Source organism: Pseudomonas migulae NBRC 103157, assembly GCF_002091715.1.
Lineage (GTDB): Bacteria > Pseudomonadota > Gammaproteobacteria > Pseudomonadales > Pseudomonadaceae > Aquipseudomonas > Aquipseudomonas migulae_A.
On sequence record NZ_BDAG01000001.1, the window covers coordinates 341,867 to 398,707 of the forward strand.

The window sequence follows — 56,841 nt, forward strand, 5'->3', positions numbered from 1 at the left end:
GCCGTCGATGGTCACGCGGTGGCTGATCGGGTCCAGCAGCAGGCCGCCGACTTCGATTGGTGCTTCGCCATCGGTCGGGCCGGCACGGCGCAGCACAGCCTTCAGGCGCGCCACCAGCTCACGGGGGGAAAACGGTTTGGTGATGTAGTCGTCGGCGCCGACTTCCAGGCCCTGGATCTTGTTGTCCTCTTCGCCCTTGGCGGTGAGCATGATGATCGGGATGTCCCCGGTCAGCTCGTCACGCTTCAAGCGGCGGGCCAATTCGATGCCGGAGGTGCCGGGCAGCATCCAGTCGAGCAGGATCAGGTCCGGTTTGCGGTCGACAATGATGGCGTGGGCCTGCTGCGAGTTCTCGGCCTCCAGGCAGTCATAGCCGGCCATTTCCAACGCAACGGCGATCATTTCGCGAATGGGCGCTTCGTCGTCGACGATCAGAATGCTCCTGCCAACCATGCCATTAATCCTCTTGTCATTTAACTGTCTTGCGCCGCATTAGATAACGGAATTATTGCAGTCGTGTGACAGTATTTTAGTCGCCCTGCGATTGTCATGATCCTGAACTATTCTCTAAGTCCGAACCCTGACAACCACAAAAGGAAGGTTTCCATGAAGCACATTGCTCAATCCTGGCAGGCTCTGCTGGTCACTGCTGCGCTGACGCTGCCGACAATGGCCTTCGCCGAAGACCCCGGCATGGTTAAAAATGGCATGTTGGTCGACCACAAGGGCATGACGTTGTACACCTTCGACAACGACACTGGCGGCAAGTCGGCGTGCACCGGCAAATGCGCAGAAAACTGGCCGCCGCTGAAAGCCACCGCGGCCGACAAGGATGAAGGCAAGTGGACCATCATCATGCGTGATGATGGCACGAAGCAGTGGGCGTTCGACGGCAAGCCGTTGTACTACTTCGTTCAAGACAAGAAGCCAGGAGACATGACAGGCGACAAGAAGATGGACAAGTGGCACATCCTCCAAGGGCCCAAGATGTAAGACCTCTCATGTAGGAGCGAGCTTACTCGCGATGAGCGTGAACGATGACGCGGGTTGTCAGCAGAAACGCGTCGGCTTCAAACTCATCGCGAGCAAGCTGGCTCCCAAAAATACGGTCAACTGCAGAGGCGAGGCTTGCCCGCGAAGGCATCTGCTGCCTCAACGCAATCCGTAATCCAGCACAATCCCCACAAAAATCGCCAACCCCGCCCAGTGATTGTGCAAAAACGCGTTGAAGCACCGCATCCGGTCCTTGCCACGGGTGTACCAGAACTCCCACGCAAAACAGCCCGCCGCCGCCAGCAATCCCAGGTGGAACCAGCCACCGAGCTCGAATTTCGACCCGGCCAGCAACAGGCAACCCAGCGCCAACCCTTGCAGCGTCAGGATGATCACCCGGTCTGCGTCGCCAAACAGAATCGCTGTGGATTTAACGCCGATCTTCAAGTCATCGTCGCGGTCGGTCATCGCGTAATACGTGTCGTAACCCACCGTCCACAGCAAATTGGCGATCCACAGCAGCCACGCCGCCGCCGGCAGTTCGCCGGTTTCGGCGGTGAACGCCATCGGCATCCCCCAGGAAAACGCCGCGCCCAGTACCACTTGCGGGTAATAGGTGTAGCGCTTCATGAACGGGTAAGTGAAGGCCAGCGCCAAACCGCCGAACGATAACCACACCGTTGCCGCATTGGTGCACAACACCAGCAGGAAACTCACGCTCATCAGCAGTGCAAAGAACACCAGTGCTTCTTTGGAGCTGATCTTGCCGCTCGGCAGCGGGCGCTGTTCGGTACGCTTCACATGGCCATCGACCTTGCGGTCCGCCCAGTCGTTGATCACGCACCCGCCGGCGCGGGTCAGCACCACGCCGAGTACGAAGATCACCACGTTGGCCAGCGACGGCGAACCTTTGCCGGCAATCCACAACGCCCACAGCGTCGGCCACAGCAGCAGGTAAATGCCGATTGGCTTGTCCATGCGCGTCAGCTGAATGAAATCCCAGGCCCGAGGGTTCAAGCGGTTCAGAGATTTGAGCAGGCTCTGGTACATCAGCAGTTCTCCGGATGGGCGCGGGCGGCGAGCCACAAGGTCGGCAGGAAAATCTCGGCCACCAGCACGCTCAAGGCGCCACGGTCGAAGCGCGAGCGACGGCCCCACAACTCGGCTGCCCGGCACTCCAGTGGCAGCCATTGCTGAGGATAGTGACAAACCTCGATGGCGCGGCGCTGAAACGCCTGATCACAGAACAGTAATTCGCCCAGCGAGCGGCTGCCCAGTTCATCCATGTGCAACCCGTCGCCCTGCAACGCGCTACGCGCCGCCACGCTGCGGGCAAACACCCAGGCTTCGCCGTGGCCGCGCAAATACACCTCGCGCACCCAGCCTTCGCTGCCTTCGGCCAGATCCAGCGCAGCACACTCGTCCGCGCGCAGCGTCTGCCAGCCTTCGAACAATGGCGTGACGCTGAAACCGTCATTCGACAAACGGCTCAGGCGTCGGGTCAGCGAGCCTTCGTCGAACAGCCAGTCGAGGGTAGAAGCGTCGGGGAGGGGCGCGAGTCGGCTTTGGGGGAGCCAGAATGGAGGTTTTGAGTGCGGCACAGTGAGTCATTATTGGCAGCAAATGAGGCGGCGAGCTTACCATGTCACTCGGCGATTTTGATTGAACCGGCGCGCCATTGCGCCGAACAGGCTTGCATCTGCCGGGCCCGATCAGTACAAAACGCCCTGAGCCGGACGGCAACGCTGCAACCATCGACCGTTCGCGCCGGCAATAAGCCTGAACCCTGAGGAAGTACCTGAATGAAAAAGTGGCAATGTGTGGTCTGCGGCCTGATCTATAACGAAGCCGACGGCTGGCCGGATGACGGCATTGCGCCGGGCACCGCTTGGCAAGACGTGCCGGAAGACTGGCTGTGCCCGGACTGCGGCGTTGGCAAGATGGATTTCGAAATGATCGAAATCAACTAAGGCATTTGAGAGGAGTAAGGAATGAACGCACCTGTCGTGATCGTCGGCACCGGGCTCGCTGGCTACAACCTGGCCCGGGAGTTTCGCAAACTCGATAGCGAAACCCCGCTGCTGCTGATTACCGCCGATGACGGGCGCTCCTACTCCAAGCCAATGCTCTCCACGGGCTTCGGCAAGAACAAAGACGCCGACGGCCTGAGCATGGCCGAACCCGGCGCCATGGCCGAACAGTTGAAGGCCGAAGTGCGCACCCACACGCGCATCAGCGGCATTGATCCTGGCCACAAACGCCTGTGGATCGGCGAAGAATCGGTGATCTACCGCGACCTGATCTTGGCCTGGGGCGCCGAAACCGTGCGCGTGCCTATCGAGGGTGACGCGGCGGATGCCGTGTTTCCGATCAACGACCTCGAAGATTACGCGCGCTTTCGTGCGGCCGCGGCTGGCAAGCGTCGGGTGCTGTTGCTCGGTGCCGGGCTGATCGGGTGTGAGTTCGCCAACGATCTGATCCTCGGCGGTTACGAGGTGCAACTGGTTGCACCGTGCGAACAGGTCATGCCGACCTTGCTGCACCCGGCGGCAGCCGCTGCGGTCCAGGCCGGGCTGGAAAGCCTCGGCGCACGTTTTTACCTCGGGCCGGTGCTCAACCGCTTGCAGCGTGTTGAAGATGGATTGGAAGCGCATCTGTCAGACGGTCAGGTCATCCCGTGCGACGTGGTGGTGTCGGCCATCGGCCTGCGACCGCGCATCGACCTCGCGGCCGCGGCCGGCGTGCAGGTCAATCGTGGCGTGGTGGTCGACCGTCACCTGAAAACCTCTCACGCCAATATCTATGCACTGGGCGACTGCGCCGAAGTCGACGGGCTGAATCTTCTGTACGTGATGCCCCTCATGAGCTGTGCGAGAGCGCTGGCACAAACCCTCGCCGGAAACCCGACAGCGGTGAGCTACGGCGCGATGCCGATTACCGTCAAAACGCCGGTTTGCCCGTTGGTGGTTTCGCCGCCGCCACGGGGTTTGGAAGGCGTCTGGACCGTCGAAGGGCAGGGCGCGGACATCAAGGTTTTATGCCGCGATGCCGCCGGAAAGCTGCTCGGTTATGCCCTGACAGGCGCGGCGGTGATGGAAAAACTTGCACTGAACAAAGAGCTTCCACCGCTGCTGGCGTAAATACCGGTCGTTCTGTCGGAATCACCCCGCTTTTGCCCCTACAAACGTCGCGCCGAGACTGGCGCGGCTCTTCTGTGCGTGCCATTCTCACTCCCGTCTGCCGCAGAGTAGAGCACCTGCGGCGCTTTGGGCGCTGTTCCAACGAGAACAGCACGGACATAACAACAAAAAACCGTCAAAGGGGCTTCACTAAATGCGTAAACCAGAACTCGCCGCCGCCATCGCGGAAAAAGCAGATCTCACCAAAGAACAGGCCAACCGCGTTCTCAACGCCGTTCTCGAAGAAATCACCGGCGCCCTGCACCGCAAGGACAGCGTGACGCTGGTCGGCTTCGGCACCTTCCTGCAACGCCACCGCGGCGCCCGCACCGGCAAAAACCCGCAAACCGGTGAGCCAGTAAAAATCAAGGCCAGCAACACCGTTGCATTCAAGCCAGGCAAATCGTTGAAAGACAGCGTTAATCCGTAACACGCACCGACTGCCCGCCTAGCGGGTGAGCGGAACAAAAAATGGGCACGCCAACCAGGTTGGGTGCCCATTTTTTTATGGCTGACGAACGCACATAAGACGCACGACCACCTGTAGGAGCCGGCTTGCTGGCGATCGCGGTAGATCAATCAACATCAATGTTGCCTGACACACCGCCATCGCCAGCAAGCCGGCTCCTACAGGTTTACGTGCGTGGCGAATCAGCCGGTTCGACTTTGTTGCCTGGCGAAAATCGCCGCCATTTCCGGATCATCGAGGTGATCCAGCGCACGCTCCACCAACAAATGCACCCCGTCGGCCATGCGGCTGAGCGCCAGGGCTACGGAGCGGCGTGAGCCGTCCACATCGTCGGCGAGGTCGGCGGCGATGGCGCTGATGGATAGCAGGTCTTCCGAGGCGTTGGCGAGGAGGGCTTCAGTGTTGATGCCGGGGCAGACGCTGAAGAGTTGGCCGCTGCGTTTCGGTGGTTTGGGTTCGGTTGGCGGGAAGTGATGGTCGAGAGCGCGTTCGGCGGCTTCGTTGAGTTTGTTTGAGTCGGGGCTTTCGTATGGGGAGATTGGGTCGGTGTCTGGCGGGTTGGGAGTTACCTTGAACATGATCTTCAATTCCTTGAGTGATGCCGACACCACTTCGCCGACTAAACGAAGGGGTGGCAGCTGTACGCAGGTTAGTCGGACCGGGGAATTGAAGAAGCCGGCGCACCCGAAGGTGCCCTACGCACAGCCACCATCAAATGCAGGTTGGAAATACCTGCCTGACGGACGCTTGTGCATCTTCAATTACCAGCGAGCGACTAAACCCGGTCACTGATGAGCAGTGACACGAACCAAGTTACCGACCGCCCCCAAGGCGCACAAGCCGGCGGATTCTGGCGTAGCCGTAGGCAACGACGCAAGGTGTTGTAGCTCTCAGGAAGTAACTTACAAGGCTTTTAAACAAGCTCGGTCAGACATGTTTAAGTGGCAGCGACACTGCCACTTTTTTTGATTCTGGCAAGCGCTACACAATCGAATCGATATCCAAATGGAACGGTTTGCCCACCGCATGCCCGCCCGTAATTGCCGCAATAGCCGCGTCATTGTCTTCGGGGGGTGACGGAATCATCGCCAGTGGATCGTGGTCAATATTTTTCGGATGGGCTCTCCAACGTAGCAGGCTTTCTTGCACCCACTCGGACTGGTCGGCATGGCTGCCATAAACATCGGCCACGGTGACTGTGTGCTTGTGCGGCGCCTCCAGGCGAGTCTGGGTCATCCGGAGATTTTCGACTTCTTTTTCAAGATCCCTGATGTCTTGGGCATCTCGCTGAGGATTGGCATAAGCGCGAGACTGCTTTTCGATTTTCGTGCTCAATGCTCTCAGTTGCCCTCTGACGTTTTCCAGATTGGCGTTGACCCGTTCAAATTCCGTCAACGTCACCCGCGGACGTTTTTTTTCTTGCGCTTCCTGCCAGCGGCGCAGGGTGGCCCAGCAGCCGGGAATGTAACTGCCAACCATCGAGTGATGGCCGCCGTCTATTATTTGCCGCAGGAATGAACCACGCTTGGGCAAGCCATTAGTCTGTCGCAGCGCCTCGGCGTAGCCATGGTCGTTGATCGTGCTGCAACCCGGTTCCCAGAGAATGGAGGATTTACGTCCATCGTCGAAGTCCACCGGCATGAAGTGACGCAAATTGCCGTGATGCCCATAGGGGTCACCCGTGAAGTTGATGATCCCGCCGATGAAGAATGCCAAACCACCGACCGGCTGGAGGGCAAGTACCGCTCCATGGGTGGCATACACCGGAACGCGGTTGGACGGCGTGTTCATCCAGGTGGAAGGAACGCTCGGTACGGGGTCGTTGTGGAAGACGATGCGATGGTGTTTTAGCGGTTCTGCAGCTTCGATAAAGGTTGAGTCGGCGGCGCGTGGGGCGCCGTAGGTGTAAAGCACGATTTCCGGTTGATACCGTTTATTGCGTCGCAGCATCTCAGCAAGTAACAGCGCTACCGCACCGCCAAGGCTGTGCCCGCAAATCACCAACTTTTGCCCGTTGTAGAATTTTTCCAAGTACTTCACAGCAAACGTGTAGGCCACTTTGGCAGCCCGATAAAAACCGTTGTGCACTTTGCCATCCCCTTCCTCGAAGGGAACTTGGTGGGCATCTGCATCAAGCCAGGCGTCGGGCAATTTCTCACTGGTTCCTCTGACACTGACCAATATCAACTCGTCGTGATGGCTGATAAAGGCCTGAGTGTCCGAGCTTTCCGCTAGTTTTCGATCATCGAGGAAGTGCAGCTTCGCTGGGTGTTCCTGCTCCTCACCCAACTCAGGGGCGTTGACCTCTGGATACAATTGCGGATCGAACGGCACCACTTCCAGACGTTTGGAGTAGGGCACCTCTTCATACAAGGGGTAAAACTTCGCAGTCTGTGAGTCATCGACTTGCCACAGCTCTTCAAATTGCGGCAAAGCGTGACCGAACCAATTGCCGCTGCTGGGCCGTAATGGAAATGACACGCTGTCGGTGGTTACGGGCTGGGTGTTTGGTTCTTGACCAAAATCGGTGTAACTCAATGTCGACATCAGTGCCAGTTGATAAAGGTTGAGTGCGCAAAACTCGTTGCTGGTCGACAACATCGGCCGCAGCGCCCTCATCGGGCGTACTTCCAACACATGATGTTTGTTCGGCAGTAAAGCGATGCCTTTTGGCTTGGGCGTCGGCGGGGCGAACCCCAGTTCGGACATGCCCATGTCTGCCGGGGTCATGACAGCGCCCATTCCTCCATCCGTGGCACCTTTATTCTGAAGCGTGAATGATCTGGTTTTTGCGGGCTGGCGGAACAGCGTGTGTAGCACCGTGTTGGGTGGGGCGCTGCGCGAGGTCAAGGGCGGCAAATGCGCAACATGCTTGACCAGTTCGCTCACTTCAACCTGGTAATAGGCTTCGGGATCAGCGAGGTCTTTTGCTGGATTTGCGAGAGTGCGTACGCCTGATATATCGAAAAAGCGGGCTTTTTCGGCGCGTACTTGTAGTTCAGTGATGGGGAGTGGGTAGTTCGGTCTATCTCTTAGATCCTTGTAAAGCTCTTCTGATCCTTGGAAGGGCTGATCGACTTTGAGCATTACTGGGCCGCAGTAGTGGTTATCCACTTTTCCGGCGCCTGTAGCATCCAATTTGCCGGTGTAGACAGCGTCTTCGTAATCGATGACTTCATAAATCAAGCCTGCATAGGCTTTGCCGTCGCCGAATTCGTCTACTAACTGAAAGCTCGTCGAGTGACCGCGTAATGGGCAGGCGTGGATATTTCCCCCCATAAAAGGCACATCACTTACTGCTAAAGTTTGAATGCTCATTTGGTTTCGTCCTTGTCTTCCGTGCAGCCCGGGTAAATGGTGCAGATCCGTTCATCCACCATTCTGAAACTGCTGAAATCTTTGTAATTTCCATTGCAATAGCCACGCTGGTCTTCAATGCCTTTTCCCATACAGCGCTTCCAGCCTCCCGGGACTTTGACCCAAGTGTCACCCCAGCCTGGCAGTTCTTCACCCGCTAGCTTGATTTTCAGCTTTACAGTTTTCCCCGGTAACTGAGTCAGTGTGTAGGCCGTGAAAGGACGACCTCGGGCGATATTTCCCTGCTCATCCATTCTTTTGCAAGTAAGCAGTTTTATCAGGTAGCGCTTGGGGCCGACTGTGCGAAATGCCCACTGGCATTCACCAAAGAACTCACCTACGCCGTCAGTGTTGAAGGTGCCCATTTGTCGCTCTAACAACTCTGGACGCACGGCAATTGCGGCATAGTCAGTGCTTCTATCACTTCGTTCCGGGCCAAAGATGCCCGTCACTTCAACCTCCACACGGTTCAACGCCAGCGGACAGCCGCTCACGGTTCTGTAAAGCGGGATCTCGGAAGTCGCTTCGTATTCCATGTAGACCTTGTTGAAACCGAGCTGAGTACCTTTCCCACCCGGCACGGTGCACGTCTGCCCTTTGGCGGGCACGTAGTTGGCCGTCAGTTCGTACTTGAAGTCAGGCGGGAAATCGGGAACGAAGGTAAATTTCTCCCGCTTTCCAACAGCAGCACAACCCAAAGTAAGGGAAAGAGCAGCGGAGAGGGTTAAGCTTTGAATAACCCGTTTCACGTGCAAAGCAGCTCCACAGCACCCCAGCGCTTTTTGATGTTTCATAGGCTTTCATCCTTGTTTTCCGTGCAGCCAAAGTAAACGGGGGAAGTGTTGCGATCAGCCGGTATGTAGAAGGTCACTTCCCTTCTGCGCTTACCTTTGATTATCCGGAGAATTTTCCACACAAAGCGTTCCCTTTGTAGCTATGAACTAAAGGTCCTAGAAACATAAGAGGGCCGCACGCATAAAAATCAGAGTTGAATTTTTGGTCCTTGTACACCTTGCATACAGGCAGCATTAATGGGATTGGTAAAATTAGAGCCCATAGCGTAATCCCACACCACTCACGGGTTGTTTTGTCTCCGCTGCGTGTATAAGGATCAGGTGTTTTTAGTGTGTAACCAATGCAACCAGTCAAAGAGGTCGTAATCAAAATTACGATCATTCTGTTTGCTACTAATTTAATTTTTTTCATATTGTCGTTTTGAACGTTCGCATTGATTGGGTGATTTCGTACGTTTTTAAGGTACTGACGACGCGCTTTATAAGTGTGCATCTCCCTCCCAATAAAGCACTTGCTGATACACCCGCTCAAAATGCGCCGCTGAGTCCTCCTCCGGCTTCGGTTGCCATTTCTTGGGTGGCAAGTACCCCGGCGCTTTCAAGCACTGAGTCAGCAAAAAATGCACCTGCTCAGGTTGCTGCCAGCCCCACAAACGGGCCAATTGAATCAAGCCCCACAACCAGTCATCCACATCGCGCTCTGTGGCAAGGGCAACCAAGGCTTCGGTGTGTTCACGGACCAAGTAGCGGCGCGTGTTATCGAACTGCACATTCGCGTAGACAATCTCCGGCGTCGGAGTTTTCAACCAGGCAGGATCGACTGGCAGCGGATGTTCGCCGGGGTCAGGGTTGTCCGTGACCGTCCATTGCTCGGCGTGCCAGTAACAGACGCTGGCGATCGGCCCCAGATAATCGGCGTATTGCTCAGATTGCAGATAGCTGAGGGCGCGCGCCAATACGCGATTATCGTGGAAGCGATACAGCGCCAGATTCGGGCGCTCACCGACCACCAGCCGGTCGCGCCAGTGGGTGACCAAGGCATCAAGGTCCGTAGGCGCGGCACTGGCCAGCCAACCCCAGTGACGCTCAGGCGTGGCGAGCAGCGCCTGGATGACCGGATGGTTGACGGTTCCGATCCGAAAAAGAACTGGGCCTGCTTGCGCCATTGAATTCGCCGCCGTGCCCACATACAGATTGCGGTACTGATCGGCGCCCAGTTCCTTGGTTAATGCGTTGCGCTCGTCGAGCTGACCGTCAGAGTCGAGCACCAGATAGAGTTCCCGTGCGGACCGGGATTGATCGAACAGCCATTGTTCAAGGGTATTCATGCGACTTCTCCGATGCTGCATTGGCCAGCAAGACAGGCCTCGCAAAGCGGGCAGTAGTCCGCCGCCTGCTGTCGGGCGCTGGCGACGATGGACATTGGGTTGGCGATAGCGGCATTCGCAGTGCGAGCCGGAGCTTGTAGCGCCTGTAACGGCTGAATACCCGCCAGTGGCGCACCGCCCTCGACGATGGGCACGCTGCTGAAAATCCCGCCCGCGTTGATGACAATGTGGTGACCTCCCGCCGTAAGCGTCAGGCTCATGCCCGCATCGATCACTACGTTGGTGGCGGTGACATGAGCCTGTTGACCAGCCTGAATCACCAGCGAACCCGCGGACGTCGTGCTGCTGTTGCCGCTGATAGTGATCAACTCGTCACCGCCGATCACCGTGCTGCGCGCGCCTTGGGTGGTGTGTAATTCCTTGCCCCTGATCAGGCTGGTGCTGTTGTTGTCCACCTGTTCGAAGCGGTCGTTGTTGATCAGGCTGTGGCTGTCGTTGAGGATCAGTTGCTCGATGTCGCGTTGTGCGCGCAGGTAGATTTTTTCCTGCCCGGTGCGGTCTTCAATTGCCAGTTCGTTGTAGCCGCCACTGCGTGGCGAACTTTGGCTGCGCAGCACCGTTCTGGTTTTGTGCTCGGGCAGTGGATGCGCGACGGACATGACCGTGTTGGCCACGCACCCGGTGATCAACGGTTGATCCGGATCGCCTTCCTGAAAAGTCACGACCACTTCCATCCCGACGCGCGGGATCGTCACGGCCCCGAATCCCTCGCCGGCCCAACTGGAGGCAACCCGTAGCCAGCAACTGCTTTTTTCGCTGTTGAGTTCTGCTCGATCCCAAGGCATTTCGACGCGAACCCGGCCGTATTCGTCGCAAAAAATTTCCTCTCCGGGCGGGCCTGTGACACGAGCGGTCTGGCAGACCAGTACAGGTTTTCGGGGGGGCAGAGGAGGGCGGTAGAGCACGTCTGACGGAATAGCGCTGAAACTGTTGCGGTAGCCTTGAGTGAAACCGTTGGCGGGTTTGTCGTCGCTGACGAACGCTTCTTCCAGAGATTGCGGTTGTTTCCCTTCGTGACGAAGGCTCATCAGCAACCACAAGCCGTTGCAGGTTGTGCGCGGGTGTTCGGTCAGGTCGAACAAGTAACCGCTACGCAGCGTCGGCTGATTGCTTGCTCCCTCGACCAACTGATAGTCGCTACGGTGTCGCTCCAGTGCCTGGCGGACGAGCTGTTTGCCATGTTTCTCAGACTTCATCAGCAGCGGATAGCGGTAGTCTTCAAGCTCGGGGGTGAATTCTGCGGTGAAGCTACTTTCCAGCAACAGACCAGGGCGTTTCTGGTCATAGTCGCGGCGTGTGACCGTGCTGGTGCGGGTGCTGAAACCCATGGCAAACCGGTGGACGACCGGATGCTCGGCGACCATGCCGGCGCCTTGCCGATAGGGGGTTGCGCCGAGGGTCGGTAAAAAGACCTGGTCGTCGGTGAACACCAGCAAATGACTTTCAGGCGAATGCTGGTGATGCCAGGCAATACCGTCTTCAGCGCACAGACGCTGGACGAATTCGAAGTCACTTTCCCCATATTGGGTGCAAAACTCGCGCTTGACGCTGGTGCTGACATGGAAGGTAAACACATCCGTCCGCATGCCATGTTTTTGGAGAACCTGAGTGATGATTTGTGGCACGGTCAGATTCTGGAAAATCCGTTGGTTGTGGCTGAACTTTAAGTAGTAGAGGGTGGGGACCAGTGTCAGCTGATAGCGGGTCAGGCGTTTTCCAGATTCGCCCCCAACCACATTTTCGATATGGCCATGAATGCCCTCGCCGTTGAGGCCGAATTGAAGAAAGGCGGGTTGGTTGAGCAAGCTTTCCAGATCGAAATCCGGATGCTCGCTGACCAGGTCGACCTGAATCGAATACAAGGCGCTGATGGTTTCCGTGCCTTCGAAGGCCAGCACTTTGAAGTCGTTGCGAATCGTCGGGATCAGGAGGGTGAACTGGGCAAGATTGGCCGATGCAAGCATGCGCTTATCCTTTTGCTTCGTAGTCGCTCGTCCTTAAGCTGAAAGAAAAAATCGGCGAAACCGGGCCATACGTGCCCGGATTAAGTCGCCAAAATGCCGGGCACGCTAACAAGGCATGCAAAGTATTGATGTAGGAAGGATCTTGAAGAGTGGTGTGATATTTCCCAGATACCCGAAGTTCCATTTTGGAACTTTGTTTTAAGTTCAAAGTGGCCATCATAGTGATGGCACTTTTCTTATCGGCAGTTGTCACTCGTCGTTTTATTCATCGATGCCGTAACATTTCGGAATGCTCCTACATTTATATTTTTTAGTTTTTGGCATGCTGCGCGCCTGCCAAAGGGAGCAATCGGCAATGAATATGCGGTTTATTCAGGTGAAAGAAGCGGAGGCCTCTACCTCAACGGTTTCAGGACGTTGGGTCGAGCGCTGAATTATTAAACTGACATCAGGGATCCCCTTGCTACATATAGGGAGATCTCCTACGAGAGATAAACGCGCTTCGTCTTATTGTTTAATCGGGTGCTTGCTAGTGGCCATCATCGTGAGTACGATGCGCCCACTTTGAAAGAGCACGATCTCAATTGGATGAGAAATTTCGCAGCTCTTTGATTCTGTCCCTCGCCGTTGAAACTCCAATGCGCGTATGACCGTAATCCAAACTAAAGGCCATGGATGTCCTACTCAAGCAAACTTTCTGCTCATTACCTCGATCTCGCAAAAGCCTCTGTTTCCAAAGAGAATTTCGCGGGCGAGGATGTTCGCTTTTCGAGCGAATATGAGGCATTGGAAAGCGAGCTGGCGAAAGCTTCGTCCATGCACGAAAGCGGTCAGATCGACTGGCTGAAAATCCGTGAAACCAGCGAAAACCTGTTGCGCACCCAATCCAAGGATTTACGCGTCGGCGCCTGGCTGACCTGGGCCCTGTATCAGCGCGAATCCTTTCAAGGCCTGCTCGCCGGCCTCGGTTTGTTGCATCACCTGTGCGAAAACCACTGGGCTGAAGTCCACCCGAACAAGGCCCGCACGCGCTCCGCTGCGATCAGTTGGCTGGTACCGCGTCTTGAGCAGGTGCTGACCGAAAACGTCGCGATCAAAGAGCAGTTGCCGATGTTCCGCCGTCTGGTGGAACACCTGGAAGGCCTCGACGCCGCGTGCACCGAGCACCTGGGTGACGACGCGCCGTTGCTGCTGCCAATCTCCCGCCGTCTGAAAAACATGGTGCAACGCGCCGCCGACAACCAGCCGGAACCAGGCGTGGTCGGTGCGGCCGTGGCTCAGGTCAAACAAGTCGCGACGCAACTTTTAACGCCCGGCGCGCCGATCGACAACGAAAAAGAAGCCCACAAAGCCCTGCGCGCGCAGCAAGAAAGCGCCCGGCCGTTGTGCGCCTGGTGGCTCAAGCAGAAAGCCACCGACCTGCGTGCCCTGCGCCTCAATCGCACGCTGTTGTGGTTGCCCATCGACGCTGTCCCCGAACGTAATGCCGAGCAGATCACCGTGCTGCGCGGCTTGCCCGCCGACAAGCTCAAGGCCTATCAGGACCGTTACGACCAGGGCAAATACGCTGACCTGTTGGTGGAACTGGAGGCGAGCCTGGCGAAGGCGCCGTTCTGGTTCGATGGCCAGCGAATGGTCTGGGAATGCCTCCAGGCATTGAACGCCGACATGGCAATGCGCGAAGTGGAAATCCACTTCGCGCTTTTGGTTCAGCGCCTGCCTGGCATCGTCGAATTGCGCTTCCATGACGGCGCTCCGTTTGCCGACCCGGCCACCCGCGCCTGGATCAGCGCCAACGTCATGCCACACCTGCAAAGCGCCAGTGCGCCGCGCAAGGTCGAAGTCGCCGACACCCAACCCGCTTGGGAACTGGCCCTCGAAGAGGTTCTGCCGATTCTGCGCAAGGACGGCCTCAAGGCTGCTGTGCAAATTCTCAAGCAGGGCCTGCAAAGCGCCCATGGCGGGCGCGTGCGGTTCTTCTGGCAGTTCGCCCTCGCGCGGCTGTGCTTCATGGCCAAGAAATACGAACTGGCCAAGACCCAACTCGAAACCCTCGACCAAACATTACAGGACTCAGGCCTGCACGCCTGGGAGCCCGATCTTGCGCTGGAAGTGCTGCATTTACTGCATAGCTGCTGCGAGTTGTTGCCGCAGAACCATGCCGTACGTGAACGCAAGGAAGAGATTTATCGCAGGCTGTGCCACCTCGATCTCGAAGTGGTACTCGAATAGGCCCCAGGGCCACAACCGCAAGGAGAAAAGCCATGGCCAAAGAAGGCTCGGTAGCCCCCAAGGAACGCATCAACGTCACGTTCAAACCTGCCACCGGTGGTGCCCAGGAAGAGATCGAACTGCCGTTGAAACTACTGGCAATCGGTGACTACACCCACCGCAAGGACGAACGCAAAGTCGAAGATCGCAAGCCGATCAGCATCGACAAAATGACCTTCGACGAAGTGCTGGCCAAGCAAGAACTGCAGCTGACACTGAGCGTACCGAACCGTCTTCAGGAAGAAGGTGACACTGAAGAACTGGCCGTGAAACTGCGCGTCAACTCGATGAAGGACTTCAACCCGGCCTCGCTGGTCGAGCAAGTGCCCGAGCTGAAAAAACTGATGGAACTGCGCGACGCGCTGGTGGCCCTCAAAGGCCCGCTGGGTAACGCGCCTGCGTTCCGCAAAGCCATCGAAGGCGTTCTCGCCGACGACGAATTCCGCGGTCGCGTACTGGGTGAGCTGGGCCTGAACGCCGCCGCCCAGGACGCCTGAGTCTCCATCAGCCAAGGAAGCCAACATGAGCACGAGTGCAGCGCAGCAAAAGAGTAACGAGAACGGCGAATACAGCATTCTCGACAGCATCATCGCCGAAACCCGCCTGACGCCGGACGACGAAGCCTACGACATCGCCAAGCGCGGTGTGTCGGCCTTCATCGAAGAGCTGCTCAAGCCGCAGAACAACGGTGAGCCGGTCAAGAAAGCCATGGTTGACCGCATGATCGCCGAGATCGATGCCAAGCTCAGCCGCCAGATGGACGAGATCCTCCACCACCCGGACTTCCAGTCCCTGGAATCGTCGTGGCGTGGCCTGCAGTTGCTGGTCGACCGCACCAACTTCCGCGAAAACATCAAGATCGAAATCCTCAATGTCTCCAAAGAAGACCTGCTGGACGATTTCGAAGATTCGCCGGAAGTGATGCAGGCTGGCCTGTACAAGCACATCTACACCGCGGAATACGGTCAGTTCGGTGGTCAGCCTGTGGGCGCGATCATCGCTAACTACTTCATGTCCCCAAGCTCGCCAGACGTGAAGCTGATGCAGTACGTGTCCAGCGTTGCCTGCATGTCCCACGCGCCGTTCATTGCTGCGGCCGGCCCGAAATTCTTCGGCCTGGAAAGCTTCACCGGCCTGCCGGACCTGAAGGATCTGAAGGATCACTTCGAAGGCCCGCAATTCGCCAAATGGCAGAGCTTCCGTCAGTCGGAAGACTCCCGTTACGTTGGTCTGACCGTGCCGCGTTTCCTGCTGCGCAACCCGTACGACCCGGAAGAAAACCCGGTCAAATCGTTCGTGTACAAAGAAACCGTCGCCAACAGCCACGAGCACTACCTGTGGGGCAACACCGCCTACGCGTTCGGCACCAAGCTGACCGACAGCTTCGCCAAATTCCGCTGGTGCCCGAACATCATCGGCCCGCAGAGCGGTGGCGCGGTTGAAGACCTGCCTTTGCACCACTTCGAAAGCATGGGCGAAATCGAAACCAAGATTCCTACGGAAGTATTGGTCAGCGACCGTCGTGAATACGAACTGGCCGAGGAAGGCTTCATCTCCCTGACCATGCGCAAAGGCTCCGACAACGCGGCGTTCTTCTCCGCGAGCTCGGTGCAGAAGCCGAAGTTCTTCGGCATCAGCGCAGAAGGCAAGGCGGCAGAGCTGAACTACAAGCTCGGTACCCAACTGCCGTACATGATGATCGTCAACCGCCTGGCTCACTACTTGAAAGTGCTGCAGCGCGAGCAACTCGGTTCGTGGAAAGAACGCACCGACCTCGAGCTGGAACTCAACAAGTGGATCCGCCAGTACGTGGCCGACCAGGAAAACCCAAGCGCCGAAGTCCGTGGCCGTCGTCCACTGCGCGCTGCCCAGATCATCGTCAGCGATGTCGAAGGCGAGCCTGGCTGGTACCGCGTCAGCCTGAACGTGCGTCCGCACTTCAAGTACATGGGGGCCGATTTCACCCTGTCGCTGGTTGGCAAGCTGGACAAAGAGTAAGCGGAGCCTAACTCATGACTGGATACGGCAGCCTTTTCGAGCGCCTGGGTGGCGACGCGGACAAACGCGTCGGCTGGAGCCGCGAGGTCTCCGCCATGGCGTCCGTGGCTGCCCATCTGGCCAAGATGCTCAGCACCCGTGCGGGCAGCGTGCAAACGCTGTCCGATTACGGGCTACCCGATCTCAATGACATGCGCTTGAGCCTGCACGACTCCCTGAGTCAGGCCCGCCTGGCCATCGAAAGCTTCATCGAAGCCTACGAACCACGCCTGAGCGATGTGCGTGTCATTTCACTGCCGCGTGAACACGATCAGCTTCGCCTGTCCTTCAGCATCGAAGGCCTGCTGGAAGTTGATGGTTTCAAGCGCCAGGTCAGTTTCGCCGCGCGCCTGGATGGCAGCGGTCAAGTCAAGGTGAGCTAGGGATATGCGAATGAGGGGGCTAAGTACCGTGGCAATGATCGTGCGTCGCGCTTTGCTGCTGATCGCCCTGACTGCCGCTGCTCTGGTGTTGGCTGCTTGCTACATGAAAGTGACGGCTTCAAGGCTCGCTCACATGTACTCCACAGTCTGGAACGAGTCTGGGACTTGTTACATCAACTCCTACATTCCGCAGTATTCGGCTCTTGGTATTCCCGGAAAGATCTTCCGTCTTTTCACCAGTGAAGCCTTTTTCAGGGTGTACGCAAAAGACGGCACGTTGTTGAAGTCGTCTGAATGGTTGATCTGGCAGAACGAATTCACGACGGATGAACGGGCGCAATGGGTAAACGCTCATGCGATCTATCCGACAGCGACGGGTTACGAGGGCTGGAAAATTCCAGTGTGTGGTTGAGCAATGAACAGTCATCAAGCCAAGGTCAATTAAGGAGAGCCCAATGTCAGGAAAACCAGCAGCACGAGTATCCGACCCCACCGCTTGCCCGCTCCCCGGCCACGGCACCAACCCGATCGCCGCCGGTTCCGGCGACGTCTTCTTCGACGGCCTCGCGGCCGCCCGCCAAGGCGATGCCTCGGCGTGTGGTGGTGCGATGTCGGGCGGGTTGGCGACGACGGTTTTGATTAACGGGAAACCGGCTGCGACGGTGGATTCCGTCGGGACGCATGGCAACAAGGTTACGGCCGGGTCCGGGACGGTGATTATCGGGAATTCGCATTCGCCGGTGCCGTTTGTTCCTCCTGTTCCAATGCCAGGTTACTTCAACGATTTTTTTGTTTTGCGGGATGAAGAGGGGAATCCGGTTGCAAATTATGGCTACCGTTTAGAGACCGAGTCCGGTGAGGTCTACGAAGGGGTAACAGACGCCAGCGGTCACACCAAAGCTGTTAGTACTGGCAAAGCTTCCCAGATACTTAAAGTTTCTCTTCTCACCCCAGCAGGTGTCGCGAATGTCTAACGCAACGCCTCTGGCTCAGGCCCCCTCAACGCCTTCGACTAATCGTGACGGACAAGTCGCGACCGTAAAGCTAGCGAAGCTATCAACCTATGAGTTCAACGTCAGGTCGTTTCACCCAGGGAAAACATTTGGCTGGAGCGGCTTTAATTTTGAAGGGGATGCGCGCGGCTTTTCGTTAAAGCCCAGTGGGCTGTCTGGCGTTCAGGGAACGCTAATAACTTCACGTGTATGGCATAAGTTTTTTGTAAAACTGGCAACGAACGAAGTTATTGATACGCAAACGGAGTCGAATGACTCCGGAAAAGCGGGTGCTGAGCATACTCACTATGATGCAGAGTTGAAGCCGAAAGGTGGAAGCTGGCCGTCAATTAAAACTGAAAAGGGTGCGGTTACTACTGTGTGGGTAGACGGTGGTTACGCGGGTGAAAACCACGCTTTTCCGTTTTCTGCAGAAACTAAGAAACTCACAGGTATAACATTCGTACCGAGTCTAGATGTCAGTTACAAAATTATAATGACACTCGATCGAGTCGCTAAGCATTTGGATGTCGTAACGTATATCACCGGTGATGGCTTTCCCAATTGTGAGGCGTTTATTTCTGATTCGTCTGGAAAGTCTATCTTTCTCGGCGTGCATGTTCGAAAGGCGGCGGCACTTGTTGCCTTGTTTGGTGATAAGAAGTATCCAATGATTTCTTCGGCTATTCGAATTGAAGTTGATGATGAGGGGAACTTCAAAGAAAAGCTGGGAAATGAGATGAGAAGGCGGAAGCTAAAAAAGGAACAGCTGGAAATGCGGCCGGTTGAGGAGTGGAACGACTTTTTCATCAACCTAAGCCCCAACGATGGCCGTTGGATGGGCATTTGGGAGGAGCCTATGCCGGACTCCAACACCGAGTCGACATTGAAATGACATATAGGGGTTATTTCAAAGTGGCAATCTGGTTGCCAGCAGTTTTGTTGCCAATTCTGTTGATGATTGATGCTTTCTATTTTTCCAAACCCCTGCAAGGTGGAGTGGAGCAGTTCTTTCTTCTCTACGTGCTCGGTTTTGGTCTCGCCGCATATGTTTTGTTTGCAGTTTTTTCTTTACGTGTGATTTCTAAAAAAACCGAGTTGGAAGTTTTGCGGCTTGCGCGGTGGGCCCCAGTAATTTTTATTCCGTTTTATGGTATTCCCTGGATTTTGTATGGCGTTGGATGTTTGATATTTGGCAGGCTTGCTGGTTTTGGAATGATGTTTTTGTGGTTGGCTTATACCCCCTATGTTTTAGTTGTTGGAGTGTTTTTTTCGTTTGTTACTATTTTTCTTTTTAAGGTGATGCGCAAATTTTCTCTGTTTTCCGAGAGGCACTAAAAATGTTTGTAGTAGTTTCTGCGGATGGCGTGCGGGACACCTATGGATTGAATGGTTTCTCATTTTTCAAAAAAATGGGACTGTCCCCGCCCCCATTTTTCCTACGCCCTGCAAGCCGTCAAATGTGAGCGCAATGGTTATCAGCGCAGCTGGACCCTCAGGATGGAGCCTTTTGCCCATGATCGACGTATCAGACGAGATGCGCATGTATCTGATGTTCATCGCCGACAGCAATCTGTTCGGCGGCATCGCGATCTTGAGTTTTCTGCTGATTGTCACGGCGATCAGCAGGCGACTGCGCCAGTCATGGCTGCATCGCGCGCTGACTTTCATGGTCCTGATTTCATTGGTGGCCATCGAAATCGCGGGCAGCTGTTACTCCTCGGTGCCTCCCGCATAAACATGCTGGCCCGCATCGTCTGCGCCGGTGTGACAGTCGCGCTCTACAGGACAGTTTTTTCATGAGATCCAACACCAGGAAGGTACCCCGTGTCCTTTAACCACTACTACCAAAGCGAACTCACCGCACTTCGCCAGTTAGGTCGTCGATTCGCCGAGCGTAGCCCGGCATTGGCGCCTTTCCTTGGCCAGGCCGGGCGGGATCCGGACGTGGAGCGGTTGCTTGAGGGCTTCGCTTTCCTGACCGGGCGCCTGCGTCAGAAGCTTGATGACGAACTGCCGGAGCTCAGCCATTCCCTGATGCACCTGCTGTGGCCCAATTACATGCGGCCGCTGCCGGCGTTCAGCATTTTGCAGTTCGACCCGTTGAAACGCTCGGGTCCTGCGTTGATGGTCGAGCGCGATACGCCGGTGGAGAGCGTGCCGATCGATGACGTGCGTTGCCGCTTCCGCACCTGCTACCCGACCGAGGTCTTGCCGCTGGACCTGGCTGCGCTGAATTACTCGGTGAAGGGCGACGGCTCGCTGTTGAGCCTGCGTCTGGAGATGAGCGCTGACGGTCACCTCGGTGAGCTGGAATTGAGCCGTCTGCGTCTGCACTTCGCCGGTGAGCGCTACATCAGCCAGATGCTTTACCTGAGCTTGCTGCGCAATCTGGAAGGCATCGAGCTGATCCCGCTGGACGGCGCCGGTAAGCCCATCAACGGTGTCAACGGCACGCCGATGGCGTTCAAGATGCCCCGCGACCGTGTGCAGCCGGTGGGTTTTGCCGAAGAAGAAGCGTTGATCCCGTATCCGCTGAACACCTTCCGCGGCTACCGCTACTTGCAGGAATACTTCGCCTTCCAGGACAAATTCCTCTTCGTTGATATCAACGGTCTGGACCTGCTCAAAGCCCTGCCGGAAGACACGCTGAAGCAGATGCGCGGCCTCGAATTGCGCTTCGACATTCGCAAGAGCGGCATCATGCGCATGCGTCCGACTCTGGACAACGTGAAGCTCTACTGCACGCCTATCGTCAACCTGTTCAAGCACGACGCCTTGCCGATCCGCCTCGACGGCAAGCAGGACGAATACCTGCTGCTGCCCGCCGAGTTCGATCTGCAAAACTGCGGCGTGTTCTCGGTGGAAACCGTGACCGGCTGGAAACCCGGCGGCCTCGGTTATCAGGAGTACGTGCCGTTCGAATCGTTCGAGCACGATCCGAGTTTCGACGTGCCCAACAGCCGTCCGCATTACAGCATTCGCCAACGCTCCTCGTTGTTGCACGACGGCCTCGACACCTACCTGAGCTTCGGCATCCGCCACACCGAAGCCCATGAAACCCTGTCGATCGAGCTGATGTGCACCAACCAGAACCTGCCGCGCAAGCTCAAGCTCGGCGACATCAGCAAGGCTTGTGAAGACACGCCGGAGTTCCTGAGTTTCCGCAACATTACCCCGGCCACCTCGAGCTTTGCGCCGCCGCTGAACCGCGACTTCCTCTGGAAGCTGATCAGCAACATGTCGCTTAACTATCTGTCGCTGGCCGACGTCAATGCGTTGAAGGTAATTCTCGAAACCTACGACCTGCCGCGCTATTACGACCAACACGCTGAAAAAGTCAGCAAACGTCTGCTCGGCGGGCTCAAGTCGATCAAGCACCAGCATGTCGATCGACTGCACCGAGGGTTGCCGGTTCGCGGGTTGCGCACCGAGCTGACCATCGACCCGGAAGGGTATATCGGCGAAGGCGACCTGTTCGTGTTCGCTTCGGTTCTCAACGAGTTTTTCGCGCTTTACGCCAGTCTCAATTCGTACCACGAGCTGCGGGTAAAAAGTACACAAGGAGAGGTGTACCAATGGACACCACGTATGGGCCTTCAGCCGCTTCTTTAAGCGGACTGACCCGAGGAATACGCGAGTACTCGCTGTTTCAGGCCGTGCTGCTGGTGGTTGACCGGCTGCGCGAGGCCCACCCGCACCTGAGCGAAGACGACCTGTACGACCAGCTGGAATTCCAGGCCAACCCGAGCCTGGGTTTCCCTGGCAGTGACGTCGATCGCGTGGAGTTTTTCCAAGAGCACGGGCAGATGCGCGCGCGCCTGCGTTTCAACCTGATCGGCCTGGTCGGTTCCGGTTCGCCGCTGCCGGCGTTCTACGGCGAGCAGGCGCTGGGCGACAGCGAAGACGGCAACCCGACCCGCCACTTCCTCGACCTGTTCCACCATCGCCTGCAACGGCTGATGCTGCCGATCTGGCGCAAGTATCGCTACCGCGCCAGCTTCCAGAGCGGCGCGCTCGATCCGTTCTCCGCGCAGCTATTCGCGTTGATCGGTCTCGGCGGCGAAGAGATCCGCAAGGCCCAGGAGCTGAACTGGAAGCGCCTGCTGCCGTACCTCGGTTTGCTCAGCTTGCGGGCGCACTCGGCGGCGCTGATCGAAGCGGTGCTGCGTTACTACTTCAAGCACGCCGAATTGACCATCGAGCAGTGCATCGAGCGCCGCGTGGAGATTCTCGACGAGCAGCGCAATCGTCTGGGCCGCGCCAACAGCCTGCTCGGCGAAGACCTGGTGCTGGGCGAACACGTGCGCGACCGCAGCGGAAAATTTCGAATTCACATTCGCGAGCTCGACTGGCAGCGCTTTCACGAATTCCTGCCGATCGGTTTCGGCTACCAGCCGCTGTGCGCGCTGGTGCGGTTCACCCTGCGTGACCCGCTCGATTACGACATTCGCCTGGTGTTGCGCCAGGAAGAAATCCGCGAACTGCGCATCGGTGAGCAGAACGCCTGTCGCCTGGGATGGACCAGTTGGCTCGGCCGCGAAAAAGCGGACGGCGTGGTGACCCTGGGCAGCAAAATTCATTAAGGACAGATGACCAATGATCAACGTAGACCTGCAACAACTTATCCAGGCGCTGGACGCCGAAACCCGTCGTGATCTGGAAAGTTCTGCCGAGCGCTGCGTCGCCCGTGGCGGCAGCAAGATCCTCGTCGAAGACTTGCTGCTGGGCCTGCTGGAGCGCCCGCAAGGCTTGCTCGCACGCGCGCTGCAAGACGCCGAAGTGGATGCCGGCGAACTGAGCGCCGCGTTGCAATCGCGGGTCGAGCACAGCGCCTCGCGCAACCCCGTGTTCGCCCCGGAACTGGTGCAGTGGCTGCAGGATGCGTTGCTGGTGGCCAACCTTGAACTGGGCCAGAGCCAGGTCGAGCAAGCCGCGTTGATCCTCGCGTTGCTGCGCAACCCGATGCGCTACGCGGGCAGCCGCTATCAGTCGTTGCTGGCCAAGCTGAACATCGAGCGCCTGAAAGAATTTGCCCTGTCGCAGAAAGAACAACCCGCGACCGGTAAGCCTGCCGTGCCCGGCGAATCACTGCTGGAGCGCTTCACCCACAACCTGACCCAACAGGCCCGCGACGGCAAACTCGACCCGGTGCTGTGCCGCGATGGCGCGATCCGGCAGATGGTCGACATCCTCGCCCGTCGCCGCAAAAACAACCCGATTGTGGTTGGTGAAGCCGGCGTCGGTAAAACCGCCATCGTCGAGGGCTTGGCTTCGCGCATTGCCGCCGGTGAAGTGCCGCAAGTCTTGAAAGGCGTGGAGCTGCTGTCGCTGGACATGGGCCTGTTGCAGGCCGGCGCCAGCGTCAAAGGTGAATTCGAACGTCGTCTCAAAGGCGTGATCGACGAAGTCAAAGCCTCGCCGAAACCGATCATCCTGTTCATCGACGAAGCGCACACGCTGATCGGCGCGGGTGGCAATGCCGGGGGTTCCGACGCGGCTAACCTGCTCAAGCCTGCATTGGCTCGTGGTGAGTTGCGCACCATCGCCGCCACCACGTGGGCGGAGTACAAGAAGTACTTCGAAAAAGACCCGGCCCTGGCCCGTCGTTTCCAACCGGTGCAACTGCACGAACCGACCGTCAGCGAAGCGGTGACCATCCTCCGTGGCCTGGCTCAGGTTTACGAGAAGAGCCACGGCATTTACCTGCGCGATGACGCGGTGGTGGCGGCGGCTGAATTGTCCGCCCGTTACCTCGCCGGTCGTCAGCTGCCGGACAAGGCGGTCGACGTGCTCGACACCGCGTGTGCCCGCGTACGCATCAGCCTCGCCGCTGCGCCGGAAAGCCTTGAGCGCCTGCGTGGCGAACTGGCTGAAGGGGGCCGTCAGCGTCAGGCGCTGCGTCGTGATGCTGAAGCCGGTTTGCTGATCGATCACGAAGCACTGGACGCTCTGGAAGATCGTCTGGCCGAGGCCGAGGACGAAAGGGTCGCCCTCGAAACGCTGTGGACCGAGCAGAAAGAACTCGCCGAGCGTTTGTTGGATCTGCGTCAGCAACTGGCCAAGGCTCGGGAAACCGCTGCCATCGAGCCGACCGTTACGGTCGAGGAAGACGCCGAAGGCACCGTGATCGAAACGCTGCCGGTGGACGAAGCGCAAAGCGTTGAAACCCTGGAAGCCGCGCTCAACGAAACTCATAAAGCCCTGACCGATGCTCAGGTCAAAGAACGCTTGGTCAGCTTCGAAGTCTGCCCGCGTCTGGTTGCCGAAGTGATCAGCGCCTGGACCGGCGTGCCACTGGCGCAACTGGCCCGCGAACACAACGCCAAGGTCGCCAGTTTCGCCACCGACCTGCGCACCCGCATCCGTGGTCAGGAACAAGCCGTTCACGCACTGGACCGCTCGATGCGCGCCACCGCTGCCGGCCTGAACAAACCGGACGCACCGGTCGGCGTGTTCCTGCTGGTCGGCCCGAGCGGCGTCGGCAAGACCGAAACCGCGCTGGCCCTCGCCGACTTGTTGTACGGCGGCGATCGTTTCATCACCACCATCAACATGTCCGAGTTCCAGGAAAAGCACACCGTCTCGCGCCTGATCGGTGCGCCGCCGGGCTACGTCGGTTACGGCGAGGGCGGCATGCTCACCGAGGCCGTACGTCAAAAGCCGTACTCGGTCGTGCTGCTCGATGAAGTCGAGAAGGCCGACCCTGACGTGCTCAACCTGTTCTACCAAATCTTCGACAAAGGCGTGGCCAACGATGGCGAAGGGCGCGAGATCGACTTCCGCAACACGCTGATCCTGATGACCTCGAACCTGGGCAGCGACCGCATCAGCGAGCTTTGCGAAAACGGCGCGCGGCCGACCGCCGAAGTGCTCGAAGAAACCATTCGCCCGGTGCTGAGCAAACACTTCAAACCGGCGCTGCTGGCGCGCATGCGCGTGGTGCCTTACTACCCGGTTGGCGGCCCTGTGTTGCGCGAGCTGATCGAAATCAAACTCGGTCGTCTGGGCGAGCGCCTGAACCGTCGTCAGCTCGATTTCACCTACTCGCAAGACCTCGTCGATCACCTGGCCGAGCGCTGCACCCAAAGCGACAGCGGTGCGCGTTTGATCGACCACTTGCTTGACTTGCACGTGCTGCCGCTGGTGGCCGACCGTTTGCTCGACGCGATGGCCACAGGGGAAAGCCTCAAGCGTGTCCACGCGACGCTCGACGGCGGCGCCAGCGTGACTTGCGAGTTCGCCTGAGGTGGGTGTGATGTTCACTCAAGTGCCGCAGCCGCTGGTGTATGCCGAAGCCTTGCTGGCGCAGTTCGCCAGCCTGTCGCGGGCGGCGGACGGCGCTGCGCTGCTGGGTGATTTCGTGCGCGGGGTGGCGGAGCTTAGCGGGTGCGAGTTGACGCAGCTGTATCTGCTGGACGCGACCCACACGTGCCTGGGGATGAACGCGGAGTGCCTGAACGGCATTCTGCAGCCGCGTGAATCGGCGAGCCTGCCGGCGGATTACAACGGTGAACAACTGCTGCAATTCGCCCTGTGCCAGAACCGTGTGGTGAGCCTCGGCGAACTGAGCGGCAGCCTGCACGAAACCAGCTTCCTGCCACCGCAGGCCACGCCCTGGCAGTCGCTGTTGTGCGTGCCGCTGGTCAATCAGCAGAAGGCTGTCGAAGGCTTGTTGCTGTGTGCGAGTCGCCGGCACCTCGACCTGCAAGGTTTCGCCGATTCCCTCGGTCAACTGGGTTCGTTTGTGCTCGGCCAACTGCATTTGCTGCACCGTCTGCGCCAGCCGACCGGTGATGCGCGACCGATGAAAGTCAGCGTTCCGAGTGCCAGTGGTTACGGCCTGATCGGCAAGAGCAAGGCCATGCGCGAGACTTATTCGCTGATCAGCAAAGTCCTGCACAGCCCTTACACCGTGCTGCTGCGTGGTGAAACCGGCACCGGCAAGGAAGTGGTCGCTCGCGCCATTCACGACTGCGGCCCGCGCCGGTCCCAGGCGTTCATCGTGCAGAACTGCGCAGCGTTCCCTGAGAACCTGCTGGAAAGCGAGCTGTTCGGCTACCGCAAAGGCGCGTTCACCGGTGCTGATCGCGACCGCGCCGGGCTGTTCGACGCGGCCAATGGCGGCACCTTGTTGCTCGATGAAATCGGCGACATGCCGTTGTCGCTGCAAGCCAAGTTATTGCGCGTGTTGCAGGAAGGCGAGATCCGTCCGCTGGGTTCCAATGACACCCACAAGATCGATGTGCGCATCATCGCCGCGACGCACCGGGATTTGTCGGTGCTGGTGAGTGAAGGCAAATTCCGTGAGGACTTGTATTACCGCCTCGCACAATTCCCGATCGAACTGCCGGCCCTGCGTCAGCGCGAAGGCGACATCCTCGATCTGGCCCGGCATTTCGCCGACAAGGCTTGCTCGTTTTTGCAGCGCGACGCAGTGCGTTGGTCCGATGCGGCGCTGGATCACCTGTCGGGTTATGCGTTCCCCGGCAACGTGCGCGAACTCAAAGGCCTGGTCGAACGCGCGGTGCTGCTGTGCGAAGGCGGCGAGTTGCTGGCCGAGCATTTCTCCCTGCGCATGGAAGCGATGCCGGAAGACAACAGCCTGAACCTGCGCGAACGCCTGGAGCAGGTCGAACGCAGCCTGCTGCTCGATTGCCTGCGCAAAAACGACGGCAACCAGACCCTCGCCGCCCGCGAACTCGGCCTGCCACGCCGCACGCTGCTGTACCGCCTCGGGCGCCTGAACATCAATCTGGGTGACTTCGATGGCTAGGCAAAAGACCGTCGATCTCACCTCATTCGCTTCTGATAGCGCCGCCCGAACGGGTCGGCGCTTTGTGCTTTGTCTATCCATGGAGACCCTCTGATGTCTGTTCGTCACTGGCAAGCCGTCCTGCTGACCCTCGTCGTTCTATGCGGCCTCGGCGGCTGTAGCGGCAATTACAAATTCAACGACAACACCTATCGCCCATTGGGTGATCCGCAGGCGGTCAATCGCGGCAAGTGACCGCAAGGAGTATCACCATGGAACTGGTTTTCGAAATGCTCAACACCAAGCAGTTCGTGCCCACGGAGCTGTGCCAGAAGACCTTCAAACAGGCCGGTGGCGTGATCGGCCGGGGCGAGGATTGCGACTGGATCATCCCGGACCGCAAGCGTCATCTGTCCAATCACCATGTGGACATCAGCTTTCGCGAAGGGACGTTCTTCCTGACCGACACCAGCAGCAACGGTGTCCAGGATGGCGGGAGCGGCGCACGCCTGCGCAAGGGCGAACCGATGCGCATCGAGCATGGCAGCACCTACGTGCTGGGTGATTTCGAGATCCGCGCGCGGCTGGTGCGCGACCCGGCGACTTTCGACGTGGAAGTCGGTCGCCCGCAAGCGGCGGGCAGCATCATTCCGGACGACGCGTTCCTCGACCTCGACCCGCTGAACGCCCTTGATCAGCAAGAGCGCGTGTACTCGGAAATCGAAGAGTTGATCACCCCGAGCTCGTCCATCGAGGACACCCGTCAGCGCGCCGACTACGCGCGCATCGACATGGAAAGCCTGATGGTGCCGGAGCTGATCGACGCCCCCGCCGAACCAACCCCAGCCCCTGTGCCGAAAGCGCTCGAGCGTCAAAGCGAAGGTTTCTGGGAGCACTTCGGTGCGGCCTTGGGCGTGGACCTCAAAGGCCTCGACCACGACGCCCGCGAAGCCCTGGCGCTGAACGCTGCACGCCTGCTCAAGCAAAGCGTCGGCGGTTTGCAGCAGAGCCTGCGCACCCGCAGCGAACTGAAAAACGAACTGCGTCTGGCCCAGACCACCGTGCAAGGCACTCACAAGAACCCGCTGAAATTCGCCGTCGATGCCGGTGAAGCGCTGGGCATTCTGTTGCAGCCGAACAAGCCGGGCCAACTGCCGGCGGAGCAGTCGATCTCCCGCGCGTTCCGCGATTTGCAGGCGCATCAGGTGGCTTTGCTGACTGCCAGCCGCGCCGCCGTTCGCGGCACGCTGGAGCACTTCTCGCCACAGCAATTGACCCTGCGTTTCGAGCGCGACAACAAGCCGTTGCTGGCCACGTCTGGCAGCCGCTGGAGGGCGTACGGTCGTTATCACCAGGCACTGCGCCAGGACGATGACTGGAGCGAGCGCCTGCTGGCCCGCGACTTCGCTCAGGCGTACGAAGAACAGATCCGCCTGATTTCCACCCTTCACACCGACCACCAAGGATGATGCGCATGTCTCGCTGCTCGACCGCTTTTTTCAAGACGCTGACGGCGCTCATGGCCGTGGTGCTGCTGGCCGGCTGCTCGTCGCTGTCGCCGTACTCCAAAGTGACCAAAGTCAACCTGAAGCTCACCGGCAGCGATCAGCTGAACCCGGACCTCAACGGGCGCCCGTCGCCGATCGTCGTGCGTCTGTTCGAGCTCAAGCACCCGGTGACCTTCGAGAACGCCGACTTCTTCAGCCTTTACGAGCGCGCCAAGGAATCCCTGGCCCCGGATCTGGTGGCCAGCGAAGAACTCGAACTGCGCCCGGGCGAAACCATTGAGCTGAAACTCAGTGTGGAGGAGGGCAGCCGTTACGTCGGGATCCTCGCGGCTTACCGCGACCTGCCGGAAACCAAATGGCGCTACACGGTGCAAGTCACGCCGGTGGAAGTCACCGAGGCTGACCTGACCCTCGACCAGGCCGGCATTCGCAACAGCAACGAAACGCTCGCCAAGGCGGATGACTGATCATGAACTCCCATAAAGTCATTTGGCAGGAAGGCATGCTGCTGCGTCCGCAGCACTTCCAGCACAACGATCGCTACTACGATCACCAGATGAAAACCCGCACCCAGCTGCTGGGCAGTTACACCTGGGGTTTCCTCAATCTCGACATCGATTTGCAGTTCCTCAACATGGGCAAACTGGTGATCAGCCAGGCCTCGGGGATCCTGCCGGACGGCAGCCTGTTCGAACTCGGCGGCAACACCGAGCCGCTGGCGCTGGACGTGCCGCCGAACACCGGCAACACACCGATTTATCTGGCGTTGCCGCTGGTCACCGGTAACCACATCGAGTCGCGCCGTCCGGAGCAATCCGACGTGCTGGCGCGCTACACCGCGTACGAAGCCGAAGTGGCCGACTCCAACGCCGGTGACGATTCTGCCAGCCAGGTCAGCTGCGGCCGTCCGGACTTCAAGCTGTTGCTCGGCGAGCAGCAGAGCGATCAGGCCTACGTGAAGCTGAAGATCTGCGACGTGCTCGACACCACGCCCGACGGTGTGATCAGCCTCGATCCGGATTTCGTGCCGACCTACATTCAGGCGCATTCCTCCAGCTACCTGCTGTCGTGCCTGAAAGAAGTGATCAGCATGCTCGGTCACCGTGGCGACACCATCGCCGAGCGCATTCGCTCCAACGGCAAGGTCGGTGGCGCGGAAGTCGGCGACTTCATGATGCTGCAACTGATCAACCGCACCGAGCTGTTGCTGCGTCACTACCTCGGGCTGGAACAGGTCCACCCGGAAGAGTTGTACCGCACGCTGCTGACCATGCTCGGCGATCTGGCGACCTTTTCCAGCGACAGCAAACGTCCGCGCCTGGACAGCCGTTATCAGCACAGCGACCAGGGCGCGAGCTTCCGCAAACTGATGGAAGCGATTCGTCAGGTGCTGTCGATGGTGCTCGAACAGCACGCCATCGAACTGGTGCTGCAAGCGCGTCAGTACGGGATCATCGTGTCGCCGTTGCACGACCACAAACTGCTGGGCTCGGCGTCGTTCGTGCTCGCGGCCAGTGCCAACTGCGACTCCGAAGAACTGCGCCACCGCTTGCCGGCGCACCTCAAGGTCGGCCCGGTGGAGCGCATCCGCCAACTGGTCAACCTGCATCTGCCGGGCATCAAGGTCAAACCGTTGCCGGTGGCTCCGCGACAGATCGCGTTCCACTCCAACAAAACCTATTTCATCCTCGAACTCAGTTCCGAAGACCTGGCGCAACTCGAGCGCTCCGGCGGCTTCGCGTTCCACGTGTCCGGCGAATTCGCCGAGCTTGAACTGAAATTCTGGGCCATCAGGAACTGACCGACATGATCAAGGACATGGAACACCATCAGGACGATAAAACCGTCTTGCTCGACCGTCAGGGCCACGGCCCGGCGCAAAGTCCGCTGACTGACTTCGCCGCACCACCGCGTTTCGAACAGCTCGAAGAACGGATGATCTACGCCGCGCGCCTGCGTCCGGCGGAGTCGTTCAACATCAGCCTCAATTCGCTGGTGGCCGCCGGTTCCGACCTGTTGTCGGAAGTGGTGCGACTCAAACACAGCGACACCCGCGAAGACATGTACGCGCTCAACGAGCGCCTGACCGCCGGGTTGAAACTGTTTGAAGTGCGCGCACTGCACAACGGCGCCGAAAGCAGCCAGGTGATGGCGGCGCGTTACGTGCTCTGCACCGTGGTCGACGAAGCCGTCGTCACCACGCCGTGGGGCAACGAAAGCGAGTGGTCGCAGATGAGCCTGCTCAGCAGCTTCCACAACGAAACCTTCGGTGGCGAGAAGTTCTTCCAGCTGCTGGATCGCCTGTCGAAAAACCCGGTCAAGCACCTGCCGATGCTGGAGCTGATGTACCTGTGCCTGTCCCTCGGTTTCGAAGGCAAGTACCGCGTGCAAGCGCGCGGCATGCTCGAACTCGAAGGCATCCGCGATGCCTTGTATCGCCAGATTCGCCAGCTGCGCGGCGACGTGCCTCGCGAACTGTCGCCGCATTGGGAAGGCTTGAACGATCAGCGCCGCAGCCTGGTGCGCATCGTGCCGGCGTGGATGGTGGTGTTGTTCACCGTGGTGTGCCTGGTGGTGATGTATTCGGGTTTCGCCTGGGTCTTGGGCGAGCAGCGCGACACCGTTCTGCAACCTTATCAGCCGCTGGATTCCGCCGCGGTCCAGCCGCAGTCGCAGCCGTAAACAGGGACGTGTGATGAAAAAGTTTTTCAAGAAAGTCGGCGCGTTCGTGCGCCAGACCTGGGTCTGGACCTTGCTGCTGGTGCTGTTCGTCGCACTGCTGGTGTGGTTCGTCGGGCCGCTGCTGGCGGTCAATGACTACAAGTTCTGGGAAGGTTCGACCTCCCGCCTGCTGACCATCAGTGCGCTGTTCCTGATCTGGGGCCTGACCATGGTCTTCGTCAGCTGGCGCGCCGGTGTGCGCAAGAAAGCGGATGAAGAGACTGAGGATGGTCAGGATCGTATCCGCCGTGAAGAGCAGATCGACGAGGAGCAGAAGGAGTTGAAGGAGCGTTTCAAGGACGCTCTGAAAACCCTGAAGACCTCGAGCCTGTATCGCGGTCGTAGCGAACGCTGGCGCAGTGATTTGCCGTGGTACTTGCTGATCGGCCCTCAGGGCAGCGGCAAGACCAGCCTGCTGGACTTCTCGGGTCTTGAGTTCCCGATCAACAAGATTGACCGCAAACTGACCCGCGACACCCTCGGCACCCGTCATTGCGACTGGTATTTCGCCGACCACGGCGTGCTGATCGACACCGCCGGGCGTTACTTGACTCAGCCGGATGCCGAAGTCGACGGCAGTGCCTGGAGCACCTTGCTCGACCTGCTGCGCAAGCGTCGCCGCAACCGTCCGTTGAACGGCGTGCTGGTGACCATTCCCGTGGAATTGCTGCTGGGCGCTAACGAGCAGGATCTGGAGACGCTGGCGCGTCAGGTGCGTGCGCGCCTGCAAGACGTGCATCAGAAACTGCACGTCGATGTGCCGATCTATCTGGTCCTCAGCAAGGCTGACCAGTTGCTCGGTTTCGACGAGTTCTTCGATCAACTGACCCGCGAAGAAAGCGATCAGGTGCTCGGTACCAGCTTCCGTAAAGAGCAGAGCGGCACCGATGTCACCGTCCTGCGCGCCGAGTTCGAAGAGCTGCTGCGTCGCCTCAACAGCCAAGTGATCATGCGCATGCACCAGGAGCGCGATACCCAGCGCCGTGGCCGCATTCTCGATTTCCCGCATCAACTGGGGCAGATCGGCGAGCGCCTGTGCCTGTTCGTCGACATGGCGTTCACCGGCAACCGTTATCAGCGTGTCAGCCAGTTGCGCGGTTTCTACCTGACCAGCGCACCGCACCTGACCCAGGAAATGGACCAGACCACCGCCGGCATCGGCGCGAATCTGGGGATCAACTCCGGCGTGTTGCCAACTCTGCGCAGTGGCCGCTCGCGGTTCATTCATCACTTGCTCAGCCGGGTGATCTTCCCCGAGGCCGATCTGGCCGGTCTGGACAAGCGCGAACGCAGCCGCATCCATTGGGGCCAGCGTGCGTTGTACGTCGGTGCCTTGGCGGCGTTGGGCCTGTTTGGCCTGCTGTGGGCGAGCGGTTTCTCGGCGAACTACGAACGCCTGGAAAACCTGCGCAACCTGGCGCAAACCTGGACGCAACAACGCTCGGCGCTGACCGCGCGTGATGATTCCATGGCAGTGCTGAAAACCCTCGACACCAGCTACGCGGCGACCCAAGTCTTCCCGAAAAAGGGTGACGTGGGTTACCACGAACGTGGCGGCCTGTATCAGGGTGAAGACGTCAACCCGGTGGTCAGGACGGCTTACGAGCGCGAGCTCGAAACGCAGTTGCTGCCCAAGGTTGCGACCCTGCTGGAAGGGCAGATCCGCGCCAACATGAAGGACCGCGAACGCCTGCTCAACAGCCTGCGTGCGTACCTGATGCTGAACATGAAAGATCGCCGCGACGGCCCATGGCTCAAGGATTGGGTCGCCACCGAATGGTCCCAGCGTTACGCCGGCAACACCGCGGTGCAGAACGGTCTGAACACGCACTTCGAGCGCTTGCTGAAGCAGCCGTTTATCTACCCGCTGAACGATCAACTGGTGGCTCAGGCGCGGCAGGTCTTGCGCAGCGAGTCGCTGGCCAACGTGGTTTACCGGATGCTGCGCGAGCAGGCCCGCAATCTGCCGGAATACCGTTTGAGCCAGCATCTGGGCCCACAAGGTGCGCTGTTTGTCGGCACCGATTACGTGATCCCGGGCTTCTACACGCAACAGGGTTATCAGCAGTATTTCTCGGTTCAGGGCTCCGCGCTGGTCACCGACATCCTGCGTGACAACTGGGTGTTGGGCGAAGGTTCGGGCATCAGCGGCATGGACTTGCGTCGCCTGATGGTCGAACTGGAGCAACTGTACTTCCGCGACTACGCCAATTTCTGGAGCGAAGCCGTGGGCCAGGTTGCACTGCCTCCGATCAGCGATTTCAGTGAGGGCGCCGAGCAATTGGCGGGCCTGACCTCGGCCAACTCGCCGGTGCTGCAACTGCTGGTGGAAGTGCGCGACAACACCCGTTTCCCGGCGGAGGCCGAGGCGGTCGATCAAGCGGCTGATGCTGCTGCCGCACTGGGCGAGCAGAAAGGCAAGTTGGGCAAGCTGGGCAAACTGGCGTCTGCCGCCGCGGACAAAGCCTCGGACATGGCTGCGACCAAAAACCTTCCCGACACCGCGAAGAAATCCCTGCAGCGCCGCTTCGAACCGCTGCACCGTTTGCTGGATGACAACAACGGCCCGGCCGCTGATTTGACCCCGGCACTGAATGCGCTCAACGACCTGCAAATGCAGCTGGCGAGCCTGGCGCGTGCCAGTGCGCCGGAGCAGGCTGCATTCGAAATGGCCAAGACCCGCATGAGCGGCCAGCGTGATGCGCTGAGCAACCTGCGCAATGCGTCGAACCGTCTGCCGCGCCCGGTCAGCGTGTGGTTCAACGTGCTGGCCGAAGACACCTGGCGTCTGGTGCTGAACGATTCCTACCAGTACCTGAACCAGCGTTATCAGAGCGAGCTGTACAGCTTCTACGGCAAGGCGATCAACAAGCGATATCCGTTCAGCGCCCACAGCACCAGCGACGTGGCGATCAGCGACTTCCGCGAGTTCTTCAAGGCGCAGGGCATTGCCGATCGTTTCTTCGACACCTACATGCGTCCGTTCGTGAGTGGCGACCCAGGCAACTATCGTCTGCGCAGCATCGACGGTCACAGCATGCCGATCTCCAAGCTCTACCTCGACCAGATGGCCGCGGCCCAAGTGATTCGCCAGAGCTTCTTCTCGATCAACCCGGCCGAGCCGCAAGTGCAGTTCAAACTGGAGCCGTACACCCTAGACCCGGCGGTCAGCCGTTCCGAGTTCAAGTTCGGCGACAAGACCATCGAATACCGCCACGGCCCGATCGTGCCGGTGTCGTTCAAATGGCCGACCGATGCTGAAGACGGGCGCACCAGCCTGGTCCTCGACAAAATGGCCGGCCGCCCGATCGGCATCGAGAAGAACACCGGCCCATGGTCGCTGTTCCGCCTGTTTGACCTGATGCAGACCGAGTACCTGAGCGGTCGTGATGTGCTGGTATTGAAAGCCGACGTGGGCGGCCTGCGCGCTAACTACTTACTGTCGAGCCAGCGCACGCCGAACCCGTTCGACATGGGCGTGCTGCGCACCTTCCGTATGCCGGTGCAGCTCTGATGCTGGTTGCCAGCCCCTGGCGCAGCGCTGCGCGCACCGATGCCGGCAAGGTTCGGGCGCGCAACGAAGATGCTTTTCTCGACTGTCCACAGCAGGGGCTGTGGGTGGTCGCGGACGGCATGGGCGGTCATCAGGGCGGCGACGTTGCCAGCCAGTTGATCGTCGCCAGCCTGGCGGAATTGCCGGCGCAGGATGACTTCGACGAACGACTCAAAGGTATTCGTCAGTGTCTGCACTGGCTGAACCGCCGCTTGGGTCAGGAGTTGACCGTCACCGCCGGGCGCCACGACAGCATCATGGGCAGCACCGTCGTGGCGTTGCTGGTGGAAGGCAATCGCGCGGCCTGCATCTGGGCCGGCGACAGCCGTTGCTACCTGTGGCGCGGCCAGCGTTTGTATCAGCTGTCCAAGGACCATTCGCTGCAACAGCAACTCATCGACGAGCAACAGATGAGCGTCGAAGACGCCAGCGCCCATCCCGCCGCGCATGCCTTGACCCGTGCGGTCGGGGCCGCCGAGCAGCTGACGCTGGACGTGCTCGAACTCGAGGTTTACCCCGGCGATGCGTTTCTGTTGTGCAGCGATGGTTTGTACAACGGACTGAGCTCCGATGCCTTGGGTAGCGCCCTGAGCCTGACCGCGCCGCATGTCGCGCTGGAGCGTCTGTTCGACGGCGCGCTGCGTGGCTCGGCCCGGGACAACCTGACTGCCGTGGTGATCCGCCAATGACCCAACTCATGCCGCCGCTCGACGACCTGCTGATGAGCGAAGAGCAAGCCAGTAACCTGACTTACTTTGCGTTCGCCAAGTCGCATCAAGCTGAGCCCGCGTTGGCGCCGACAAGGGCCAGTGTCGGTGAACTGCCAGACGTGCTGGCAGGCCGTTACCGCATCGAGCGTCTGCTCGGTGCCGGCGGCATGGGCGCGGTTTACCGTGCACGGGACTTGCTGAGCGAGCAGTTCGGCGATCCCGACCCTTACATTGCGCTGAAGATCCTCAGCGAAGAATTTGCCGAATCGCCGGACGCCAGCGCCTTGCTCTACAGCGAGTTTGCCCTGACCCGACGATTGCGCCACAACAACGTGCTGCGACCGCACACCTTTGAAGTGGACACCGATTGCCAGCGCGCCTTCATCACCATGGAACTCATGCGAGGGCTGACCCTGGACAAACTGCTCTGCGAGCGGCCACTCGGCCTGCCGTGGAACGAACTGCGCGACATCGCGTTGCCGTTGCTCGACGCACTGGCCTATGCCCACGCGCGCGGCGTGCTGCACGGCGACATGAAGCCAAGCAACGTGATGCTCAGCGAAGAAGGCGTGCGCCTGTTCGACTTCGGTCTGGGCCAGGCCGAGGAGGGCATCCTCCCAGGCCTGCCACACCTGAGCCGCGACCGCTTCAACGCCTGGACCCCAGGCTACGCCGCACCGGAACTGCTCGAAGGCCAGCCGCTGTCCGCCAGCGCCGACGTCTACGGCGTGGCCTGCGTGCTTTACGAGTTGGCGGGCGGCAAACACCCGTTCCGCCGCTTGCCCTCGACCCAGGCCCGTGACGAACACCTGGAGCACGAGCTGCACGCCCCGAAAAATCTACCGAAACACTGCTGGCCAGCCCTGCGAACGGCGCTGGCATTCGATGCGGCCGATCGAACGATCACCGCCGCACAACTGCGTGACGCCATGGGCGCCACTTTGTCTTTGCTGCAACGTCTGCGACTTCGGGCGTAACGGATGACTACCGAACAGGGAGCAAGCAATGTTCAACTCAGCTAACGAAACGCACTTCAGCCTGACTGTCGAAGACTACGTCGGCGACCTGCAAGTGCTGTCGTTCACCGGCACCGAAGGCATCAGCCAGCCGTATCGCTTCGACCTCGAACTGGTCAGCGAAAACCCCGATCTGGACCTGGAAAAACTCCTGCACAAACAGGCATTCCTCGCGTTCGATCCGCAGGGCAGCGGCATCCACGGCCAGATCTACCGCGTCGCCCAAGGTGACGCCGGCAAACGCCTGACCCGCTACAAAGTCTCCCTGGTGCCGCACCTGCAATACCTGCATCACCGCACCAACCAGCGCATCTACCAGCAGATGTCCGCGCCGAAAATCATCGCGCTGATCCTCGAAGAACACGGCATCAAGGGCAACGCCTACAACTTCCAGCTCAGCCAGCCATGCCCGGACCGCGACTACTGCGTGCAGTACGACGAAACCGACCTGCACTTCGTCCAGCGCCTGTGCGAAGAAGAAGGCATTCACTACCACTTCCAACACAGCGAAAAAGCTCACTTGCTGGTATTCGGTGACGATCAGACCGTATTCCCCAAACTCGGCCAGCCAACCGCGTACGTGCAAGGCAGCGGCATGGTCGCCGACGAACCGGTGATCAAAGGCTTCAAACTGCGCCTGGAAACCCGCACCAGCCGCACCACCCGCCGCGACTACGACTTCGAAAAACCACGGCTGCAACTCGAAGCGGCCTACAAGCCTGATGTTCAAAGCGACGAACCCGACCTCGAAGACTACGACTACCCCGGCCGCTTCCTCGACCGCGCGCGCGGCAAATTCCTCAGCCAGCGCGTCCTCGAACGCCACCGCGCCGACTACCAGCAAGCCGAAGGGCACGGCGACCAGACCCGCTTGATCAGCGGCCACTTCCTGGAAATGTCCGACCACCCACGCACCGAGTGGAACGACCTCTGGCTGCTCACTGAAATCGTCCACGAAGGCAAACAGCCGCAAGTCCTCGAAGAGTCCGTGACCAGCGACACCACCGACAACAAAGACGACTTCCACCAGGGCTACCGCAACCGCTTCCTCGCCACCCCATGGGCCGTGTTCTACCGCCCGGCGCTGCAACACCCCAAGCCCCGCGTACTCGGCAGCCAGACCGCCAAAGTCACCGGCCCCGCCGGCGAAGAAATCCACTGCGACCAATACGGCCGCATCAAAGTGCAATTCCACTGGGACCGCGAAGGCCAGGCCGACGACAAAACCAGCTGCTGGATGCGCGTCTCCTCAAGCTGGGCCGGCGACCGCTACGGCGCAATCGTCATCCCGCGCATCGGCATGGAAGTGCTCGTCACCTTCCTCGAAGGCGACCCCGACCAACCGCTGGTGACCGGTTGCCTGTACCACAAGGAAAACCAGGTTCCCTACGACCTGCCGGCGAACAAGACGCGCAGCGTGTTCAAAACCCTCAGCTCACCGGGTGGTGGCGGGTACAACGAACTGCGGATAGAAGACAAAAAAGGCGCGGAGCAGATCTTCATCCACGCCCAGCGGGATTGGGATGAAAACATCGAGCACGACCAGAAGATTCGCGTCGGCAATGAGCGGCACGACACAGTGGTGAAGAACACCTACACCGAGCTGAAGGCTGAAGAGCATCGCACCACGATTGCTGATCGCAAGGTTGAGACGCGGGTGGATGATCACCTGACGGTTGGGCAGAACCAGCATGTGAAGTTGGGGACTGCGCAGCTGACTAGCGTTGGGAAAGAGATTCACCTGAAGGCTGGGGCGAAGATTGTTATCGAGGCCGGGTCGGAACTGACCATTTTGGGCGGTGGGAGCTTTATCAAGCTGGATGGCGGTGGTGTGACGGTTGTTGGGCCGATTGTGAAGATCAATGCCGGTGGTTCGGCGGGCTCGGGGACCGGGATCGGGATTAAACCGCCGGTGCTGCCGGGGGCGGCGGATAAGGATAAGGCGGGGAGTTTGATGGATCAGGCGTTGATGAATGCGCCTGAGGAGCAGATCAAGCGTAAGCCAAAACGGATGCTCAATTTTTCTGGCTAATCGATATAGACGGCAACCAAGCCACCAGGGACAGAATTCAGGTAATTGGTAATGACTGAGACAACAACAAGCAAAGTAGAGAAATGGGCGTATCCGCTGAAAGTTGGGGCTGCAGAAGCGACCGATCCGCAGCAGTATTACGACGCTTTAGCCAAAGCTAAGGCGGGTTTCTATCCTGTAGGAAGCAACGGTCTTTGGCATGGGGGGATTCATTTCGACGAAGGTACTGGTTTAGTAACTGATTTAACCGAAGTCAGGTGCATAGCTGATGGTGAAGTCGTTGCATACCGTATTGATGAGATCTATCCAACTTCAGATTATTCAGGAAGCCCGGCATCTCCTTTTTCTACTGGTTTTGTTCTGGTGAAACACGTTTTAACGCCGCCAGCCGTGAATGCGGCTACTACGCCGTCCGCAGCGGGAAATGCGGCTTCGGGTCCAAGACTTACTTTCTACAGCCTTTATATGCACCTGCTGGACTGGAAGACATATCAAGAAAATCCTTCACTTAAGCGGCCGGCTTACTGGGGAGGAGGTCTGTCTTCAGTCAAAGCCAATGCACCTGACGCGTTGCTGGGGCTTCGTGTGCGCGCCGATAAATCGTCTCAGTCCGCCGAATTGGCCGTGTTGCCCAGAGGAACCGCGGTAACGACCAAGGCTGCTCCGGCAACTCAAAAATGGTTGGAAATTGTAAGTGTATCCCCACCTGTTTCAGGGTTAGCGCAAAATATGGGATGGGTTTTCAAGAAGGAAATGCACCACGTTTCCGGTGATCAATACCTCATTGACAAAGAAGCGAAGGACCCAGTCCCAGAGTATAAAAATGGTGCCAATATTCGCGACTTGGCTACAGGGCAGGTTATTTCGTTCCTCCCCGCTGGCACACAGGTAAAAGTAGTTAGTGGGCCGGGGCAGTATAAAAAATTGGTGGAAATTGTAGCTGGCGAAGCCTTTCCAAAACTTGCGAGTAATATAAACCCCGCGGGACTGGGGAAAATTTTTGCAGCGTCTTTAGAAGAGTTAAATGAGCCTCAGAAACCTTGGGGTGAGGTTTGTGTTCTTCCCGTACCAGTAAAAATTAAGGCCGGGGAGAGAATAGGGCACGCTGGCAAGTATAAGAATAATGGAGATGCCACTAGTAAGAGCGTCTTACATCTTGAGGTGTTTAGTAGTGATGACGTACCAGCATTTATTGAAAGTTGTAAACCTATAGGTGCAGCATTTCCAGAGGATCAGAAAAAACTAATTATGATCCATAAAGAAGCTAGTCAGGTAGTCTCCCATGCTGACGGCATTAACAATGCGCACCCTCCAATAGCTTCGCCCTCTTCACCTAAAGTAGGCTTTAATACGATTATTCCGGTTGACGTTCTTAGCCGAATGTCGGCAGATCGAAAAATAAAAGTAGGAGGCGGTACAGCAGGCGCTGAAAGTCTCTGGTGGCGGGTTGATAAAAAATTTGCCGATGAAGCAGGTCGGCCTCTAGATGGCTGGCTTCACGAGCAGACGTTGATCACCACCAGGCATAGTGGTTGGGAATGGATTGGCTTTCAGTACCTAACCGAGACGGTAAGTAACGTAGAAAACCTAGCTGGTCATTTAGACGCCCAGGGTGCTTTGACTGAGGAAGAAATTCCGAATTATAGCGCCCAGTTGAACATTGCTGATGGAGGTCCGATACGTGAGTGGCTCTATAAAACTATCGATACTGACTCCGACACAAAGCTGTCCGTTGAAGAAATAAAATCGGCTCTTGCGAAATTCTGGTTTGCTCAACCGATTTCACAATTGATTAGTAAGTATGAAAGTGAATGGCTTTGGAATGAAGGTAAATGGTCAGAGCTTGATCCACTTATGAAAGACTCTTCGGGTGTTGTTAATCCCGACTGGATAGTGGAGAAGAAACGGATCGAAAAATTATCATGGTGGGCCCAGTTGGCAAGCAAACAAGCCATAACAGGTGACGGTAATGTGTGGCATTTTCATCCAGTCGGGCTATTGGGGAATTTTTATGTTTCGCGGATGAGAAGAGACTACGATTTAGGTACCCTATCTAGTCATTACGAAACCGGAGGGCGCGGATCAATTACTGTATCTGGCGGGGCTGGGGATGCGGGGGGAGTATCCTATGGTGCTTATCAGATGACCAGTCAAGTCAAGATAAAGAACCCTGACGGTTCTTTTACTGTGACTAACGGCGGGACGGTTAAGAAGTTTGTGAATTGGAGCGGCATGCCATGGACAAGCGAATTCTCTGGATTGACTCCTGGCTCTGCGGCATTCACCAGTAAATGGAAGGAGCTGGTGGAAACAAAAGGGCAGGAATTTGTCGATGTGGAGCACGAATTCATCAAGGTTTCTCACTTTGATATTCAGATTCAAAAAATTATTAGTGATGCTGGGATCGATTTGAGATATCACTCACACACTATAAATGATGTGGTTTGGTCGACAGCAGTTCAGCAAGGACCGGGCGCTTCAATAATTGTAAAAGCGATAGATGGCCTGGGAATACCGCACGAAGAAACCAAGGCTTACGACGAAAAACTAATTGATGCTATCTATAATGAGCGAGGCAGAAAAATTGTAGGAGGTACGTCAGATGGTCAGTTGTACTATTTTTCGAAAAATTCCATTGCAGTGCAACAGGGCGTAGCAGACCGATTTGTTTCAGAAAAAGCGAAAGCACAGGGGCGATTGAAAGATGAAAGCGGCTACTAATATTTTGATGTTTGCTGTTGCAGTGCTTTTTGCCAGTATTTCAATGGCTCAAAACAGTTTGGCGCTTTACGTTTCCGATTCAGGAAGTGCAGCTTTAACGGAGGTGCAAGGACGTACTTCGTTGCTAGTTCTTGCTGGGGGAAACGATAATGGGCAGGCTACGTCAGGTAGTTGCGTAATCGCAGCAAGTTTAACAGCTGTAGAAGGAGGCTTTAAAGGTAACCTCTTTCCAGTTAGCACGGGTATAAACAGCTATAGTGAAGAACAAGCGCAGGGAAAAAAAATAAACGTTGAGAGTGATTTCGCAGCGATAGTTATAACTGATGTGGATGATGTGGGTATTTGTGCATTAGATAATAGTCTGGTTAATCGCTATGGAAAGATTCTGCTCAATGACAAGAAACATAAAATTGTTTATTCGGAAATGATTGGTCTCGCTCACGCCAATGCTCTGTCGTTGTTTAAAAGAGGAAAAAAAGAGGAGGCGATCATCGGGCTTTCTGCTTATGCGGAAAATTATAAGTCTGCTTGGCTGGCTGACAAAGAATTGGCTGATGTAGTTGTATCAGCGATAAATGATTATGCCTATTTTCTACAGGAGAATAATCAAGCAGCGGAATCGATCCCGCTTCTAAAAGATATCGTAACTGCTCAGCCAAATAGAGCGGTTGCTTGGTTGAATTTGGCGGATTCAAACTGGGCGGTTGGCAATAAAAATGATGCCGTAAAACAATATTCTGAATATAAAAAACTCATGCTGTCGGTAAACAAAAAGTCGAAAATTCCATCGCGAGTATTTGAGCGCTCTGAAGCTTCTTCTAGTCTTTAACGAAAAAGGGAAAAGGGAATGGATTTGTTTAGTTGCGCTCGGCACTTTGTGGTGCGGTCGCCGATAAATAAATCTGTCCCATTTTTCTTCATTTATTAAGAGGCAGAGACAGTGATTAAAGTCGCCGCTTTGTATTTATTGTCCTCGTTTTTTCTGGCGAACGCTGGAGAGAATCTTGTTGTTGAAAGCAATGGTTGTGTGATGAAGGTAAAAGATTTCGCTGGTTTCTCATCTGGGAAAACAAGTGAAGGCGAGACTATTGTTAAATACAAATATAAAGACGGTAGGGTGCGGGATATTAAGGTCGGCTGCGAAGATATGACTCTGGCGGACGCAATAGCTGGCGATTATGTGCAAGAGAAAGACGGATTGAAAGTTGGAACTGGATCGCATCCGCTATCAAAAGCAAACCTGTACTCTGGTAGCAATTGGTCTGGGGTAGAGGGCGTATATTTTTTAGGTGCCGTCTGTTTTACCACATCATTTGAGGCGGGCAGGGATCATGTTTTTTTTATAGAAACATGTGGCGAGGAAAAGGACACGAAAGAGGTGAGGAGAAGCTTTCTGTCGTTGCTTAAGCACGCTGAGACTTATTACGTTGAACCTACTAATAAATAACAGTTAGACAGAGGGGTATACTTATTTTTTTTAGTTGGGGATAAAATAAGCTTATCCCTTTGTCAGTTCTTCTCTGAAAATCCTACTGTTAGTGAAAATATAACTGCTTGGGGAAACAGTCGTGCTAGCTACGAGCGCGAAATTACTGATATTTACGGTCCCGGTCGTAACGAAATGACAACTCTAGGTGGGGCGGTACACCAAACTAAAGGTGGCAGTAAGTGTTTAATAAATGCTATATGGTCACGTGTTTGGTATTTTTGCTCGCTGGTACGAGTTATGCCGATACACAACCGTTAAAAATTGTCGGTTCTCAAGGCGGTTCTTTAAGCTTTAAGAATTATGAAGAGAAGTATGGGGGGTGGAATGATGTGCAATATCAAGCCGCCACAGATAGGTTCAGCATATACTCGCTCCCAACTAAATTGGCGGGTTCTGAAGATGGCGTCGTTGCAAACTCAGATATAGGTCTTGTCTCTGGCGATAAAAAATATGTGATAATACAGCGAACAAATGCCGGAGAAGTAGTCGATGGTGAAGGGAATGAAATAATTTCCTCTCAGGCATACTGCGATATGGTTTTACTGGAAACTGGCTGTGTCAAAAATGTGGGTTCAGTTCAGCAATGTGACGGCGCATGGCTGAACAACAAATGGAAAAGTGCGGAAGGAGGGGTTTTCGAATTTTCTAAGGGGGGGATTTCTCCGAAGCAACTAATCTCTGACGTGGTTGGCGTGTCTGAGAATGAGTCGCGCGCTAGTACATTAAGAGACTCTATTTTCATGGGAGTTCCCTCCTATATGGCGTGCTATCAACCTGAAAAAAATATATCTGAATATAATGACATTGCATTCTACTTTGCCCAAGGTGGCGAGCACCTTTTGGCAATGCAGATTTATAATCGCTTATTGGCTGTTGTGGCGGCCAGAGTGCCCTTGAAGCTTAATGTTGCTGACTCTCTCTGGGCACTTGGAAAGCATGATGAGGCGAAGCCATACTATGCTGAATATCGCGATGCGATGAGAAAGAAAGGTATAGCAAGTAAAATACCTAAGCGAGTTGAGGAGCGTTTGAATTAGTAAAGGTAGCTTTATTTTTATACAGCTCCTCGGGAGATTGCTTGCCTTTAGTGAAAATAGCTAGGCTGGATCTCTTTCATGGATAACACCAACATCGGCCCTCTCTGAGATCCGCATGCAAGGATAAAAATTGGGGCGGGTTTATGTATGAGGGAAATTTAGCATTCGCTACCTTTTTAGAAATTCGTTTATATTGGAGAATTAATATTAAGTATTTTTTCTTGCTTGCCTTCTTTGCTACTGCTGCTCGCGCTGCCCCTATCGATGTTTGTTATCCCACGGAAGGGCCTAAGCATTTTTTGTCCCAATGGACCGAGGACTCACGCACAATCGATATGCTTTCACGGGTTGAGGGCGAGAAATTTTCAATCGAGGAAGGGAAAATCGTCTATAACGAAGACTTCAATGGTGATGGCGTGAAGGACTTTATTTTTCTTTCATATTCTAGTGCAGGTTCTAGTGGTGATTTTACTTACGGATTTTTAGTCCAGTGCCAAGGTTTTCTGAGGAATGTGGGAGGCGATTACTTTGCAGATGTAAAAGTTCTAGATGGCCATCCAGAAAATACTCCATATAAAGATATTAAAATCTATTCTTATAATAGAGATAAGCAAGATCAAATTATGCACAGAGATGGAAAGCCGCTGACTACTCCTCATCTTTGGCGCTTCAATCCAGAAACGAAGCTGTATGAAGGTGAGTCAAGATAAGTGAGGTTAAAGGGAGTTGGGGCGGATTTATTTTCTAGTCCGTCCCGTTCACACCTCTTAAAAATTTATTTATCAGGCTAGTTGTGACTATAAATAAATTTTTCTCCTGTAGCTGTCCCCTTTGTCGCTGGGATTTGAACTGGTTGAATTAAGGAATTGAAGACAGTGAAACTTTTTTTTTGGTGCTTTGTTTGCGCGTTAGCGTGCCAAGTCACTCTGTCGCTTTCGCCTGCGCTCGCTACTCCGCAGGTTATCAAGAAGATTCCGGTCAGTTTAATGGGTGATGCATCACGTCAAAACGTGTTTGTGCTGACTGGTGATACCGATGAAGCTTATCACCGACTGCTGATCGCGCCTGAGCCTGGGGCCAGCGACGACATTCTGCTGGATACATCCAAAGCGATACCGTTAATCAAAAGCCAATACTCGGCGGCCATGAGTGAAGGCTTCAGTATCAACGTGATCAACAGTCCGGCAGGTGTGCTTACGGTTGTCGATATGCAAGGGGAGCCCGTGTCAGTCAAGCAGTCTTCCGCTGAAGCAGGGGACGCGCTTGTACTGGTCAGTAACGAAGAAGATAACGGCGTTTACAACTTCAATCTGGTGTTCCGCTACAACTAAAACTCAAAACAGTTTGAGCTGAGTAGCCTAGTGCAGGTAACCAACAACGAGTCCTGTGATCGCTCGGTAGTCAGTGTTGAAGAAGTACCCAAAAGCATGATCGGCGAAACCTCGTTGTCGTCGTTCGATGGGCGCAAGGTGTTTGAGCAGTTGCATGACCTGCACGTTAAGCGACCCGCCGAGGGCTACAAAAAACTGATGATGTCGGATATCGCGTACCAGCTCGACCAAGCGCTGGTGCTGTATCGAAAAGGGCAGAAAGAGGCCGTTTCGACGGTGATGGCGAATTTTCTGATGGATGGGGGCGAAGGCCACTGCTATCCGCACAGTTACATCGCGCAAAAGTATGACTTCGCTCAATCGCCAAGCTGGTCTAACGACGTCGGTTTTCTATTGGGCGAGTCCGGCTATTACGAAGAATCCATTGAGTTGTTGAACGCGGTTATTGCCAGAAGCCCCGGCAGAACAGTTGCCTATCTGAATCTCGCGGATAGTTACTGGGGCGTGAAAGATAAGGTGCGGGCGGCGCAGGCTTACAAGCAATATGCCTCGTTGATGACCAGCGCAGGCAAGGGGTCGAAGATTCCTGATCGAGTGGCTGAGCGTAGTAAAGGAGCGGTGGAGTAATGGGCGAGCAGGCTGTGGCGAATCAGAAACTGGAGCTTGGCAGTAGCGTAGGGGCCCAGCAGTGAACACAACACTTAAGAGGTTTGCGATGGCGTTGACGGGCTTCGTTTTAGCGGCGTCGATGATCTCGGCGAATGCCCAGGAAACCTGCAACCACGACAGCTTCACCAATCCCGATTTGATCACTTGCGGTCAGCAAAGCCTCGAGAAAGTCGATGCCGTCTTGAATGAGCAATACAAGACGGCAATGGCCAGTTTGTCTCCCGCAGACAAGAAGCAACTGATCGATGTGCAAAGAAAATGGGTGCGCTTTAAAGAAGCGTATTGCGAGGATATCTATCAGTCCGCTTTGCCGGGAGCGGAGGCGCCCATCGAGAAGCTTGCGTGTTTGGCGCGTGCAACCAATGCCCGGTTGGGTGAGCTCATTTATCTACAGACAGGGCTGCCGAATGATGGCTTTTACAAAGCTGCATCGTTGATGGCAGGGCAGGATCGAGAAAACGGCCTAAAGGCCTCGATCAACCTGCTAGGCGGAGTTGAATTCGACGATCCGGTTTGGAAGCAATACGCCGATGCGCAGTGCGACATGAGTTTCCGCATGTTGCGCGAAGACCTCGCCTATTGCGCTGTACGAATGCGTTTTCAGTTACCCATGAACCGCTAAAAAAATGACAGGTCTGAACTCGCCGCCCGAGACAGGCTGTCGAGTCAGGGATTATCGAGAAAGGGGACGCCAAGTCCCCTTTTTTACGTCGATTGATGCGCCGCCATCGCCAGCAAGCCGGCTCCTACAGGTCAGCTGGCTCGGCTTTGTTGCTTGGCGAAAATCGCCGCCATTTCCGGTTCATCCAGATGATCCAGCGCTCGCTCAACCAGCAAATGCACCCCGTCGGCCATGCGGCTGAGCGCCAGGGCTACGGAGCGGCGTGAGCCGTCCACGCCGTCGGCTAGATTGGCGGCGATGGCGCTGATGGACAAGAGGTCTTCCGAGGCATTGGCGAGCAGGGTTTCAGTGTTGATGTCGGGGCAGACGCTAAAGAGGTCGCCGTTGCGACGTTTGGATTTTTGATCCGGTGGTGTGCCGAGGTGATGGTCGAGGGCGCGCTCGGCGGCTTCGTGGAGTTTTTTGGAGTCGAAGGATTCGTAGGGGGATGTGGCTTCGTGTTCTGGGGGATTCGGAGTTGGCTTGATCATTGATGTAGCTCCTGGAGTTAAGAGACTGACACCGTTTCGCTTTGCACTTCGAAAGAGGTGGCAGCTGTGCGTTGGTGTGCAAGACCGATCCAGGAACCGGCAGACCCGAAGGTCTCCGACGCACAGCCGCCATAACGACCCGCGAGCATAGGAAAACGCTCGACGAATAGCCATAAGCAATTGCGCACCTGGGTTCGGACTTGCACGTCCGTGTCACCGATTTTGCGGCGACGAAGAGAGACTATCGGTGAAGCCTATGGCTGCCTAGTTCATGAACAGCGCCACATGTTGAAGGAAATGTCCGATAGACCCGAGCGTAGAAAGCTCAAAAGAGCACGGCTTTTAAACAGAGTCGTTTAGTCAATGACTTGGTAGTCATCAGCGTCAAAAATACCGGCATCTTCTTCTAACACTACGCAACAGTGGCGTTCTCGCTCGAAGCCGCTACACTGCGCCGGCCGTTCATTTTTCTCTTGAGGCTGCACGCATGAAATTTCGTTTTCTTCTGTGGATGCTGGGTTTGTTGATGGGTAAGGCCAGTCGGACCAATCCTGCGTTTCAGCAGCAGTTGGGTGACAAGGAATTGGTGTTCCAGCTACAGACCCTGGACGGGAAAGTGGCGCGGCATTTCTTTGTGAAGGATCAGCGCATTACCAGCAAGTCGGGCGTGTATGCCGAGCCGGCGTTTGCGATTGCCTTTAAAGATGCGGCGTATGGCTTTGCCACGATGCAGGCGAAGAACAAGCAGTTGGCGTTTATGACGGGGATTCAGGACAAGTCGATTCAGATCAAGGGCAACCCGGCGTTGGTGATCTGGTTTCAGGGGTTGACCAAGTATTTGAAGCCGAAGAAGGCCAAGCCGAAGGCATAGGTCCTTCAGACAGTTCGCCGGGGTTCTTCGAGAGTAGGCTCGCCTCTTCAGCCATCCGGCTCAGGAGGCTCGAGGGTATCGAGTGGCAGGGCTCGGTACGTCTTGTAGATCTGCTGGACTTCCGGATTGTCCAGGCTCTCGTAAGTGATACCTTCCTTGTCGAGACCATCCAGGCCCCTGATGCCGCTGATCGTTGCTGGCCAGTCGTCGCGACTGGATATATCGACGATGAACGGTTTCAGGTAGTTATCGAGATATCCCTCACGAGGCTCTCGGATCTCGTCGCTGAGTGCCCGCAGGTAGTCGTCTTTGTTTGTCTTGGACCAGTCGATGGCGAACCTGGCCCGATAGCAGAGTTCCATAAAGACCAAGAGGATCGTGCGCCCGTTGCCGTCCAGGAAGGGGTGGGCGAAAGCCAGTTGGCCCATCACCCCGCCGGGATGGTCTCTGAAGCGTTTCTTGTCTGCCGCCAGCTTGAGCGCATAGTCGACAGACATTTTGATGGAGTCCGGGCGCTCAAACACGGTGCTTCGGGGATCGTTGAGGGAGCCCTTGAAGACTGCCAGGTGAGGGACAAGCTCGTTCCGGTCTTTTCCGGCCCAGTGATAGAAGCCGGAGAACAGGATCTCGTGAACGTTGAGTACTGCCTTGTAATCGATTGGCTTTTTCTTGGCCAAATAGGCAAGCGCATCTTCGATGCTCAATTCGAATGAAAGATGCTCTGACTCTTTTACTTCAGTGGGGTCTTTCAGTTGCAGCGAATTTTGCAGATATCCAGCCGTTTCGAAGTCGCCGAACGGATCAAAAGTCATGCGCTTTGTTTCTTTGAGCGTCTTTCCTGAAGGTAGCGTCCTTGCAGTGCCATGGTTTCAGACTTGCTCAGAACGCCTTTCTTCTTGAGGTTTACGAGCAATTGTTCGACGCCGTCCAACTCAACGACATCGCCTGCCATACGAGTAATGGTCACCGCCATGAGGCTCATGCCGTCAGGATCAGCAGAGACCATGTGATCTTTTGCAAGCTTGCGGACTTGGCTTGCAACACTGACAGCAGCTGTTTGGGTCATCAGAAAGCCCTCTATTTGCAGTCAAATCATAGCAGGGCACTTGCTCGTTGTCCTAGCTGGCCGATAGCCGCGGATTGAGCGAAAAACAAGCAGGCGGGGATTCAGGACAAGTCGATTCAGATCAAGGGCAACCCGGCGTTGGTGATCTGGTTTCAGGGGTTGACCAAGTATTTGAAGCCGCGGAAGGCGAAGGCTGTTGCCAAGGTTTGAGGTGGTCAGGTAGACCGAGGTGGATTCTTCGCGAGCAAGCCCGCTCCCACATTTGACCGAGTGTGGGAGCGGGTTTTTTATGCCTGGGTGAATTGCGACGCGAGTTCGCGCAGCAGCACTTCAGCTTCGAGGACTTTGCTGACGACGTCGTTGGCTTTGTCGCGGGTCAGGCCGACGCGTTCCAGCAGGGCGTCGGGGATGTCTTCATCCGGGCCGGAGCCGATGCCGCGGCTACGCAGCAGGCGCACGGACAGGCACACGAGGTTCGGATATTCAGCGTAGGCGCCGTCGTAGCTCGGGTCGTGCTGGAAGCGCAGCGCGGTGGCCAACTCATCGGGCATGTCCCAGTAGCGCATCAGCCATGAGCCGATCTGTTCGCGGCTGATGCCGAGCAGGTGTTGCTCGACGTAGCTGTGGCACAGGTGCGGGTTGACCTCCAGGTGGCGGCAGATCAGCGAGAAGTGCGGCGGGAACACGTGGGCCAGTAGCAAGTAGCCGAAGTTGTGCAGCAGGCCGGCAAGGTAGGTCAGACCGGCTTCCGGGCGCTGGGCGCGCGGCATGGCGCGGGTCAGGCCTTCGATGACGGCGGCGGTGTAGATCGATTGCTGCCAGTACGGCGTGGTGTGTTGCGGGTGGTCTTTGGGCAGGCTGAGGGTTTTGCCCAGGGCCAGGCCCAGCGCGAGGTTGATCACCAGGTCGAAACCCAGCACCCGCACGATGGCGTCTTCAACGGAGCGAATCTTGCCCGGCGAGGCATAGTACGGCGACGCTGCCCAGCTCACGACTTGTGCGGCCAGGGCCGGGTCTGTTTCGACGACGCCGGTGATGTCGTCGATGGTGGCGTTGGGGTCGACGCGCAGTTTGATGATTTTCTGCGCGGTTTCGGCCAGCGGCGGAATTTCGATGGTCGATTCCAGGCGTTGCTGGATGCGCCGCGCGGTGAACGCTTGAACGGCCTGGGTGATTTCCTCGCGGTCATCGTCGGGGCGGTCGAGGTTCGGGCGGATGCTGGTCAGGTTTTCGCCGAAGCCAGCGGCGCTGGCCTTGGTCAGCATGGTCTTGAAGGCTTCGCTGGTGATTTCCAGCAATACGCCCGGCTCGCCCGAGTTGATCAGCAACTTTGGTTCGCGCAGCAGGCTTTCTTCGTACAGGCACGGCGAGCTTGTCAGCGCTGGCAGGCCGGGCAGCAGGCTCAAGCTGTGTTTGCCGAGCATCTTTTCCAGGCGCTCGGTCGACACGGCGGCGAGGCGGCGGCCAGTCAGTTCGGTGAGGCGGTTGAGGTCGAGCAATTGGCTTTGCGGAAACAGCACCATCAGTGCGCCCACGGCGTCGTCGAGCAATACCGCCTGCACTTTGCGTGAGGCGTTGAGGCCGTGGTGGTCGAGGACTTCTTCGTAGGTGATGCCCAGTTTGGCGAGCAGCAACCGAATAACAGACGGAGCGTGCGGGGTTTCGGGGACGAGGGCAGCTTCAGTCATGGTCTGTATCCGTATTCAAACAATTGCAGGAGTATAACCAGCTTGGTCAAAAGCATCGTCCAGAAACTGCGACGGTGCTCACACTTGGCCGTATTGCTGCCCATGGCGCAGCCAGCGGTCGAGCAGCGGGCTGACGTGATCCGGCCAGCGCTCCAGCAATGCCTGGGCGGCGTCGCGCACGGCGGGTAGAAGATCGGCGTCGCGCATCAGGTCGGCGACCTTGAATTGCAGCAGACCGGTTTGCCGTGTGCCGAGCATTTCGCCGGGGCCGCGCAGTTCGAGGTCTTTTTCTGCGATGACAAAGCCGTCGTTGGTCTCGCGCATGATGCCCAAACGCTGACGGCCGATTTGCGACAGCGGTGGATGGTAGAGCAGCACGCAATGGCTGGCGGCGCTGCCTCGACCGACACGGCCGCGCAATTGGTGCAGCTGCGCGAGGCCGAGGCGTTCGGGGTTTTCGATGATCATCAGGCTGGCGTTGGGGACGTCCACGCCGACTTCGATCACGGTGGTGGCGACCAGCAGTTGCAGGTTGCCGGCCTTGAATTCGGCCATCACGGCGGCTTTCTCGACAGGCTTCATGCGGCCGTGAATCAAGCCGACCTTCAACTCACCGAGGGCGGCGGTGAGGTCCTCAAAGGTGGTTTCGGCGGCCTGGCAGGTCAGCTCTTCCGACTCTTCGATCAGCGTGCACACCCAATAGGCCTGGCGCCCTTCGGCACAGGCGCCGCGCACCCGTTCGATGACTTCGACGCGCCGGGTGTCGGTGACCAATACGGTGTTCACCGGGGTTCGGCCGGGTGGCAGTTCGTCGAGGATCGAAGTGTCGAGGTCGGCGTAGGCGCTCATGGCCAGCGTCCGAGGAATCGGCGTGGCGGTCATGATCAGCTGATGCGGGCACATCCGCCCGCCGACGCCTTTCTGCCGCAATGCCAGCCGTTGCTGCACGCCGAAACGGTGCTGTTCGTCGATGATGACCAACGCGAGGTTCTTGAACTGCACTTCGTCCTGGAACAACGCGTGAGTGCCGACCACCATCGGCGTGCCACTGGCGATCTGCTCGAGCGCAGCCACGCGGTTCTTGCCTTTGAGCTTGCCGGCCAGCCACGCGACTTCAATGCCCAGCGGTTCGAGCCAGCGCTTGAAGGTGATGAAGTGCTGCTCGGCGAGAATCTCGGTCGGCGCCATCAACGCGACTTGGTAACCCGCTTCCAGTGCCTGAAGCGCGGCGAGGGCGGCGACCACGGTTTTACCCGCGCCGACGTCGCCCTGAATCAGCCGCAGCATCGGTTCGTGCTGACTGAGGTCGTAGGCGATTTCGTTGCCGACGCGTTGTTGGGCGCCGGTCGGTGCGAAGCCGAGGTTGGCCAGATACTTGGCCGGAAGCGTCGTGGCTTTCGGCATCGCCGGCGCACGCAGTGAACGCATGCTCTCGCGCAGGCGTTGCTGCGACAGTTGATGGGTCAGCAGTTCTTCAAAGGCCAGACGGTGCTGCGCCCAGTGATGACCGAGGGCCAGTTCGTCGACGTCGGCATCGGCGGGCGGGTGATGCAAGTAACGAATCGCATCGGCCAGCGGCGCCAGTTGATAGTCCCGCGCCAACTCTGTCGGCAGCCAGTCGGGCAGGCTGGTCGGGCCGAGCATCGTCAGGGTTTGCATGCACAGTTGGCGCAAACGTTGTTGGGTCAGGCCTTCGGTGAGCGGGTACACCGGCGTCAGGGTTTCATCCACCGGCGGCGGCTCGTCGCCGGTGATGGCGCGGTACTCCGGGTGGTAGATCTCCAGCCCCGAGGCACCGGGCCGCGCTTCGCCGTAGCAGCGAATTCGCGTGCCGCGTTTGAGGCCTTCTTTCTGGGCGTTGCTGAAGTGGTAGAAGCGCAGGCTGAGCCCGCCAGTGCCGTCCTGCAAGCGCACGACCAGGCTGCGGCGTCGACCCATGACCACATCGGCGCCGCTGACGGTGCCTTCGATCACGGCGTCTTGCCCGGGGCGCAAATGACCGATCGGGACCACGCGGGTGCGGTCCTGATAACGCAACGGCAGGTGAAACAGCACGTCCTGGAGATTTTCCAGGCCGACCTTGGCCAGTTTCTCGGCCATGGCCTCGCCGACACCCTTGAGTGCCGTGACCGACACTTGCGACAACTCGGTCATGACAGCAGCTTAAGCCGCAACCACCGGCGCGGGCGGTTTTGCCACCGAGCACAGGCGAATGGAGTCAGCGAGAATTTCAATCGCCTTAGGACGCGGGAAGCTCGCGCGCCAGGCGATGGCCACAGTGCGGAACGGAACCGGTGCTGTGAGTGGGCGTACTTCGATCACGCCGGGGGCGTAATGATGGCTGTCCACTGCCGAGAGCGGCAGGATCGAAATCCCGAGCCCCGAGGCGACCATGTGGCGAATGGTTTCCAGCGAGCTGGATTCCACCGTGGTGTGCTTGGCGCCGTCGTTGCCTTTGGTCAGGGTCGGGCAGGCTTCCAGCACTTGATCACGGAAGCAGTGGCCCTCGCCGAGCAGCAGCAGGCTCTTGTCGTTGAGCAGGGCGGCGTCGATGGATTCTTTTTGTGTCCACGGGTGTTGGGCCGGCATCAGGACGTAGAACGGCTCGTCGTAGAGCTGCAAGGTCAGGACGTCGGCTTCGTTGAACGGCAGGGCGATGATGATCGCGTCGAGTTCGCCGTTGCGCAGTTTGTCGCGCAGCACGTGGGTGAAGTTTTCTTCGATGTACAACGGCATCTGCGGGGCGACCCGATGCAGTTGCGGAATCAGGTGCGGAAACAGGTACGGGCCGACGGTGTAGATGGCGCCGACTTTCAGCGGGGCGGTCAGCTGGTTCTTGCCGGCCTGGGCCAGTTCGCGGATGCCTTGGGCCTGTTCCAGGACTTTTTGTGCCTGGGCCACGATGCCTTCGCCGACCGGGGTCAGGCGCACGGCGCTCTTGCTGCGCTCGAAAATCAGCACACCGAGTTCGTCTTCAAGCTTTTTCACGCCCACCGACAGGGTCGGCTGGCTGACGTGGCAACGCTCGGCCGCGTGGCCGAAGTGCTGCTCTTGGGCGAGGGTAACGATGTAGCGTAATTCTGTAAGAGTCATAGCGAGCGTCCATGAAGTTGCGGGCCAAGCATACCGGCTGCAATCGATAGACGCACGTTATCAGAGAGAGTGTGTCGAGTGACACCGGGTAATGCCGGTTTGCCGCTGGCGGATATGCGAAAGGCACCTTTCGGGTGCCTTTTGCAGGTATTTCGCTCGCTGAAGATCTCCTGTGGGAGCGGGCTTGCTCGCGAAAGCGGTGTGCCATCCAACATTGATGTCATCTGATACGGCCCCTTCGCGAGCAAGTCGAATCGTCGCACCGCCGCTTCCACCATGGTTCAGCGGTGGATTAGCGGCGACGTTCCAGCGAATAAACAAACGGTGCAACAATTTCGATGGAGCCGTTGTTCAGCATGTCGGCCGGGGGCTTGGGCAGCGGCTGGGCGCGTCGGATCATTTCCAGGGTCGCCCGGTCCAGATCGGCGTTGCCGGAGCGGCCCACCAGTTCGAACGACAACACGTTGCCTTCGCCATCCACCACGAAGCGCAGTCGGTTCAAACCTTCCTTGCCCCGCGCCTGAGCACTGGCCGGGTACTTTTTGTACTTGGCCAAGTGCGCAAGCAGGGCCCCTTGCCAGCTGGCCTTGGCCGCTTGCTGCGCGGGCGATGGGCCCGGTGCCGGTTGTGCGGATTTCTCCGTCGGTGCCTGGGTCGGTTGCGCGTCGCTCGGTTTTTCCTCGGACGGTTTCTCCTTCGGAGGCTCCGGCTTTTTCTCCACAGGCTTGGGCGGTTGAGGCTTTGGCTTGGGTTTGACCGGCTTCGGTACGGTGATTTCTGCCTTCGGCACTTCAGCCAGTTTCGGGATCGGCAGTTCTTCCACCGGCGCAGGTGGCTGCCGTGGCGTTATCACCTTCGGCGGGGCTGGCGGTGGCGGGGCCGGAACCGGCGCCAACTCAACCATCATCGCCTGCGGCGGCAGCTCGATGGGTGGCTGCGCGGTCCAGTTCATTGCCAGTGCAATGGCCAGCGCATGGACGCCCAGCACCACGGCCAGGCTCCCGCTGTAACGCGTCAGCTTATGGCGCGTCGTGATCATTTCTTGACTGCCGTCTCGAGTCCTACCAGACCCACCTTCAGGTAGCCCGCGGAACGCAGGTTATCCATCACGCTCATCAGGTCGCCGTAGTCCACGCCTTTATCGGCCTGGAAGAAGATCGTCGTGTCTTTCTTGCCATGGGTTTTGGCGTCCAGAGTGGCGCCGAGTGTTTCGGGCTTCACTTCGTCTTCGCCGAGGAACAGGCGCTGGTCAGCCTTGACGCTGAGGAACACCGGTTTCTCCGGCCGTGGCGCCGGTTTGGCGCTGGAGGCGGGCAGGTCGACCTTGATGTCCACGGTGGCCAATGGCGCCGCCACCATGAAGATGATCAACAGCACCAGCATCACGTCGATGAACGGCGTGACGTTGATTTCGTGGTTCTCGGCCAGATCGTCGTCTGCGCCTTCTTTCAAATGCAGGCCCATGGCCGATTACCCCACTTTCACCATGTGCGGTTGCGAGCTGCGCTCAGGCTGGTGGTCGAGGTCGCGGCTGACCAGCAACAGGACTTCTGCCGAGGCGTCGGACACTTGCGCCTTGTAGCCGGCGATGGAGCGGGCGAAGACGTTGTAGATCACAACGGCTGGAATTGCAGCCACCAGGCCCAGCGCCGTGGCCAGCAGGGCTTCGGCGATGCCGGGAGCGACGACGGCGAGGTTGGTGGTCTGGGTTTTGGCGATGCCGATGAAGCTGTTCATGATGCCCCACACGGTACCGAACAGACCCACGAACGGCGCGGTGGAGCCGATGGTGGCGAGTACGCCGGTGCCGCTGCTCATGTTGCGACCGCAGGCGGCAACCAGGCGCTCGAGGCGGAAGGCTACGCGTTCCTTGATGCCTTCTTTCTCGCGGCTGTTGGTCGACAGGCGCATTTCTTCCAGCGCGTCATGAACCAGCAGGTTGGCGAGGGTGCCGGCCTTGGCGGCAGAAGCGCTGGCTTCCTTGAGGGTGGTGGCTTTTTTCAGGTGAGCGATTTCGTTGCGCAGGCGACGCTTGGCGCCCATCAGCTCGAAGCCCTTGGCGATCCAGATGGTCCAGGTGATGATCGACGCGATGGCCAGGCCGATCATCACGATTTTCACGATGATGTCGGCGTTCTGGTACATGCCCCACGGCGACAGGTCATGGGCCATGCCCAGGGAGTTGTCGGCTTCGAGGACTTGCGGAGCGTCTTCACTGGTAGTGTCGACTGCCAGGGTAGGTTCGGTAGCAGCCGGTGCGGCTTGCTCGGCTGGAGCGGGCGCGGTGGCGGCAGGGGTGGCGGGTGCTTGTGCGTCAGCGAAAGCGGCGGTTGGCGCCAGCATCAGGCTGAGCAACAGGGCAGCAACCGCGCCCCAGGCGCGAGGTCGATTGGTTGGCGAAGCGGGGAAATGATTGCGTGTCATGCTGGCCGGACCTGAGAGAAAAAGACGGTAGATGTTCTTCCAGGCCTCGAAGGCCGAGAACAAAAGTGGTGGGCATTATTGCAAGTAATTCTTGTTAACAAAAGTAATAGAGTATCTTTTTTTCCTGCATTACTAGCCGCTCGTCCATTGTCGGCGCTAGTCTGTGGCTTTCCGATAGGAGTTTTTCGATGTCCGCGCCTTCTGTTTTGATCGCCGGCTGCGGTGATGTCGGCAGTCGTCTGGCCACACAATTGCTGGCTGCAGGGTGGGAGGTCCATGGCTTGCGGCGTGACGTCTCGCGCCTGCCCAAGGGAGTGATCGGTGTTGCCGGCGACTTGTTCAACAAAGACTGCCCGGAAACCTGGCCGGTTGGTGCGGTGGATTACCTGGTCTATTGCGCGGCCGCCACCGATCACGATGAAGCCGGTTACCGTGCTGCATATGTCGAGGGCTTGCAGCATGTGCTTGAGTGGCTGGACGACTACGGACAGGTGCCCAATCGCCTGCTGTTCGTTTCCAGCAGCAGTGTGTATGGCCAGCAGGAAGGCGAGTGGGTCGACGAAACATCGCCGACCATCGCTGCCGGCTATTCGGGTCGACTGATGCTCGAAGCCGAGCAGATCGCCCTCAATAGCGGCATCCCGGCGAGCATCGTGCGTTTGACCGGCATTTATGGCCCGGGCCGTGAATGGCTGCTGACTCAGGTTCGTCGCGGATACCGGGTGGCGATTGATCCACCACTGTACGGCAACCGCATTCACGCGGATGACGCGGCGGGGTTGTTGGCGTATCTGCTTGAAGCCGATCGGCGTGGTGTGGCGCTGGATGACGTTTACATCGGCGTCGACGACGCGCCTGCACCGCTGGCCGAAGTGGTGGATTGGTTGCGTGAATACCTGGGCGTGACTGAATGGGCCGAGGATGCGAGCGTGCGACGCACGGGTAGCAAACAGTGCAGTAACGCGCGGGCGAAGGCCCTGGGCTGGACCCCAAGGTACCCAAGTTATCGTGAAGGTTACGCCGCCATTCTTGAAGGGCGCTGCTGACACTCATCACACTGTAGGAGCCGGCTTGCTGGCGATGAGGCCATAACATCCAACATCTTTGTTGGCTGATACGCCTCCATCGCCAGCAAGCCGGCTCCTTCAGTTGTGTGTGGGCCTTAAGAGCTGGTTACT

Annotated in this window: 54 protein-coding genes and 1 pseudogene (2 of these 55 only partly in view); 37 read left to right on the top strand and 18 right to left on the bottom strand. The window is 57.6% G+C overall.

Going from position 1 to position 56,841, the window contains the following annotated elements:
• On the bottom strand, positions 1-453 hold the 5' portion of the coding sequence (phoB, locus tag PMI01S_RS01620) for a phosphate regulon transcriptional regulator PhoB (protein WP_007896474.1). 237 nt of this gene lie to the left of the window's left edge; 453 of the gene's 690 nt are visible here — the first part of the coding sequence; its start codon is at positions 451-453; the stop codon falls past the left edge of the window.
• A gap of 153 nt (positions 454-606) precedes the next feature.
• Here phoB and PMI01S_RS01625 point away from each other — a divergent pair, with 153 nt between their 5' ends.
• On the top strand, positions 607-993 hold the full coding sequence (locus PMI01S_RS01625) for a COG4315 family predicted lipoprotein (protein WP_084317719.1): 387 nt from the start codon (positions 607-609) through the stop codon (positions 991-993).
• Between the two features lie 159 nt (positions 994-1,152).
• Here PMI01S_RS01625 and ubiA read toward each other — a convergent pair whose 3' ends face one another.
• Together ubiA and PMI01S_RS01635 are read right to left on the bottom strand one after the other, a co-directional pair.
• Entirely contained in the window at positions 1,153-2,043 is an 891-nt protein-coding gene (ubiA, locus tag PMI01S_RS01630) for a 4-hydroxybenzoate octaprenyltransferase (protein WP_084317720.1), read from the bottom strand.
• Positions 2,043-2,594: a chorismate--pyruvate lyase family protein gene (locus PMI01S_RS01635; protein WP_084317721.1), complete on the bottom strand. Its 552-nt coding sequence runs from the start codon at positions 2,592-2,594 to the stop codon at positions 2,043-2,045. Before PMI01S_RS01635 ends, ubiA begins: the two co-directional genes overlap by 1 nt.
• Positions 2,595-2,795: 201 nt before the next feature.
• Here PMI01S_RS01635 and PMI01S_RS01640 point away from each other — a divergent pair, with 201 nt between their 5' ends.
• The 3 genes from PMI01S_RS01640 to PMI01S_RS01650 all read left to right on the top strand — a co-directional run bounded on the left by PMI01S_RS01640 (position 2,796) and on the right by PMI01S_RS01650 (position 4,602).
• Positions 2,796-2,963, top strand: coding sequence for a rubredoxin (locus tag PMI01S_RS01640; RefSeq protein ID WP_084317722.1), 168 nt, complete (start codon positions 2,796-2,798; stop codon positions 2,961-2,963).
• A 21-nt stretch (positions 2,964-2,984) separates the two neighbouring features.
• Positions 2,985-4,133 (top strand): NAD(P)/FAD-dependent oxidoreductase, encoded by a 1,149-nt coding sequence (locus PMI01S_RS01645; RefSeq protein WP_084317723.1) that lies wholly within the window; start codon positions 2,985-2,987, stop codon positions 4,131-4,133.
• Between the two features lie 193 nt (positions 4,134-4,326).
• On the top strand, positions 4,327-4,602 hold the full coding sequence (locus PMI01S_RS01650) for an HU family DNA-binding protein (RefSeq protein ID WP_003213368.1): 276 nt from the start codon (positions 4,327-4,329) through the stop codon (positions 4,600-4,602).
• Between the two features lie 221 nt (positions 4,603-4,823).
• Here PMI01S_RS01650 and PMI01S_RS01655 read toward each other — a convergent pair whose 3' ends face one another.
• The 5 genes from PMI01S_RS01655 to PMI01S_RS01680 all read right to left on the bottom strand — a co-directional run bounded on the left by PMI01S_RS01655 (position 4,824) and on the right by PMI01S_RS01680 (position 12,144).
• A complete protein-coding gene (locus PMI01S_RS01655) occupies positions 4,824-5,219 on the bottom strand; it encodes a DUF6124 family protein (RefSeq protein ID WP_084317724.1) in 396 nt (131 codons plus the stop codon).
• 403 nt (positions 5,220-5,622) lie between these two features.
• Positions 5,623-7,959, bottom strand: coding sequence for a lipase family protein (locus tag PMI01S_RS01660; RefSeq protein WP_084317725.1), 2,337 nt, complete (start codon positions 7,957-7,959; stop codon positions 5,623-5,625).
• Positions 7,956-8,747, bottom strand: a complete 792-nt coding sequence (locus PMI01S_RS01665; RefSeq protein WP_084317812.1) for a hypothetical protein — start codon at positions 8,745-8,747, stop codon at positions 7,956-7,958. Before PMI01S_RS01665 ends, PMI01S_RS01660 begins: the two co-directional genes overlap by 4 nt.
• 524 nt (positions 8,748-9,271) lie before the next feature.
• Entirely contained in the window at positions 9,272-10,120 is an 849-nt protein-coding gene (locus PMI01S_RS01675) for a DUF4123 domain-containing protein (protein ID WP_084317726.1), read from the bottom strand.
• On the bottom strand, positions 10,117-12,144 hold the full coding sequence (locus tag PMI01S_RS01680; protein ID WP_084317727.1) for a type VI secretion system Vgr family protein: 2,028 nt from the start codon (positions 12,142-12,144) through the stop codon (positions 10,117-10,119). Before PMI01S_RS01680 ends, PMI01S_RS01675 begins: the two co-directional genes overlap by 4 nt.
• Positions 12,145-12,819: 675 nt before the next feature.
• On the opposite strand from PMI01S_RS01680, the gene tssA reads away from it, so the two are divergent.
• The 30 genes from tssA to PMI01S_RS01825 all read left to right on the top strand — a co-directional run bounded on the left by tssA (position 12,820) and on the right by PMI01S_RS01825 (position 45,991).
• Positions 12,820-14,376 (top strand): type VI secretion system protein TssA, encoded by a 1,557-nt coding sequence (tssA, locus tag PMI01S_RS01685; RefSeq protein ID WP_084317728.1) that lies wholly within the window; start codon positions 12,820-12,822, stop codon positions 14,374-14,376.
• A 32-nt stretch (positions 14,377-14,408) separates the two neighbouring features.
• The gene (tssB, locus tag PMI01S_RS01690) at positions 14,409-14,912 is read left to right on the top strand and encodes a type VI secretion system contractile sheath small subunit (RefSeq protein ID WP_084317729.1); all 504 of its coding nucleotides are present in this window, start codon (positions 14,409-14,411) and stop codon (positions 14,910-14,912) included.
• 25 nt (positions 14,913-14,937) lie between these two features.
• Positions 14,938-16,413 carry a type VI secretion system contractile sheath large subunit gene (gene tssC, locus PMI01S_RS01695; RefSeq protein WP_017341541.1) on the top strand — a complete coding sequence of 492 codons (1,476 nt, stop codon included), beginning with the start codon at positions 14,938-14,940 and terminating at the stop codon, positions 16,411-16,413.
• Positions 16,414-16,427: 14 nt separating this feature from the next.
• A complete protein-coding gene (gene tssE, locus PMI01S_RS01700; RefSeq protein ID WP_084317730.1) occupies positions 16,428-16,835 on the top strand; it encodes a type VI secretion system baseplate subunit TssE in 408 nt (135 codons plus the stop codon).
• Between the two features lie 34 nt (positions 16,836-16,869).
• Positions 16,870-17,247 carry a hypothetical protein gene (locus tag PMI01S_RS01705; protein WP_235864454.1) on the top strand — a complete coding sequence of 126 codons (378 nt, stop codon included), beginning with the start codon at positions 16,870-16,872 and terminating at the stop codon, positions 17,245-17,247.
• A 43-nt stretch (positions 17,248-17,290) separates the two neighbouring features.
• Entirely contained in the window at positions 17,291-17,809 is a 519-nt protein-coding gene (locus PMI01S_RS01710; RefSeq protein WP_084317731.1) for a PAAR domain-containing protein, read from the top strand.
• Positions 17,802-18,722 carry a hypothetical protein gene (locus PMI01S_RS01715; protein WP_084317732.1) on the top strand — a complete coding sequence of 307 codons (921 nt, stop codon included), beginning with the start codon at positions 17,802-17,804 and terminating at the stop codon, positions 18,720-18,722. Before PMI01S_RS01710 ends, PMI01S_RS01715 begins: the two co-directional genes overlap by 8 nt.
• 20 nt (positions 18,723-18,742) lie before the next feature.
• Positions 18,743-19,165 (top strand): hypothetical protein, encoded by a 423-nt coding sequence (locus PMI01S_RS01720; protein ID WP_139273138.1) that lies wholly within the window; start codon positions 18,743-18,745, stop codon positions 19,163-19,165.
• 178 nt (positions 19,166-19,343) lie between these two features.
• The gene (locus PMI01S_RS01725; protein WP_084317734.1) at positions 19,344-19,565 is read left to right on the top strand and encodes a hypothetical protein; all 222 of its coding nucleotides are present in this window, start codon (positions 19,344-19,346) and stop codon (positions 19,563-19,565) included.
• 89 nt (positions 19,566-19,654) lie between these two features.
• Positions 19,655-21,442 (top strand): type VI secretion system baseplate subunit TssF, encoded by a 1,788-nt coding sequence (gene tssF, locus PMI01S_RS01730; RefSeq protein ID WP_084317735.1) that lies wholly within the window; start codon positions 19,655-19,657, stop codon positions 21,440-21,442.
• Positions 21,406-22,413, top strand: a complete 1,008-nt coding sequence (gene tssG, locus PMI01S_RS01735) for a type VI secretion system baseplate subunit TssG (RefSeq protein ID WP_084317736.1) — start codon at positions 21,406-21,408, stop codon at positions 22,411-22,413. Before tssF ends, tssG begins: the two co-directional genes overlap by 37 nt.
• Positions 22,414-22,426: 13 nt before the next feature.
• Positions 22,427-25,075: a type VI secretion system ATPase TssH gene (gene tssH / locus PMI01S_RS01740; protein ID WP_084317737.1), complete on the top strand. Its 2,649-nt coding sequence runs from the start codon at positions 22,427-22,429 to the stop codon at positions 25,073-25,075.
• Positions 25,076-25,085: 10 nt separating this feature from the next.
• Complete coding sequence (locus PMI01S_RS01745) at positions 25,086-26,603, top strand: sigma-54 interaction domain-containing protein (protein WP_084317738.1); 1,518 nt, start codon at positions 25,086-25,088, stop codon at positions 26,601-26,603.
• Positions 26,604-26,696: 93 nt separating this feature from the next.
• Positions 26,697-26,837, top strand: a complete 141-nt coding sequence (locus tag PMI01S_RS01750) for a hypothetical protein (protein ID WP_008030659.1) — start codon at positions 26,697-26,699, stop codon at positions 26,835-26,837.
• Positions 26,838-26,854: 17 nt separating this feature from the next.
• A complete protein-coding gene (tagH, locus tag PMI01S_RS01755) occupies positions 26,855-28,051 on the top strand; it encodes a type VI secretion system-associated FHA domain protein TagH (RefSeq protein ID WP_084317739.1) in 1,197 nt (398 codons plus the stop codon).
• Between the two features lie 5 nt (positions 28,052-28,056).
• Positions 28,057-28,557, top strand: coding sequence for a type VI secretion system lipoprotein TssJ (tssJ, locus tag PMI01S_RS01760; protein ID WP_084317740.1), 501 nt, complete (start codon positions 28,057-28,059; stop codon positions 28,555-28,557).
• 2 nt (positions 28,558-28,559) lie between these two features.
• Complete coding sequence (tssK, locus tag PMI01S_RS01765; protein ID WP_008030656.1) at positions 28,560-29,891, top strand: type VI secretion system baseplate subunit TssK; 1,332 nt, start codon at positions 28,560-28,562, stop codon at positions 29,889-29,891.
• A 5-nt stretch (positions 29,892-29,896) separates the two neighbouring features.
• Positions 29,897-30,772, top strand: coding sequence for a type IVB secretion system protein IcmH/DotU (icmH, locus tag PMI01S_RS01770; protein ID WP_017341530.1), 876 nt, complete (start codon positions 29,897-29,899; stop codon positions 30,770-30,772).
• Positions 30,773-30,785: 13 nt separating this feature from the next.
• Complete coding sequence (tssM, locus tag PMI01S_RS01775; protein WP_084317741.1) at positions 30,786-34,325, top strand: type VI secretion system membrane subunit TssM; 3,540 nt, start codon at positions 30,786-30,788, stop codon at positions 34,323-34,325.
• Complete coding sequence (locus PMI01S_RS01780) at positions 34,325-35,053, top strand: PP2C family protein-serine/threonine phosphatase (RefSeq protein WP_084317742.1); 729 nt, start codon at positions 34,325-34,327, stop codon at positions 35,051-35,053. The genes tssM and PMI01S_RS01780 overlap by 1 nt, the downstream gene beginning before the upstream one ends.
• Entirely contained in the window at positions 35,050-36,051 is a 1,002-nt protein-coding gene (locus PMI01S_RS01785; RefSeq protein ID WP_084317743.1) for a serine/threonine-protein kinase, read from the top strand. Before PMI01S_RS01780 ends, PMI01S_RS01785 begins: the two co-directional genes overlap by 4 nt.
• Before the next feature lie 28 nt (positions 36,052-36,079).
• Entirely contained in the window at positions 36,080-38,122 is a 2,043-nt protein-coding gene (locus PMI01S_RS01790; RefSeq protein ID WP_084317744.1) for a type VI secretion system Vgr family protein, read from the top strand.
• A 51-nt stretch (positions 38,123-38,173) separates the two neighbouring features.
• On the top strand, positions 38,174-40,843 hold the full coding sequence (locus tag PMI01S_RS31830) for a VgrG-related protein (protein ID WP_139273136.1): 2,670 nt from the start codon (positions 38,174-38,176) through the stop codon (positions 40,841-40,843).
• Complete coding sequence (locus tag PMI01S_RS01800; RefSeq protein ID WP_084317746.1) at positions 40,827-41,672, top strand: tetratricopeptide repeat protein; 846 nt, start codon at positions 40,827-40,829, stop codon at positions 41,670-41,672. Before PMI01S_RS31830 ends, PMI01S_RS01800 begins: the two co-directional genes overlap by 17 nt.
• Positions 41,673-41,783: 111 nt before the next feature.
• On the top strand, positions 41,784-42,290 hold the full coding sequence (locus tag PMI01S_RS01805) for a hypothetical protein (RefSeq protein WP_139273134.1): 507 nt from the start codon (positions 41,784-41,786) through the stop codon (positions 42,288-42,290).
• A gap of 251 nt (positions 42,291-42,541) precedes the next feature.
• A complete protein-coding gene (locus PMI01S_RS01810; RefSeq protein WP_235864453.1) occupies positions 42,542-43,369 on the top strand; it encodes a tetratricopeptide repeat protein in 828 nt (275 codons plus the stop codon).
• A gap of 143 nt (positions 43,370-43,512) precedes the next feature.
• Entirely contained in the window at positions 43,513-44,079 is a 567-nt protein-coding gene (locus PMI01S_RS01815; RefSeq protein ID WP_084317749.1) for a hypothetical protein, read from the top strand.
• A gap of 165 nt (positions 44,080-44,244) precedes the next feature.
• Complete coding sequence (locus tag PMI01S_RS31915; RefSeq protein ID WP_235864452.1) at positions 44,245-44,700, top strand: hypothetical protein; 456 nt, start codon at positions 44,245-44,247, stop codon at positions 44,698-44,700.
• Between the two features lie 96 nt (positions 44,701-44,796).
• Positions 44,797-45,327, top strand: a complete 531-nt coding sequence (locus tag PMI01S_RS31920) for a hypothetical protein (RefSeq protein ID WP_235864451.1) — start codon at positions 44,797-44,799, stop codon at positions 45,325-45,327.
• Between the two features lie 88 nt (positions 45,328-45,415).
• Complete coding sequence (locus PMI01S_RS01825; RefSeq protein WP_084317750.1) at positions 45,416-45,991, top strand: lysozyme inhibitor LprI family protein; 576 nt, start codon at positions 45,416-45,418, stop codon at positions 45,989-45,991.
• Positions 45,992-46,122: 131 nt separating this feature from the next.
• Here PMI01S_RS01825 and PMI01S_RS01830 read toward each other — a convergent pair whose 3' ends face one another.
• Positions 46,123-46,521 carry a DUF6124 family protein gene (locus PMI01S_RS01830; RefSeq protein ID WP_084317751.1) on the bottom strand — a complete coding sequence of 133 codons (399 nt, stop codon included), beginning with the start codon at positions 46,519-46,521 and terminating at the stop codon, positions 46,123-46,125.
• 487 nt (positions 46,522-47,008) lie between these two features.
• Between PMI01S_RS01830 and PMI01S_RS01835 the strand changes: the two genes are divergently transcribed.
• Positions 47,009-47,392, top strand: coding sequence for a helicase (locus PMI01S_RS01835; protein WP_084317752.1), 384 nt, complete (start codon positions 47,009-47,011; stop codon positions 47,390-47,392).
• A 47-nt stretch (positions 47,393-47,439) separates the two neighbouring features.
• On the opposite strand, the gene PMI01S_RS01840 is transcribed toward PMI01S_RS01835, so the two are convergent.
• Positions 47,440-48,204, bottom strand: a complete 765-nt coding sequence (locus tag PMI01S_RS01840; RefSeq protein WP_084317753.1) for a Fic/DOC family protein — start codon at positions 48,202-48,204, stop codon at positions 47,440-47,442.
• The gene (locus tag PMI01S_RS01845) at positions 48,201-48,458 is read right to left on the bottom strand and encodes a hypothetical protein (RefSeq protein WP_084317754.1); all 258 of its coding nucleotides are present in this window, start codon (positions 48,456-48,458) and stop codon (positions 48,201-48,203) included. Before PMI01S_RS01845 ends, PMI01S_RS01840 begins: the two co-directional genes overlap by 4 nt.
• Before the next feature lie 96 nt (positions 48,459-48,554).
• On the opposite strand from PMI01S_RS01845, the pseudogene PMI01S_RS01850 reads away from it, so the two are divergent.
• A pseudogene (locus tag PMI01S_RS01850) lies at positions 48,555-48,668 on the top strand (helicase); the annotation flags it as partial.
• A 77-nt stretch (positions 48,669-48,745) separates the two neighbouring features.
• Here the strand turns inward: PMI01S_RS01850 and PMI01S_RS01855 are convergent.
• The 6 genes from PMI01S_RS01855 to exbB form a co-directional block, all read right to left on the bottom strand.
• The gene (locus PMI01S_RS01855; protein WP_084317755.1) at positions 48,746-50,146 is read right to left on the bottom strand and encodes an aminoacyl-tRNA deacylase and HDOD domain-containing protein; all 1,401 of its coding nucleotides are present in this window, start codon (positions 50,144-50,146) and stop codon (positions 48,746-48,748) included.
• 78 nt (positions 50,147-50,224) lie between these two features.
• Positions 50,225-52,300 carry an ATP-dependent DNA helicase RecG gene (gene recG, locus PMI01S_RS01860; RefSeq protein WP_084317756.1) on the bottom strand — a complete coding sequence of 692 codons (2,076 nt, stop codon included), beginning with the start codon at positions 52,298-52,300 and terminating at the stop codon, positions 50,225-50,227.
• A gap of 9 nt (positions 52,301-52,309) precedes the next feature.
• On the bottom strand, positions 52,310-53,239 hold the full coding sequence (locus tag PMI01S_RS01865; protein WP_084317757.1) for a hydrogen peroxide-inducible genes activator: 930 nt from the start codon (positions 53,237-53,239) through the stop codon (positions 52,310-52,312).
• Between the two features lie 292 nt (positions 53,240-53,531).
• Positions 53,532-54,278 carry an energy transducer TonB family protein gene (locus PMI01S_RS01870; protein WP_084317758.1) on the bottom strand — a complete coding sequence of 249 codons (747 nt, stop codon included), beginning with the start codon at positions 54,276-54,278 and terminating at the stop codon, positions 53,532-53,534.
• Positions 54,275-54,703, bottom strand: coding sequence for a TonB system transport protein ExbD (gene exbD / locus PMI01S_RS01875; RefSeq protein ID WP_084317759.1), 429 nt, complete (start codon positions 54,701-54,703; stop codon positions 54,275-54,277). The genes PMI01S_RS01870 and exbD overlap by 4 nt, the downstream gene beginning before the upstream one ends.
• A gap of 6 nt (positions 54,704-54,709) precedes the next feature.
• On the bottom strand, positions 54,710-55,663 hold the full coding sequence (exbB, locus tag PMI01S_RS01880) for a tonB-system energizer ExbB (protein WP_084317814.1): 954 nt from the start codon (positions 55,661-55,663) through the stop codon (positions 54,710-54,712).
• 188 nt (positions 55,664-55,851) lie between these two features.
• Between exbB and PMI01S_RS01885 the strand changes: the two genes are divergently transcribed.
• Entirely contained in the window at positions 55,852-56,709 is an 858-nt protein-coding gene (locus tag PMI01S_RS01885; protein ID WP_084317760.1) for an SDR family oxidoreductase, read from the top strand.
• A gap of 127 nt (positions 56,710-56,836) precedes the next feature.
• Here PMI01S_RS01885 and PMI01S_RS01890 read toward each other — a convergent pair whose 3' ends face one another.
• On the bottom strand, positions 56,837-56,841 hold the 3' portion of the coding sequence (locus tag PMI01S_RS01890) for a hypothetical protein (protein WP_084317761.1). It continues 736 nt past the right edge of the window; only the last 5 of its 741 coding nucleotides appear in the window; the start codon falls outside the window, past its right edge; it ends in the stop codon at positions 56,837-56,839.

Excerpts from the sequence above, each read along its gene's own strand:
- PMI01S_RS01625 (WP_084317719.1), top strand. The coding sequence starts at position 607 with ATGAAGCACATTGCTCAATCCTGGCAGGCTCTGCTGGTCACTGCTGCG.
- ubiA (WP_084317720.1), bottom strand. The coding sequence starts at position 2,043 with ATGTACCAGAGCCTGCTCAAATCTCTGAACCGCTTGAACCCTCGGGCC.
- PMI01S_RS01640 (WP_084317722.1), top strand. The coding sequence starts at position 2,796 with ATGAAAAAGTGGCAATGTGTGGTCTGCGGCCTGATCTATAACGAAGCC.
- PMI01S_RS01645 (WP_084317723.1), top strand. The coding sequence starts at position 2,985 with ATGAACGCACCTGTCGTGATCGTCGGCACCGGGCTCGCTGGCTACAAC.
- PMI01S_RS01650 (WP_003213368.1), top strand. The coding sequence starts at position 4,327 with ATGCGTAAACCAGAACTCGCCGCCGCCATCGCGGAAAAAGCAGATCTC.
- PMI01S_RS01655 (WP_084317724.1), bottom strand. The coding sequence starts at position 5,219 with ATGTTCAAGGTAACTCCCAACCCGCCAGACACCGACCCAATCTCCCCA.
- PMI01S_RS01660 (WP_084317725.1), bottom strand. The coding sequence starts at position 7,959 with ATGAGCATTCAAACTTTAGCAGTAAGTGATGTGCCTTTTATGGGGGGA.
- PMI01S_RS01675 (WP_084317726.1), bottom strand. The coding sequence starts at position 10,120 with ATGAATACCCTTGAACAATGGCTGTTCGATCAATCCCGGTCCGCACGG.
- PMI01S_RS01680 (WP_084317727.1), bottom strand. The coding sequence starts at position 12,144 with ATGCTTGCATCGGCCAATCTTGCCCAGTTCACCCTCCTGATCCCGACG.
- tssA (WP_084317728.1), top strand. The coding sequence starts at position 12,820 with ATGTCCTACTCAAGCAAACTTTCTGCTCATTACCTCGATCTCGCAAAA.
- tssB (WP_084317729.1), top strand. The coding sequence starts at position 14,409 with ATGGCCAAAGAAGGCTCGGTAGCCCCCAAGGAACGCATCAACGTCACG.
- tssC (WP_017341541.1), top strand. The coding sequence starts at position 14,938 with ATGAGCACGAGTGCAGCGCAGCAAAAGAGTAACGAGAACGGCGAATAC.
- tssE (WP_084317730.1), top strand. The coding sequence starts at position 16,428 with ATGACTGGATACGGCAGCCTTTTCGAGCGCCTGGGTGGCGACGCGGAC.
- PMI01S_RS01705 (WP_235864454.1), top strand. The coding sequence starts at position 16,870 with ATGATCGTGCGTCGCGCTTTGCTGCTGATCGCCCTGACTGCCGCTGCT.
- PMI01S_RS01710 (WP_084317731.1), top strand. The coding sequence starts at position 17,291 with ATGTCAGGAAAACCAGCAGCACGAGTATCCGACCCCACCGCTTGCCCG.
- PMI01S_RS01715 (WP_084317732.1), top strand. The coding sequence starts at position 17,802 with ATGTCTAACGCAACGCCTCTGGCTCAGGCCCCCTCAACGCCTTCGACT.
- PMI01S_RS01725 (WP_084317734.1), top strand. The coding sequence starts at position 19,344 with ATGATCGACGTATCAGACGAGATGCGCATGTATCTGATGTTCATCGCC.
- tssG (WP_084317736.1), top strand. The coding sequence starts at position 21,406 with ATGGACACCACGTATGGGCCTTCAGCCGCTTCTTTAAGCGGACTGACC.
- tssH (WP_084317737.1), top strand. The coding sequence starts at position 22,427 with ATGATCAACGTAGACCTGCAACAACTTATCCAGGCGCTGGACGCCGAA.
- PMI01S_RS01745 (WP_084317738.1), top strand. The coding sequence starts at position 25,086 with ATGTTCACTCAAGTGCCGCAGCCGCTGGTGTATGCCGAAGCCTTGCTG.
- PMI01S_RS01750 (WP_008030659.1), top strand. The coding sequence starts at position 26,697 with ATGTCTGTTCGTCACTGGCAAGCCGTCCTGCTGACCCTCGTCGTTCTA.
- tagH (WP_084317739.1), top strand. The coding sequence starts at position 26,855 with ATGGAACTGGTTTTCGAAATGCTCAACACCAAGCAGTTCGTGCCCACG.
- tssJ (WP_084317740.1), top strand. The coding sequence starts at position 28,057 with ATGTCTCGCTGCTCGACCGCTTTTTTCAAGACGCTGACGGCGCTCATG.
- tssK (WP_008030656.1), top strand. The coding sequence starts at position 28,560 with ATGAACTCCCATAAAGTCATTTGGCAGGAAGGCATGCTGCTGCGTCCG.
- icmH (WP_017341530.1), top strand. The coding sequence starts at position 29,897 with ATGATCAAGGACATGGAACACCATCAGGACGATAAAACCGTCTTGCTC.
- tssM (WP_084317741.1), top strand. The coding sequence starts at position 30,786 with ATGAAAAAGTTTTTCAAGAAAGTCGGCGCGTTCGTGCGCCAGACCTGG.
- PMI01S_RS01780 (WP_084317742.1), top strand. The coding sequence starts at position 34,325 with ATGCTGGTTGCCAGCCCCTGGCGCAGCGCTGCGCGCACCGATGCCGGC.
- PMI01S_RS01785 (WP_084317743.1), top strand. The coding sequence starts at position 35,050 with ATGACCCAACTCATGCCGCCGCTCGACGACCTGCTGATGAGCGAAGAG.
- PMI01S_RS01790 (WP_084317744.1), top strand. The coding sequence starts at position 36,080 with ATGTTCAACTCAGCTAACGAAACGCACTTCAGCCTGACTGTCGAAGAC.
- PMI01S_RS31830 (WP_139273136.1), top strand. The coding sequence starts at position 38,174 with ATGACTGAGACAACAACAAGCAAAGTAGAGAAATGGGCGTATCCGCTG.
- PMI01S_RS01800 (WP_084317746.1), top strand. The coding sequence starts at position 40,827 with ATGAAAGCGGCTACTAATATTTTGATGTTTGCTGTTGCAGTGCTTTTT.
- PMI01S_RS01815 (WP_084317749.1), top strand. The coding sequence starts at position 43,513 with ATGTATGAGGGAAATTTAGCATTCGCTACCTTTTTAGAAATTCGTTTA.
- PMI01S_RS31920 (WP_235864451.1), top strand. The coding sequence starts at position 44,797 with ATGATCGGCGAAACCTCGTTGTCGTCGTTCGATGGGCGCAAGGTGTTT.
- PMI01S_RS01825 (WP_084317750.1), top strand. The coding sequence starts at position 45,416 with ATGGCGTTGACGGGCTTCGTTTTAGCGGCGTCGATGATCTCGGCGAAT.
- PMI01S_RS01830 (WP_084317751.1), bottom strand. The coding sequence starts at position 46,521 with ATGATCAAGCCAACTCCGAATCCCCCAGAACACGAAGCCACATCCCCC.
- PMI01S_RS01835 (WP_084317752.1), top strand. The coding sequence starts at position 47,009 with ATGAAATTTCGTTTTCTTCTGTGGATGCTGGGTTTGTTGATGGGTAAG.
- PMI01S_RS01840 (WP_084317753.1), bottom strand. The coding sequence starts at position 48,204 with ATGACTTTTGATCCGTTCGGCGACTTCGAAACGGCTGGATATCTGCAA.
- PMI01S_RS01845 (WP_084317754.1), bottom strand. The coding sequence starts at position 48,458 with ATGACCCAAACAGCTGCTGTCAGTGTTGCAAGCCAAGTCCGCAAGCTT.
- PMI01S_RS01855 (WP_084317755.1), bottom strand. The coding sequence starts at position 50,146 with ATGACTGAAGCTGCCCTCGTCCCCGAAACCCCGCACGCTCCGTCTGTT.
- recG (WP_084317756.1), bottom strand. The coding sequence starts at position 52,300 with ATGACCGAGTTGTCGCAAGTGTCGGTCACGGCACTCAAGGGTGTCGGC.
- PMI01S_RS01865 (WP_084317757.1), bottom strand. The coding sequence starts at position 53,239 with ATGACTCTTACAGAATTACGCTACATCGTTACCCTCGCCCAAGAGCAG.
- PMI01S_RS01870 (WP_084317758.1), bottom strand. The coding sequence starts at position 54,278 with ATGATCACGACGCGCCATAAGCTGACGCGTTACAGCGGGAGCCTGGCC.
- exbD (WP_084317759.1), bottom strand. The coding sequence starts at position 54,703 with ATGGGCCTGCATTTGAAAGAAGGCGCAGACGACGATCTGGCCGAGAAC.
- exbB (WP_084317814.1), bottom strand. The coding sequence starts at position 55,663 with ATGACACGCAATCATTTCCCCGCTTCGCCAACCAATCGACCTCGCGCC.
- PMI01S_RS01885 (WP_084317760.1), top strand. The coding sequence starts at position 55,852 with ATGTCCGCGCCTTCTGTTTTGATCGCCGGCTGCGGTGATGTCGGCAGT.